This is a genomic window from Shewanella sp. NKUCC01_JLK (assembly GCF_019345615.1).
Lineage (GTDB): Bacteria > Pseudomonadota > Gammaproteobacteria > Enterobacterales > Shewanellaceae > Shewanella > Shewanella oncorhynchi.
The window spans coordinates 1-57671 of the sequence record NZ_JAHKRD010000002.1; the positions used below are offsets into that span (position 1 = coordinate 1).

Sequence of the window (57671 nt, forward strand, 5' to 3'; positions counted from 1 at the left end):
TTACAGTGAGACCAGACCCCATCAATATAATGGTGGGTTAACGCCAAATGAGTCAGAACGTTTATATTGGAATGACTCTAAAACCGTGGCCAATTTTACTTGACCACTACATTACGCATAATAAGCCAAAAGATGATTCATCGAGTTCTGATGCAATGTCACTGGACCAACGTGCTCCTTTGTCAATATCTTCTGAAGAAACGTAAGGTGTAATACTCTGTATTACAGATGGTAGCCAGTCTCTTAGCGACTTGGCGACTTTATGACTCATTTCACCAGACCAACTTATAAATACTTTCATCGATACTCCATATATAAATAATTCTAATTACTTTACATTTACAGTGTTTAGATACACAAATGAACAATATTGAATACACTCAATTTCCCACTGTTTTTCCTCTTTGTAAACAATAATTTAAAACTAGATAGTTGTTCTTAAATCTCATTTTATATACTTTTAGATAAATGAAAGGTTATGTGAGCTTGATTTTATTATTTATTTGCTTATCAATAGCATCAATGAATACGTAATACACTATCCCCTCGGAATTGCCGCTGGGCGAACGTAAAGACCGGACATGAATAACTTTTATACCTGAACAATTTACCGATAACACCAGAATCAAAGGAATACACCATCCCCTCGGAGTTGCCGCAGGGCGAATAGACAAATTGCGTGAGTCTTGCCATGGATGGCAAGCTAGCTTTCGAGGGGAAGGGACGCCCCATCGGAAGCGTCAGCAAATTTGCCAATGAGCACAAGGGGCTTTCAACTCCGTTGGGGGCGTCATGGAGCATCCAAGGAGGATAGGACGAGCAGTCCTCCTTGGTCGGGTGTGGGGTGAAGCCCCACGACTTTGATTTTCTTTAAAAAAGAGAAACCTAAAGCTAGGTTTAAGTCACAAACAATCTCGGCTATAAAGCCAAATAGCAAAGCAGAACGATCAAACTAACATCTAGCCTTTTAAGTGGTTTTAGCATAAAACAACCATAAAAAAGCCCCGCAAGTGCTAAACACTGCGAGGCTTTATTCATCTAGTGCGCAGCTAACCTCTGCGCCACTAGACCAAGTTAGCTATTCAGATCTTGAAAGAACTTTTTCACGCCATCGAAAAAGCCCTCAGCCTTTGGGCTGTGTTTTTTCGACTCACCGGTTAAGGTGGCTTCAAATTCGCGTAACAGTTCTTTTTGACGATCGTTTAAGTTAACTGGGGTTTCCATAACCACTTTGCAGAGCAAGTCGCCTACCGCATGGCTGCGAACCGACTTGACGCCTTTGCCACGTAAACGGAACATACGGCCCGTTTGCGTTTCGGCTGGGATCTTCAGGCTGACTTTACCATCCAGTGTTGGCACTTCAATCTCACCGCCTAGGGCCGCTTTACTGAAGGATATCGGCACTTCGCAGTAAAGGTTGTTGCCATCACGGACAAAAATCGCATGCTCACGCACGCTGACCTGAACGTATAAATCCCCTGGAGGCGCGCCAAACTCACCCGCTTCGCCTTCACCCGCTAAACGAATACGGTCACCCGTATCAACGCCTGCTGGGATCTTAACCGATAAGGTTTTGCTCTTTTCAACACGGCCATCGCCATGACACTTAGTGCAAGGATCTTTGATGATCTTGCCGCGGCCATGACAGGTTGGACAAGGCTGTTGCACCGCAAAGAAACCTTGGCGCATTTGGACTTGGCCTTGACCATGACAGGTGCCACAAGTGGTTGCAGAGGTGCCTTTTTTAGCGCCGCTGCCTTCACATAGATCGCAAGTCGCCAGTGTTGGGATACGCAGTTCTTTGGTTAAGCCTTTAACGGCTTCTTCCAGTGATAACTCTAGGTTGTAACGTAAATCTGAGCCGCGGGCCGCTTGGCGTTGACCACCACCACGACGTCCACCGCCGAAAATATCGCCAAAGACATCACCGAAAATATCACCGAAATCGCCTTGACCACCACCGTAACCACCGCCACCGCGATTAGGATCCACACCCGCATGACCAAATTGGTCATAGGCCGCTTTTTTGTCGGCGTCGGTTAGGATCTCGTAGGCTTCTTTAATTTCTTTAAAGTTAGCTTCTGCGGTTTTGTCGCCTGGGTTGCGATCTGGGTGAAATTTCATGGCCAGACGTTTGTAGGCCTTTTTAATTTCACGTTCGCTGGTGTCACGACTGACACCTAATACTTCGTAATAATCTCGCTTTGACATAATCTCATGCTTCTCAGCTGGTGTTGAACAAACGGGCGTTAGGGTTGCCCCGTAACGCCCGCCTAGAAATTAACGCTTTGAAATCAATCTATTTGATTGAAAACAAGTCATTATTTCTTGTCGTCTTTCACTTCTTCGAATTCAGCATCGACAACGTCATCGGCAGCAGCGTTAGCCTGTTTGCCCGCGTCGGCATTGTCGCCGCCTTGAGCTTGAGACTTAGCTTGAGCGATTTCCATCAGCTTAGCAGATGCTTCGATCAAGTTTTGAGTTGCCTTTTCAATGGTTTCTTTGTCATTGCCTTTGCTGGCAGTGTCAACAGCGGCCATAGCAGCTTGGATTTTCTCTTTATCTTCGCTTGGCAATGCATCACCCGCTTCTTCCACTTGTTTCTTAGTCGCGTGGACTAAGCCGTCAGCTTGGTTGCGTGCTTGCACTAACTCTTCAAACTTCTTGTCTTCATCTGCGTGAGCTTCGGCATCACGTACCATTTGTGCCACTTCTTCTTCGCTTAAGCCAGAAGAGGCTTTGATGGTGATGTTTTGTTTCTTGCCGGTTTTCTTGTCTGTCGCAGACACATGCAGAATACCGTCGGCATCGATGTCGAACATCACTTCAATTTGTGGCTGGCCACGTGGAGCTGGCTCAATACCGTCTAAGTTGAACTGGCCTAATGACTTGTTCGCGCTCGCTTGCTTACGCTCACCTTGCAGTACGTGAATCGTCACTGCGTTTTGGTTGTCATCGGCTGTTGAGAACACTTGCTGCGCCTTAGTAGGAATAGTGGTGTTCTTTTCAATCAACTTAGTCATCACGCTGCCCATGGTTTCGATACCAAGAGACAGTGGTGTTACGTCTAACAGTAATACGTCTTTCACGTCGCCTGACAGTACGCCCGCTTGAATTGCAGCACCTACGGCTACCGCTTCGTCTGGGTTCACGTCTTTACGAGGTTCTTTGCCGAAGAAGTTTGTCACTGCTTCTTGAACCTTAGGCATACGTGTTTGACCACCCACTAGAATCACTTCGTTGATGTCTGTTACAGATAAATCTGCATCAGCCAGGGCAACTTTTAGTGGCTCTAATGTACGGATAATCAAGTCTTCAACCAGCGATTCCAATTTAGCACGAGTGATTTTAATCACTAAATGCTTAGGACCTGTTGCGTCTGCCGTGATGTATGGCAGGTTCACTTCAGTGTGGTTGGTGCTTGAAAGTTCAATTTTCGCTTTTTCTGCTGCTTCTTTCAGACGTTGCATTGCTAATGGATCTTTACGCAGATCTAAGCCTTGCTCTTTCTTGAATTCGTCAGCTAAGTAGTTGATCAAACGGTTGTCAAAGTCTTCACCACCTAAGTGGGTGTCACCGTTGGTTGCCAACACTTCAAATGTTTGGTCGCCATCGTTGCTGTCGATTTCGATGATAGAGATATCGAATGTACCACCACCTAAATCGTATACTGCAACAATGTTGTCGCCTTGTTTCTTATCGATACCGTAGGCTAATGCTGCAGCCGTTGGTTCGTTGATAATACGTTTAACATCAAGACCTGCGATACGACCCGCATCTTTAGTCGCTTGACGTTGTGAATCGTTAAAGTAAGCAGGAACAGTAATAACCGCTTCTGTTACTTCTTCACCTAAAAAGTCTTCTGCGGTTTTCTTCATCTTTTTCAAGATTTCTGCAGAAACTTGTGGTGGAGCCATCTTGTTGCCACGCGATTCAACCCATGCATCACCGTTGTCGGCTGCAATGATTTTGAATGGCATGATGTTCACGTCACGTTGGACTTCGTCATCTTTAAAGCGACGACCAATCAAACGCTTAATCGCGAAGAATGTGTTAGTCGGGTTAGTCACAGCTTGACGTTTTGCTGGCGAACCGACAATGGTTTCATCATCTGTATAAGCGATGATTGACGGGGTTGTGCGATCGCCTTCAGCGTTTTCTAACACACGTGCTTTGCCACCATCGAGGACAGCTACACAAGAGTTTGTTGTGCCTAAGTCGATACCAATAATTTTACCCATGAGGTCCTCCGAAAAATTTCATTCAATCTAAATTTGTTTAGTTGGTTTTGATATGGGGCTAGACGGTTTAAATATCAAGTCCATCGTTGGCCACCTTCTCTGCCTTGATACCTATATTGGGACAGGGAATTTAATTACAAGGGCGAACAAAAAAATTTTCTGATTTATCTTTCTCGCATCTACAGCGGGATAAAATATCCAATCACATAAAATAGTCTTGCTTATCAACCAAAGCTGTTATTCAATCTGCCCACATTTGGCGGATGTTTATCCTCGTAAGGTAGCAGAGTGAAGTCTTCGAATTTAGCGTACGTGTATGGCATGGCGGCGATCTTTCTCTGGTCGACAGTGGCCACGGCCTTTAAGATTGCCTTGAGTTACTACACACCGCTGCAACTGGTGTTTGTTGCCGTACTCACTTCGATTATTGCCCTTGCCGGAATCCTTGCTTGGCAAAAAAAGCTTTCCTTACTCAAGCAACAGTTTTTACGCCGCCCCATGTTTTATCTGGTGACTGGACTCATCAATCCCTTCCTTTACTATGTCGTGCTATTTAAAGCGTATTCCTTACTGCCAGCGCAGCAAGCGTTGTCACTTAATTACACTTGGGCGGTATTACTGCCGTTACTTGCCGCGCCTTTGTTAAAGCAACATTTGCGTAAGAGCGATATAGCTGCGGCGCTGATTGCCTATACAGGCGTGTTTATCATTGCTACCGGCGGCGATATCAGCGGCTTTAGTTTTGATAGCCCACTCGGTATCGGTCTTGCTCTCACCAGCACTTTACTCTGGTGCCTATATTGGATCGTCAACACTAAAGATCAAGGCGATCCTGTGGTCAGTTTATTATTGAGTTTTCTTATCGGCTTACCTTTTATTGCCGTCACCTTAGTGCTGACAGATACCCTGCCCAGTTTTAGTATTAAGGCGATATTTGCAGGTATGTATGTGGGCTTATTTGAGATGGGCATTACCTTCGTGCTCTGGTTAATGGCGCTGAAAACAGCCACTCGCACCGCGAACATCAGCACTATGGTGTTTTTATCCCCAGTGATGTCGATTGGTTTTATCGCGTGGATTTTGCAGGAAACGATTGCGATGGCAACCTATCTCGGCCTAGCCTTTATTTTATCGGGGATGATGTTGCAGCAACTTCTGCCCCGTTATTTAGAGCGTAAAAACAAGATAAGCACAAAGCTAGCGGAATAATCGTTGAGTAACAGCCTTAAATAATGTTAGCTCACGGCAATGAACCAATTAAAAGAGCTGGCTAACATTTTAAGCCAAGATTAAGCGCTAATATCCTCCATTTTGTGAAGGAGTATAAAATGACCCCAGCCGTCAGATTGGCGAAAAAAGCCAAGATTGCGTTTGATATCTTAGAGTACAGCCACGATCCACACTGCGCCGCCTACGGCGAAGAAGCCGCTAACACCCTAGGGCTTGAACCCGCGCAAGTATTTAAAACCCTTTTAGTTGCCATCGACAAAGCCCATGCGCCGATTGCCGTTGCGCTCGTGCCCGTCGATCATCAGCTTAATCTAAAAGCCGTAGCTAAATGCTTAAGACAAAAGAAACTACAAATGGCCGATGCCGACCTAGCACAAAAATCCTCAGGCTATCTGGTTGGCGGTATTAGTCCCTTAGCGCAAAAGAAACAATTGCCAACCTTGATTGATGCCAGCGCTCAAGGTTTCGATAGAATCTATGTCAGCGCGGGCAGACGCGGTTTAGAGATAAGCTTAGCGGCCACAGACTTAGCCCTGCTTTGCAAAGGCGAATTTGCCGATATCAAGACACTTTAAGCTAGATGCTTTAAGCTATCCAGGCCACATTAAGCACAAGTCATTCGACGTTAAGTAAGCAATTCACTTTAAGTTGTACGCGCTCATATTGGATAAATGGTAAACAAGGCTCAAACGACAACAAACTGCCAGCGTACTGAGTCTAAAGTGGAAAGCGTTTGATAAAGCCGAGATATCCGTCTATAAATTGTACTGAGGTACAAATCGACTAAGGATAGTCAGATGGAAAAATCAACCCAATGGAATCCAGAAAATAGCATCAGCCCTATCAGTTGGTGCGCCATGCTACTCTGCATCGCCTTATTTATTTATGAGCATTTCTGGGGAAACAGTTTTACCACTATGGTAGTCATGCTCTATTGCAGTTTTATGCTGCCTTCGGTTTTACTCACTCGCAGAGTACAAGAAAAGTACTTTATTTATACCTTGGAATACATCAAGGCCTTTCGTAAATTCACCGTTGTTATGTCGACGATATTTTTCTGTATCTGGTTACTTGCTACTTATACCCCGCTCACCATAAGCAGCTAAACTCGTTAGCCAAACACATTGATGTCGCTATTCAGTTGGATACCGTAAACAAAAAAGCCGTCAACGCAGTAAGTTAACGGCTTTGGGTTTATCGGTATTTACCGCTAAACACGACTGGTGTAATCACCCCAAGCTAACCACTTATATGTGGTTAATGCCTCAAGCCCCATTGGACCGCGGGCGTGCAGTTTTTGCGTGCTCACCGCCACTTCAGCGCCAAGACCAAACTGACCGCCATCGGTAAAACGCGTACTGGCATTGACATACACGGCGGCTGAGTTCACTTCATTCATAAAGTGCGCCGCTGCATGAATATCATCGGTCAAAATGGCCTCCGAATGGCCGCTAGAATACTGGCGAATATGACTAACGGCGGCATCGATATCGCTCACGACTTTGATACCTAAGGTTAACGACAGCCATTCAATACCAAAATCCTCAGACTTAGCAAGCGTCACATCGAACCCTAAACCATCCAGCAGACTAAAACTTGTGTCACAAACTGAAAAACGCACGCCTAGACGATGCAGATACTCGGCAATTTGCGGTACAAAGGTACTCGCCACGCGCTCATCCACCAGCAAGGTATCAAGAGCATTGCACACCGTTGGACGCTGCACTTTCGCATTAGCGATTACGCCTAAGGCACGCTTAAGGTCGGCATTTTTATCGACATACAAGTGGCAAATACCAATGCCGCCTAAAATCACTGGAATCGTCGCTTGCTCAGCACATAAGCGCTGCAATGCTTGACCGCCGCGCGGCACTATCATGTCGACATATTGATCGAGCTTAAGTAAACCTGTCACTAGGGCTCTGTCTGAAGAATCAATAAATTGCACCGCATCTATGGGTAAACCTTGGGCGACAATCGCGCCGCGGATCACTTCGCTGATAAGCTTATTCGATTCAAGGGTTTCTTTACCGCCACGGAGGATCACCGCATTACCCGTTTTAAGGGCAAGTACCGCGATATCGACAGTCACATTCGGGCGCGCCTCGTAGATAACCCCAATCACGCCCAGCGGTACGCGGCGACGAGTCAACCTTAAACCGTTATCTAATAACTTGCTGCCAAACTCTTCGCCCACGGGATCAGCAAGGCGGATCACATCGCTGATATCACCGATAATGCCCGCTAAACGCGCATCATCGAGCAACAGTCTGTCGATCATCGCCTCCGTTAATCCATCGTTCTTAGCGGCGGCAACGTCTTTAGCATTAGCCGCTAAAATGGCGGCGGAGTTTGCCGTCAGCGCATCGGCAATAGCTTCGAGTAAGTCAGCCTTTTGGCTCGCCGTTAAATTGGCTAAAGCATAACTGGCCTGTTTGGCATTTTGGCCAAGTTGCTGTAAATACTGATCTTGATTCATTTGACTCAAAACAGACCTCGCTTATAAGACAACCATGTCGTTGCGGTGCACTATTGCGTCACCATAATCGTAACCGAGTACAGACTCGATCTCGTCGGAATGCTTACCCGCAATCAAACTCAGGGCTTGGCCACAGTATCGTGTCATCCCTTTAGCAATCACTTTACCTTGTTGATCAACTAATTGTAGCGTCGCACCACGTTCAAACTGACCTTTAACGCCTACGATACCTTTAGACAATAGACTGCGGCCTTTGTCAGTCACGGCTTTGACCGCACCCGCATCAAGCACTAAAGAACCTTGAGTCGCAGGTCCCGCTAGAATCCACTGTTTGCGGCTTTCGAGCGGGTTTTCGATGGCACTAAAGTGAGTACCGACGGACTCTTTGGCGACCACTTTTTTGATCACATCAGGGTGATGGCCAGAGGCGATAACCACTTCGATGCCAGCACGGCGAGCAATATCCGCCGCTTCCAATTTAGTCGACATACCACCCGTGCCTAAACCCGATACAGAACCGCCCGCCAGCATACGCAAACTATCGTCAATCTTCACCACCTGTGAAATTAACTTAGCGTTCGGGTTAGTGCGTGGATCCGCATCGAATAAGCCCTTTTGATCCGTCAGTAAAATCAATAAGTCAGCATCGCATAAGAGTGCTGCGCGCGCCGATAAATTGTCGTTATCGCCCACTTTGATCTCATTGGTGGCAACGGCATCGTTTTCATTGATGATCGGCACAATATTATTCGCCAACAAGGCATTGAGCGTGTCGCGGGCGTTAAGGTAACGCTCCCTATCCTGCAAATCGGCACGGGTCAGCAGCAATTGGCCCACATGCAGCCCATAAATACTAAAGAGTTGTGCCCAAGCGAGGATCAACTGACTTTGCCCGACAGCGGCTAACAATTGCTTATTGGCCATAGTGTCGGGCAGCGTCGGGTATTGGAGATGTTCACGCCCAGCGGCAATTGCCCCTGAGGTGCATAATACGACTTCGACCCCTGACTTCATCAGTGCGGCCATTTGACGAGCAAGCTCAACCATGTGGGCTTTATCTAGCTGTTTACTGCCAGAGGTCAGCACACTCGTCCCTAACTTCACTACCACGCGGCGATACGCAATCTCACTTAAGTTCATTATTCATTTGTAACAAAATAACCGAACAATCCTTATACCTAATCCGCTGAGTAATTGGTAGCAAGGAGTTATTAACTCGAGATAAATTTTCGTTTTTGCTTAGAATCGCGCATTAAAAAGGGCCATCGATTAGATGGCCCTCAAAAAATGTAGACAATCTACGTTGCGAGTTTTTACTGTGCAGGTGAATTAATCGACAGCATCAACCATAGACAAACTTAGCTACAAACAATGCGGCTAATACTAAAATGCCCACATTAAGATCGCTAAAGCGACCTGTGAGTAATTTGATTGCTGCATATGAGATGATCCCAAAGGCAATGCCCGTCGCGATAGAAAACGTCAGCGGCATTAAAATACACACAACCACCACAGGCGCGGCTTCAGTCAAATCTTCCCATTCGACATGCACCAGCCCCGACATCATCAAAATCGCTACATAAAACAGTGTGCCCGCAGTCGCATAAGCCGGGATCATCCCCGCCAATGGCGATAAAAATAACGCAGCAATGAAGAGTAATCCCACCACAACGGCCGTTAAACCAGTACGACCACCCGCGCTCACACCCGCAGTACTTTCGATATAACTTGTCGTGGTGGAAGTGCCAAAAGCCGCCCCTGCAATCGTTGCTAAACTGTCAGCGGTTAAGGCACGATTCAGACGTGGTAAACGGCCTTTATCATCGAGAAAACCACCGCGCTGTGCAACCGCCACTAAGGTGCCAGAGGTATCGAAGAGATCCACAAATAAGAAGGCAAAAACGACTGATAGCATAGTTACTTCAAATACTTGGGATAAATCCATCTTCATAAATGTAGGTGCGATTGAAGGTGGCATTGATACAATGCCCTGATACTGCACATCACCAAACACTAATCCTAGGCCAGTGATAATCAGAATGCTGGCAATCACCGCTGACTTCATTCCCCGCTGCACCATAGCAATAATGAGGAAAAAGCCCAGCACAGCCATAACCGCCGGAAATGCCGTGATATCGCCCAGTGTCACTAGCGTAGCAGGACTTGCCACCACAATACCGGCGCTCTTAAGGCCAATCAGTGCAAGGAACAAACCAATACCTGCAGCAATACCGATACGTAACGACATGGGAATACTATTTACAATCCATTCTCGAATACGCACTAACGATAAGATTAAAAAGCAAATTCCCGACAGGAACACTGCGCCTAACGCAGTCTCCCAGCTGTAACCCATTTCACCCACGACTGTGTAGGTAAAAAAGGCATTAAGTCCCATACCTGGAGCAAGCGCAATTGGATAATTCGCCATCAACCCCATAACCAAACAGCCGACAGCCGCCGCCAAACAGGTCGCCACAAATACAGCACCATGGTCCATGCCCGCATCGGCTAACATCATTGGGTTCACAAAAATGATGTAGGCCATCGTCATAAATGTTGTCAAACCTGCGACCGCTTCCTGCTTGAGGCTCGTTTGATTTTGTTTCAGTTTGAACAGTTTTTCTAACATGGAACAAGGTTCCTTTTTATTTTAAGTATGTAGGGTATTTAGATGTGAACACTATGTAACGTGATGACATTTGCAGCCGATTATAGGGAGTTTAGGCTGGTCAGGCCAGAAAATTGGCAAAGGAGTAACGAAGAGAAAATGCTCAAATATCTATGCAAACGAATGCAATATCCTCGGGTGAGACTCGCGTTGAAGGTTAAGCATAAAAAATGAACACATGATGAACAAGATGATTCACTCGTTAGCGACCAATGCTGATTTGTAGCCATAAACAGCCCACATAAAGAGTAACAAGGATATATACAGCAGAAAGAACTAAATTCAATTTCCACAGACTCAACCAAAAACTCCCTTTAAAATATGTACGTAGCCTGACTTCTGATTTGCATAATGTTAAAGAAGAAGGTACCAATATTAACGCAGAACAGCCAAAGGTTGGTAATACCATAAAAATCATGCCTAAACCCGCAGCCCCAACAGAAGCTTCAGATGTTTGACCGTCAATAGATGCTAGCGTTATATATCCTAAAATGACGCCTGCGATGGCAAGAATAAAACCTAACAGTTGAAGAGTTCTCAAATTCGTCCTTGGTAACAAACAGCGTTTAAATTGACTTCTCGTAAAACCCTATCAGCTCAGCGATTTCGCTTAGATGGGTATCGACCCAAGCGCTGCTGATCGGCCCCCAGGTGACTATGCGGTAATAACCTGAATTGTTACGGCTGCCTTCCTGCACAAACTCGACTCGAATACCTATATCCTCAAAAGCTGCGATAGCATCCTGTAAAGTTCGGCGAGGCATTCCGGTTAACTTATTGAGTGATAATAGATTATGGCGGTCATCATCCATTAAATGCGCCAAATATAACTTACGCAGAAACGCCTTATTTTGCTTTGAAACCTGTTGGGATGCTGGCATTGAAAGTGACATAGGATGACCTGTCTGGAAACAAAAGTAATTATCATCAAAACTACTTTATATTCAGTCAATAAGGCAATAGCCAATACTAAATACTTACGGTTCGCGACAAGATCATCAGATAACAAATCTGCACTTAAATCAAACGAAACGACTTGTCATCCTCCCCCAACAACTGTTATTTCTAATATCACTCAACACCTATGAAGAAAGGCTAAAATGAGCCAGACAATCACAGCAGACCAAATACTGACATTTTGGTTTGAAGACATTGACCCAAAGCTCTGGTGGATTAAAGATGTTGAATTTGATACCCAGATCAAGCAGCGCTTCGAAGGTGTACTACTTCAAGCTAAACGGGGAGAACTTTCACATTGGCGAATCACGCCTCAAGGTCGATTGGCTGAGATAATAGTGCTCGATCAATTTTCCCGTAATATTTACCGCGATACGCCTGCCGCATTCGAAGCCGATGCGATAGCCTTAGTGCTCGCCCAAGAAGCCGTTGCCCAACGGGTCGATACAGCACTAAAATCCAAACAAGTCCCTTTTCTATTTATGCCCTATATGCACAGCGAATCGGCAGCCATTCACCAAGTAGCAGTAAAACTGTTTAATCGCGAAGCTGCGATAACAAACCTCGCGTTTGAACTGCGCCATAAAGCGATTATCGACAGGTTTGGCCGCTATCCACATAGAAATATTATCTTAGGCAGGGAGTCTACGGCGGAGGAAATTGCTTTTCTGACTGAGCCGGGCTCATCCTTTTGAGCCTGTAATAGGTTAAAGCGTTAATGTGTATTTGATAAATAAAGCCGTGCTGAGTTCACAGACACACTACACTTACTCAAGAAAGTCATGGAATGACTTGGCGAGTATCAAACACAGTTACAAGTGTATACCGCGGAGGTGTTGGTAACTTATGGCGCATAAACTCAATAAGCCAAATAGCTCAGTGGCTCGTCGTAACCGCTATAAATTAATGGGGTTACTCATCCTATGCGGCGCTCAGCTCGGCCAAGCGGCTGAAATTAAGATAGGCGTCAGCCTGTCTATCCCACCCTATGTCATCCAAGCAACAAATAGCGGGATCGAACTCGAATTACTTAACCAAGCCCTCGCAGTTAAAGGCCATACTGCTTCTATCCACTACTTACCACTGGCGCGCACTTTCCATGAACTCAGGGAAGGTAAACTCGATGGCATCATCAACATCAAAGAAGGAATGATTAACAACGTTTTTTATTCCAACGTTGCGATAACCTACCAAAACTGCGCCATCAGCCTAGAAAGCAATCAATTTAACATCAATAGCATAAACGATTTAAACAACAAACAAGTCGTCGCCTTTCAACGTGCATCATCGTTACTGGGGGAAGAGTTTGCCAACATGGTTAAGACCAATAGCGGCTACCAAGAACAAGCGAGGCAAGTGCAGCAGGTTTATATGCTGATGAAGCGCAGGGCCGATGTCGTTGTGATGGATAAAAATATTTTCAAATACTATTTAAAGCAGGCCTATCTTGAGGGCAAACTCACTGATAAAGACTTAAAACAACAGGCAATTTGCCATCAAATATTCCCACCTACAGAATACAAGTTCGCGTTTCTCAGTGAGCAAATTCGGGATGATTTTAATGCGGGACTCAAACAAATTACCCAAGATGGTAGCTTAGTAGCTCTGCAGGAAAAGTATCGACGCCTGATGTCATTTGACAATGAAGCCGAGGCGTCGACTAAGTTAACAGAACCTAAAATGATCAAAAATGATTCCTACTAAACTTATCCCATAGTGTTATTTCACCACCAACACAGGGCACTTAGCATACTTAACAATATCCTGTGTAACGTGGGGTTTTAAAAAGTCAGCTAAACCGCTGCTACCATGACTAGCGATAACCACCATGCCCACATCGACGGCTTCCGCTAAAATCTCATCAATAGCATCACCATGGCGCACGACTAACTTAATATTGAGCCCTTCGGTAAGGTTCTGCTGCATTTCCTGCTGCAAACTTTGCATTTTTGCATCAACGAAAGCTTTGAGTTCATTTTCCAATGTAGCGGGAATATCGACCGCAATACCATAACAATGAGCGCCACGGGCAGGGCTAGTCACATGCAACAACCGAATATCGACTTGATAAACATTTGCCATTTCAACCGCATATTTTAACGCATGGGCCGCAGTGGATGAAAAATCCGTAGGGCATAACACTTCTTGAGTACGCATAAGCTTATCCATCATTTGAGTTTTTAATTAAGCTAATTATTAAGGCCAAAATACCACTATTTTATAGCAGTTTGCTATGCTTCTTGCGTACCCATTTCAATTAATTATTCTTTATCAATCAAAAAGAAAGGACGCTATAAGCGTCCTTTGGATTTATTGAGTTAAAGCAAGTTACTTAACCACAAGCACAGGACAAGCTGCACCATTCGCCACCGCTTCTGAGACATTGGTGTGTAAAAAATGCGAAATCCCAGTTCGGCCATGGCTAGCAATCACTACCATGCCAATGTCTTTACTGTTGGCCTCTTCTAAAATTTGATAGACAGGATCGCCACGGCGGATCAAGGTAGTGATGGGAAGCTCAGTATTCAATCCATCCAATAGTGCTCGCATTTTAGTTGCCGCCGCTTCCTCCATGCTTTTAGCAAGCTCTTCAGGGGTAATAGATAGAATCATAAAGTTTTCATCACCGATCGGCTGTTCAACCACATGTAAGATTTTTAGCCCTACACGGTATAGATTAGCCATTTCAATGGCATAGCTCAGTGCATGGGCCGCAGTTTCCGAAAAATCTGTGGGCCAGAGTATTTGACCTGTACGCATAATTTGTACTCCTTCTATGGCGCGAATGGATTGCTGGGTGAATCTTTACGGTGCTGCTATAACGCCCGATTTAGCGCATTGGCAGACCACAAACTTCATCTCACAACCTTAGTCTCTTAGCCAAGCAACAGCATCGCCATTATCAACAAAAAACCTTACCTCAGCAGGCGTAAACCAGTTTGCCAATTTAGCCAATACTTCCTGCAAAGTCGTCTTACCGACGATGGCTATTTTCTCGAAATGACGAATATGCTTCACCCCAAGTTTGAGATCGTCCCAAGCAGCCTGTAGTTCCAAGCCTTCCAACTCGGTGACATCTACCAAGGCGAATATATCAGGATCTTTCACCCCAGCTAATGCAGACTCCAACACAGGCACCATCATTTCGTAGTCTTGATGAGTTAAGGTACCGATAGCTTTAAAGGTAACGAAAAAATCATCATCACCATAACGCTCAATACCAATCGAAATTCCGTGCTTTAACAATGCCATACATACTCCTTATGTAACAACCCTTGATTTAGTGTAAAAGCTAACGCCACAACAAGCCGTGATCTTGCTCAAAAATACACCAGATACCTTGCACCATCTCACTAAGCAAGCTAGGATAAACCGACTAATCAGTCGGTACTGATTTAATAAAAGACTCAATCGAGACGATTACTTAAATAAAGTACCGAATAAGACTCAGCCTACCATTTCCCTTGGAGCAACCACTATGAATATGGCCACCGAACACCTTAATACTTCGCCACTGACTCAGTTGCTCCAACGCCAACGCAGCAGTTATCTAGCGGCGCCGAATCCTAATTACGCTACGCGAGTGGAGCAATTAACTCGACTGAAGGCAGCCATACTGCAATTTCAAACACCCTTAGTCGAAGCCCTAAGCCAAGACTACGGCCATAGATCGATTGATGACAGCCTGATCTCAGACATTATGCCTGTCATCAACAACATCAATTACAGCTTGAAAAACCTCAAAAAATGGCTCAAACCCAGCGCTCGCCATGCGGGCATCTTACTCGCACCCGCCAAAGTCACAGTGCATTATCAACCTTTGGGGGTGATCGGTATTATCGTGCCGTGGAATTTCCCCGTCATGCTGTCAATTGGCCCGCTAGTGACGGCCATTGCCGCGGGTAATCATGCCATGCTCAAAATGTCAGAATTTACCCCAGCGACCAACCAAGTGATCAAACAGTTATTGGCACAAGTCTTCGATGAATCCCACGTGGCGGTTGTTGAAGGTGAGGCGGACATTGCTACCCAATTTTCTGCCCTGCCATTCGATCATTTACTCTTTACAGGCTCGACCACAGTCGGCCGCCATGTGATGCGCGCCGCAGCGAATAACCTCACCCCAGTAACACTCGAATTGGGTGGTAAATCCCCTGTGATTATCGCCCCCGATATGCCGCTTGAGATAGCAGTAGAACGAATGATTTACGGTAAGTGTTTGAATGCCGGACAAATCTGCGTCGCCCCTGATTATGTGCTTTGCCCTAAAGCCAAGGTGGATGACTTTATCGCCGCCTACCAAGCTAAGTTTAAATCCATGTACGGTGCAATTAATCACAATAAGGACTATGGCAGCATCATTAATACACGTCAGTTTGACCGCTTGATGACAGTGCTCGAAGACGCCAAAGCAAAAGGTGCCCGTGTTATTTCGGCGACGGACGAAGCCATAGATAGCCAACATCGTAAACTCGCAACTCAGTTGATAACTCACACCAGTGAAGACATGCTATTGATGCAAGAGGAAATCTTTGGTCCATTGTTACCGATTATTAGCTACGACACCTTAGATGAAGCGATTCAGTACATCAACCACAGAGCCAGACCCTTAGCGCTTTATGTGATGAGTTTCGATGAGCCAACTCAGCAAAAGATCCTCCAGCAGACCCATTCTGGCGGTGTGTGCATTAACGAAACCGTGTTTCATGTCGCCGCCGACGATGCGCCCTTTGGCGGAATAGGCCCGTCGGGCATGGGGCATTACCATGGAAAGGAAGGCTTTTTGACCTTCAGCCACGCTAAAACGGTACTCAGCCGTGGCCGATTCAACACAGGCAAATTTGTACACCCGCCCTACGGCACTTTTATCCAACGCATCTTAATGAAGCTATTTTTGCGCTAGTCATTGGGGGATAAATCTTGAATAAACCATCAACAACACAACCCATTAAAACCATGACTGATAAACGCCAAGCTATTCTCGATACTGCTTTAGCGCTCTTTGTCAGCCAAGGATTTCATGGCACGTCCACCGCCTCGATTGCGAAACAAGCAGGTGTAGCAACGGGCACCTTGTTCCATCACTTCCCTTCTAAGGAAGCCTTGATGGAATCTTTGTTTCTTACCATAAAACAAGAATTTGCCGATGCCTTACTATTAAACACCCATAAGGGCAGCAATCTTAAGCACAATGCCCTACAACTATGGCAAAGTGCGATAGATTGGTCGCTGGATAACCCTGTCAAACAACTGTTTTTTCAGCAATATTCAATGTCACCCATGATTGCAGCTAAGGTGCGCGATCAAGCGATGAATAGCATCTTAGGCTTTATTAGCGAACTCATTAAGCAGGGACAAATGATGGGGCTAATCGCCCATTATCCAGTGGAATTGATGCTAGAAAACTGCCACGGCCAATATCTAGCAGCAACGCGTTTCTTTATCGATAATCCGCACTTGGGGACAGATAGAACATACCGCGATGCCAGTTTTGAACTGTTTTGGAAGGCCATGCAAACGGACTAAAATAGCCAAATATCAACTGACTGCTGCAATAACTGCAATAAAAAACCGAGTCAGCTTAACTGGCTCGGTTTTCTTTTTCGCTATCGCGACTAAGTGCTAAAGCAGAAGCCTGCTTTGCTCTAGCATCTAATACCGACTTTCAGGCACCTAGCCCTGACTCAACTCCTGGGCTTTTTCTGCTGGCTGCGCCACTTGAGTTGGGCTCCAGTAACCTTGTTTGATGCCCTTATCAATCAGCTCAGCGACCGCCAATTCAATGGCTTGTAATACGCAAAATTGCACTGGCTCATTGGTAGTAAAACCGACTTCAGCCTCAGCGAGTCGATTTAAACTCGTGTAACGGAACAAGCCCGCACGCATTTCTTGGGATAAAACACGTTTGCTGGTTGAGACCGACATCATGACTTTACCTGTGTGTACATCCACGGCGCGTAGATAAATGGTCACCAGATCTTCACGGTACATTTCAGAGGCGCCAATACCGTAGTATTCGACACCGCTACCACCAGTGCTAGTGTTGGTCTCATAACTAATCACCCCACCTTCGAGTAACAATCTGGCGGTGGATAATACGGGCACTTCATCGCCCTTAGTACCGCTCTGTTTGTTGCTGATCTTACGCTCGGTAAGCAAATTTTGTAGCCCTTCACGCTCAACGGGTGTAAACCATTTTGAGTCGAGCAAAGTCTGCATCAACATCGATGTTGCGCCCTGAGTAACCGCGGTCGAAAACGAACTCACGTTAGCCTGCGGCTTATATTGGCCAGTTTGATCGCGAAAGGAATACACGGCCACAGGGATAGGAAACTTAGGTCCTGGTTGAGTTTGCAGCCCACGCATCACCTCACTCAAGGGGTTAACCTCGGCAGCCGTGATATTTAAATCGGGTTTGGAGATCAGGCTACAGGCCGACACACTTAGCAGTAATAAACTCACTAACACTAGACGGGCCATTAGTTGACTCCTCCAAATGTCGGCATTTCAATCACAGTGACTTCACCGGTTTCAGTATTAGTAATAGTTAGCATCACGCCATTTCCCGTTGAAGCCACTTCAATCCGAAAATCACCTGTATCGTAAACACCATCGGTAATTTCACCATCAGCAACACCGCGGGTGATTGAGTTAATGATATTACGCTCTAGGGATTCTTTAAAACGGGTGACAAAGTCCTTCTCGGTCGAGGTAGATTTATTGTCATTCTGGGCTTGGGCTTTATTTAATAAGAAAGCCCCATTTTGTGGATTGCCGCCAAAACTGGGATTCACTGGCGTATAAATCAATTCAGTGGCTTGGCCACTGCTTGCCACACATAGCGTGACAAGAGCAAGTAACGTCCTGTATGTCATTATTATTATCCTAAAAGTCGTCCGATGTTCCTGAAAAATCACCTGTTATTGCATTGGCTCTGACTTGCGCTAAATAATCAATCGTAAGCAAAATCGCCTGCTCTGCGCTCTCTTTAATCGGATTTGCACGACGACCAAAATGGGTGGTGTAAATCCGAGTCCCGTTTACCTCTAAGGTTAAAACGGTTCCAGCCTGTGGAAACACTGTCTCATATAGAGTGACGTTAAAGCCTTGGGTAAAGGGCAATTCGCGCCAATAGCTTGAGTAGTAAAAGCCAAAGTCCTTACCAAACCGAGTCAAGGTTCTATCTATTACTAAGCCACTAATTTCAATGTCGTTATCGGCAATAGTGATAGGGGAAGCCAGCAGCAGGAATGGACATAAAACGTAAGTAAGCAGACGCTGTTTTAACTGTTTCACTTATCCCTCCTTAACCTTTTTAATCGAACCTTAAAAACCGCGCTAACCTCTGTTAGAACAAGGTGAGTTTTAACGCAAATTTTCGATAAAACAGGTTAACAGGGTTAAAGATCTCCCGTCATTACGCTAGGGGGCAAATTAGCCCGAAGAGCTAAGGTAAAAAGGCAAAAATAGCCCATTTGGCTAATACGCCAAGAGGCTGTTGAGGATAGGAGTTATGCATTAAACAAGCGGATAAGATAAGCAATAAAAATGCGACTTAAGAGTCGCATTACGGTGTTTATTCAAAACGCGAGCATTATTGTGGTAACCATAGTCGAACCAACAGGCCACCGTCACTGCGATTATGCATGCTAATACTGCCATCGTGGGCTTCGATAATTTCACGGCACAAAGGTAAACCTAAGCCTGTACCCGATTGTTTTGTTGAGTAAAACGGCAGTAGCGCCTGCTCTAATACTTCACCAGACATACCTGCGCCGCGATCCTCAATCACAATACTAAAACCTGCACCATCCACTAAGGTTTGATACCGAATCGACAGGGTGACATCCTCGGGGTTTGAGCCAGATTCATGGGCGTTTTTAAGTAAATTGAGGAGCACTTGCTCCATCTGTCCTTGATCGAAAAAACCATCAACCTCAGGTAACTCATGAATGAGTTTAAAGGGATAATGCTGAGTTAACTGGGCAGTAAATTGCGTCCAATTCACCTGACGCCGTTGCGGGAGCGGCAACTTAGCAAAACGAGCATAGTTGAAGATAAACTGGCTTAGATGGCTGGTGCGATTCTCGATGGTATCGAAAATTAAGGTTAGCTTGGGATTATCGATATCTTTGGTGAGCAGTCGGCCGGAGTTCACCATAGAGGCGATGGGCGCGACTGAGTTATTGAGCTCATGGCTAATAATGCGGATGACTTTTTTCCATACTGCCACCTCTTGACGATTGAGCTCGCGGGTCATCTGCTTGAGCAAAATCAAGTTATGCTGTTGGTTATTCAATAAAAATTGGCCGCGACTTAAATACCAAGTTTCCACATCATCTTCACCCATGGCGAAGAGTCCGTTCTTTTCATGTTTAAGCGCTAAGGCCAATACTTCGGGCAAATCCACCAGCAATTCATCTAAGCTCAAGCCTTCCATTCTGCCCTTTTTATGAAATAGGTGACGCGCCGCATCGTTGGCGTAAATGAGCCGCTGATGATCGTCCAGTAACAACATCACATTGGGAGAACTTTGAATCACCTTATCCAGTAATAACTCCCGCTGATAAATGTACTGCCTTTCTTGGCGCAATTTTGCCGCCGAATGGTTAAATAACTGCGCTAAGGTTTTGAGCTGACCTTCGCCATGTTCAGGAATACTCACACTAAAGTCATTATCACTAAAATTTAGCAAGCCGACTTCAAGGGAATCTAAACTGCGGCCGAGATGTCGAGTCAACCAAGCAATACCTAAACCACAGACAGCACAAGCGAGAAGCAACACGATCAAACCTTCACCTAAGGTCAAACTCGAGACACGCTCTCCCTTAGCTATCTCAGCGGATATCGCAGGAGATACAGGTGCTTTGGGCGGTAAAATGGATAGCGGTTCTACACGTAAAGGCTCAACCACATGAGGAATAGAATTAAACAGCCCTTCTTTAAGTTGTTCTAACTTGAAGAGTTTTATTTGTAACTGCTCTTGTTTAAGTTGTTCAAGCTTTTGCAGCTCGGCTTTAATCTGCTCGGCCCTCTGGTGCGCTTGCATCGCCGCAGCCTCCTGCAATTGCTCACTATTGTTAAGGGCGAGTTCGATGGAGGCGACCGTTTTCTCAAGCTCTGCAAAATCCAGTTGCACATTCACATCAGGGATTTCAATCGTGTTAGACGTGGCAACAGACGAAGCATCGGGTGAGATATACTTCACCAAAGCAAAACTCAGCAAGACGCCAAAGGCGCAGCAAGCCATTGAAAAAATGATAAGTTTAGTTCGAATTAACACTCAGATTCCTTAATCGATAGCCTTTACCCTAGCATCTGCACTTAGCCTATGACTTATCTAAACCAAACTTGTCCATCCGCCGATACAGCGCTTGGCGACTGAGTCCAAGCGCTTTTGCCACCCGAGCAATTACGCCATGATGCTGTTTTAACGCCGCTTCGATATCTTCTCGGCTCACGTCTATCGCCTCATTGGCATCTGACACTTGGGCACGAACAGACTCATGATAAAATGCGGTATTTACGGGGATGGAAGCGGGCGAATAAACAGGCAGAGGATCAGACTGTCTCAAGCCAGATAGCCGCGACTCAGATACAGCCGAAACACTGGAAGCCGATTTGATGACACTCGCAACAGTCGCCAAACCAAAGTCAGCTTCAGTCAACACATGGCTTTGCGCCAACAATACGGCTCGCTTACAGGCGTTTTCAAGCTCGCGCACATTTCCCGGCCAGCGGTGCTGTAATAACGCCTGCAACGCAGGTTTACTCAAGCTAAAATCGCTGCCAATAAAATGCTGCACTAAAGGTAAAATATCATCGATGCGTTGATTCAGCGGTGGCAATGCCAGTTCAATCACGTTTAAGCGGTAAAACAAATCCTCACGGAATCGCCCTTCAGCGATATCTTGGGCCAGATCCGCATTGGTCGCACTGATCACCCGCACTTTTACTTTCTGGGTTTTATGGCTTCCTAAGCGTTCAAATTCGCCGGTTTGTAGCACCCGCAATAATTTCACTTGCCCAGACAAAGGTAAATTGCCAATTTCATCTAAAAACAGCGTGCCGCCGTCTGCCGCTTCGAAACGGCCAATACGCGCTTTAGTCGCGCCAGTAAAAGCGCCCGCCTCGGCACCAAACAGCTCGGCCTCTAATAAATCCATCGGCAAGGCGCCGACATTAACCTTAATAAAAGGTTTGTTTTTTAAGGGTGAATTGGCGTGGAGAATATCGGCAAGCTTGTCTTTACCCGCGCCATTGGGGCCAGTGATCAAGACCGACACATCGGAGCGTGCCAGTTGCAAGGCTAAGTCAATACAACGTTGCATAGCACCGCTACCAAAGACAATACCGCAGAGATCCGCATCGGCGATCGCCACTTGGCGTTGATGATTCACCCGCTCCAAGCGGTGGTTAGCACGGGAGAGTTTATAAAGCGCAATCAGATTAGTGATGCTATTGAGTAGCTTAGCGTCATCCCAAGGTTTGCCCATATAATCGGCAGCGCCCGCTTTGACTAATTCAACAGCCGTTTCGAGCTGGGTCCACGCCGTCATCAAAATAATCGGCAAATCCCCTTGGCGTTCGCGCAGGGCGTAAAACAGCTGCCGACCTTCCTCACCCGAGGTGGTATCTCGGGTAAAGTTCATATCTTGGATCACTAAATCCACATCTTGCGTCGTCAATAACCCAAGGGCGTCCTCTGGGCTATGGCAAATCAGCACCCGATAATCATTGAGTTCTAGCATCAAACCTAGGGCTTGGCAGATGGCATGATTGTCATCGACGATAAGGATAGTATCCATAAGTGTGAGTGTTGTCCTAAGTAAAACTGTTAACCGTAAAGTAACAAAAAGTGCAATAACATCCTATTGTTATCGCACTTTTGTCGCGCTTTTATCGCACCTTGAGTGACATCAAATATTCAGTTATACGCTGCGAGTTGCGGTTGCTGGCGAAATATTTGCCGCTTTACGCGCTGGCAAGTAAACCGCTAACGTGGTGACAATAAACAAACCTGCCACAGTAATTAGTGGGTAGCTTAAGTCCAACATAGGCAAGCTATAGATTTTCATCAACTGTTGGCCTAACTGTATCGCTAACAAGCCGCCAAGCACGCCTCCCGCTAAGCAAATCAAATAATTCTCCACGAGGAAGTAACTGATAATATCGCGCTTTTTAGCACCCAATGCGCGGCGGGTACCTATCTGCTTAGTGCGGCGCTGGATATTAAACATCACCATGCCCGTTAAACCGAGCGAGGTGATAAGCAATAACAACACCACCATCATAGTTAACACAGTAATCATCAATTTATGATCTCGGTATGAGCTATCTTTTAAGGCCTCGATTGACTTAAAGCCATCGAGCACTCGGTTTGGATTCTCAGCCAGCAGCGCTTTTTTTATCGCGTCTTTAAGCTCGGCGTGAAACTCAGGTTTGGCCCGTACCATGTAAGAACTGCTGCCATAATCCACATTTTGAATCACACTATTTTCAAGGCTAGAACTGTCAATCCACGCGCCTTGCAGTTTTTCGACTACGCCAATCACAGTGATCTGCGCATCCTTACCTTCGTACAATACTTTGCCAAGTGCGGATTCATCAGGCCAAATGGCTTTCGCTAACGTACTGGAGATGATCGCTAATCGGCTAGGGCTATCGAGGTTATCCTTAAGTTCATGGGGGTAAAAGTTACGCCCCTCAATCAGCTTAATTCCTAAGGTCTCAATGGTGTGATCTGTCCCTAAATACATGGCAAATTGCGGTGTCGATTTAGCGCTATCTGGGTCGGGGCCCAGATTTAACGTGCTCGACCAGCCGCCACCGCTTAACGGCAACATATTGGTTGAGGTCGCATCAATCACATTGGGCAGCCCCCGCAAAATTTGCTGATCAATTTTGTTTTGCGCGGTTTTATCAATCAATGGATCGAAGTTGAACAAGCTAAAGGTCAAGACTTCTGACTCTTTAATCCCCGAATCACGCTGCATCAGGGCTAAACGCTCTTGAATAATAAAGCTCGCATTCGCCACAATCGCCACAGACAAGATAATCTGAATAAGCAGTAAGACTGGACCGCTTTTACTGCGCAATAAACTGCTGAGAATAGGTTTAATATGCAACATAATGAGTCCCTTACTGGCTTTTCAGATAAACACTAGGTTTAGTGCGACACACCACCCATGCGGGATACAAGCCAGCCAACAAGGCTGTGCCTACCGCAATACTTGGGGTGATAATCCACATACTCGCCGATAAATGGGTTAACCCCTTCGCGACCTCAAACTGGGCCGATAACCCATAAAGCGAAGCGTAGGCCCAAGCGAGTCCCAGCAAACCACCGAATAAGCCAATCATGCCCACTTCCACCATGTATTGAGCGAAGATTTGGCCACGGCTAGCACCAATGGCGCGACGCACTCCCACTTCGGGTGCGCGCTTGAGGAACTTTGTCAGCATTAAACCTAATATATTGACTAAACAAACACTTAAAAACAGCGCACTCAAGCCAACCAAGATTTTATTGTCTTCGGGCACCACATGATTGTATTCAAGCCAAGTTGCCACATCGGATACTTTGACTGAGTCAGCGGCAGATTTATTATCCGTAAAACGGCCTAGGGCTTTTTGCTCCGCTACATAATTGCTGAGCCAAGAACGGTAACTGGCTACTGCGTCTTTATTTGGTAACTCAACCCAATACAGCAGCCACACTTTTTCAGAGTTAAGGCGATCACTGTAACTATTCATCGTCTCAAACTTCCAACCCGACGTGTTACCCCATACATCAAACTCTTCGATAGGCGTCAGCGAAAACGGCACAAAAATTTGTTCCGTGTCGTTAAAGGCACCGTTAGTGGGATCATAATATTTAGGCTTAGGATCCCAAGCATCAATCACCCCCACCACTTGATAAGGTTTACGATTAAGATAGATAACTTTGCCAACACTGTTTTGACCCGCAAACAACTTTTGATTGAGTTTATCGTTAATCACCACTTGATAAGCAGGTTCAGTGTCGACGGATTTATCCCACGCATTACCGTACAAAAATGGCACGTCAAACAGCTTAAAAAAGTCACTGTCCGTCACCCGAATGCTTTCTAAAATAGGCGCAAAATTGGCATCCTCCGTTTGCACTGCCATCCCAGTGCGAAACATCGCAGCTTGGCTTTTAGGTAAGGTATTGTTGCGCAGATTCATCGCGTCTTGGTAAGTCACTAACGAGTTTAACTCATCCCAAGAATCAGGACCTTGGCTCCAAAGCTGTACCGCATTTAACTCATCAGAGCGTTCACCCGCAGGATTAAATGACATCATCTTGTACACGTTTAACGTAGTAATCGTGATACCAATACCAATCGAAATCGCCAACACCATTAACAGCGACAGCACCGGGGTTTTCTTAATGCTGCGCCAAGCTAAATCAACATAATAAAAGAACATAATGCATATCCTTAACGGTCGGCGTTGGCGACAAGTTTGTCGATATCAGTCGCAGCAGTGATGTCACTGACATGTCGATGACCTTGATGATACATAGTAAAATCACACACTTGACCATCGACAATTTGAATGTTGCGTTGGGCGCGGCGAGCGAGTTCAGGATCGTGCGTCACCATGATAATGGTCGTGCCCGCTTGATTGATATTTTCGAGTAATTCCATCACTTGACGTGCCATTAGGCTGTCGAGGTTTCCCGTAGGTTCGTCGGCGAGCAGGAAACGTGGCTCCCCCGCCAAAGCACGAGCAATCGCCACCCTTTGTTGTTGTCCACCCGACAACTGAGTAGGTAAATGTTGGAGCCGTGAAGCTAAGCCCACTTGCTCTAATGCCTCTTGTACACGACGTTGACGCTCCTTGGCATTAAAACCACGATAGCGCAGCGGCACTTCAATATTCTCAGCTAAGTTAAGATCGGGAATTAAGTTAAAACCTTGGAAAATAAAGCCAATTTTTTCATTCCGGATAGTGGCGCTCTTGTTATCGCTCAAGTTAGAGACGTTAATCCCATCGAGAAAATAGTCGCCGTGGGTAAAACCTTCGAGTAAACCTGCAATATTTAAAAAGGTGGTTTTACCCGAGCCAGAAGGACCTGTGACTGCGACAAATTCGCCTTCGTTCACCTCGAGGTTAAAATCGCGCAGGGCGTGGGTTTCTACTAAATCCGTTTTAAAAACCTTGCTCACATTCTTCATTGATAACATGTTAATTTCCTTTAAATAATCAAATCTATTTTGGCGCCTAGACTCTGCGTCTACACCTTAGGCATCGACTCATGTACGACCGTAATCAGCACACCTTTATCAGCCAAAGAATGGCTCAACGACACATTCTAAAAACCACATAAAAGCGCCCAGCATAAGGTTGGCAGTTTCGGTTGAAACCTCACCCACTTGGCGAAACTCATCCAAAGGATTACTCCATTCCAACAAATTGAGTCCGAGGAAAAACCAGCTATTGGCCTCACCGATACTTAGTTCCACCGCAACCACCAGTAATAATAAGGCTAGTACTCCAAACACTTTGGATGACATCAACATGCTGATATCAAATTGTTTATCACGCATATCCGGCTCCTATTCTTATCCATGTCGCAGCAGGTTTCGTCATTCACCTTGATCACTGCGCTGTTAAATTCATCAGATTGGTTGTTTAATAATTTACGAATATCGGTCATCAATGAATTCTGACCTGTTCGGCGTGATTAAAAGGGTCGACACTTGAAATAACCCACTCATCTCCGGCTTTGCCACCATCAAGCACTTCGACTTGGCTCAGGCTAGTACTGCCGAGCTTAACCTCACGACGGCTGGCTAAATCGCCCTCGACTTGATAAGCCACATTACCTCCACCGCTGGTCATAAAGGCGCCGCGTTTTACCATAAGAACATTGGGTCTGTGCTCTAATAACACTCGGGCCGAGATGCGTTGATTCTGGCGCAGTGTTAGGCTGTCGCTTTGGTCAAATTGCACCCTAGCGGTCACTTCACGGTTACGCACTTCAGGGGAAATCGACGATAACTTGCCCATTAACTTAATACTGCCAAAACTCAACTCGACTTCCATGCCTAAACCCAGATCATCCGCATAGGACTCAGGCACGGCTAACTCAGCCTCATAGGCGCTTAAATCCACGACGGTTAAAATCGGTTGGTTAGCGCTAAGACGGGTTTTCTGCTCGGTAATCCAGTTACCGATAATGCCGTTAACAGGTGCAACAATATTCAAGGCATCGACTTGGCGTTCTAATTCACGCACCGCGAGAGTTTGACGCTCAACTTCTAGGGCTTTATTTTTAATCTCAAAGGTTAACGTATCTTTCGTTAACGCAACTTCTTGCTCTGCATGCTTAAACTTCAGCTTGGCTTTGTGTAAATCATCTTTGCCCTTTTCATAATCAATCTGGCCAATAAGCTGACTTTGAATCAGTTCCTCTCCGCGTCGGCTTTCCCTATCCGCCGCTTCAAGATCGACCGTTGCGATATCTAAGGTTTGATAAGCTTGTAATTGATCGCGTCTTGCATCCAACTTAGCGCGCTCTAATGCACTCTCCATACCCGCTAATAGGGACTTGGCTTGCTCTAGCTGATTAGTGAGTCTTGGACTATCAAGTTTGGCGACCACATCGCCCTTATTAACAGTATCGCCAGGATTGCTGAGCAGAGTCACAGTACCTTCCTCTGTGCTATACAAAATAGGCGCATTGGCCGCCACGATTTTACCTGTGGTCGCCACATCGCGGGTTAACGTTCCAACGAAGAGTTTTGCGGTAGTGATGTCGCTGCGGCTTAAGGATTTGCTCACGCTATCAGTGCCCAAGCTCGCCCAAACTAAGGCGCTGACTAATAAGGCGCAACCGCCAATGATCAGCGGTAACTTAAGACGTTTAGAGGTCGATGGCACAAGTACTGTATCTTGGCCGCTAGTATCTTTAATCATGGCTTTACTCGCTTCCCTGTTGGAATCATCAGTGCCGGAACGTATCAACGGACACTATTGGAAATCTCTACCCTAGAGTTAGCAAAGCCTATGCCAAACAAGTAAAATCATATTATTTCAAAACGTTAACAAAAAATTGCAGATAAAAGTGTCCGCGGACACTGGCGCTTTCATTTAAAAGTGTCCGCAGCAGAGAAATGAAAAGTGTCCGATTGAAAAAAAGCAGTTCCTAGATTCTAGGGTCTAGAAATCTAGATTTATTAACCAAAACAGCCGAGTTTCCCTTTACAGTAAAATCCTTGCCACATAAGATCCCGCCACCCTCGCAGCAAAAACGATCAAAAGAAAACCCTATGACCACAATAACAATCACTCGCCCAGACGACTGGCATATTCATTTAAGAGACGCCGCCCAGCTTAAAGATACAGTGCGCGATATCAGCCGCTATATGGGCCGCGCCATCGTGATGCCAAACTTAGTGCCCCCCGCTATCGATACCGAAACCGCACTGGCCTATTACGATCGCATTAAAGCGCAAGTGCCCGCGGGCTCACAATTCGAACCTTTGATGGTGTTGTATTTAACCGACAAAACCAGCCCAGATGAAATCCGCAAGGCCAAAGCCTCGGGTAAAATTGTCGCCGCTAAACTCTACCCAGCGGGCGCGACGACTAACTCAGATTCCGGCGTAACCGATGTTAAAAACATCTATCCCGTACTCCAAGCCATGCAAGAAGTCGGTATGCTGTTTTTAGTCCACGGTGAAGTCACAGATTCAGCCATTGATATTTTCGACCGCGAGCGTGTCTTTATTGAAAATATCCTCAGTAAAATTGTCGCCGATTTCCCAGCGCTTAAAATCGTGCTTGAGCATATCACCACCAAAGATGCAGTTGATTTTGTCACTCAAGCCTCAGACAATGTGGCCGCGACTATCACGGCCCACCATTTACTGTATAACCGCAATCACATGCTGGCAGGCGGTATTCGTCCGCATTTTTACTGCCTGCCGATTTTAAAACGCAACACCCACCAGCAGGCGTTGTTAGGTGCAGCGGCAAGCGGCAGCAAGAAGTTTTTCCTCGGTACAGATTCAGCGCCACACGCCAAGGATAAGAAAGAAGCGGCCTGTGGCTGTGCGGGTTCGTACACGGCTCATGCCGCCATTGAGCTGTATGCCGAAGCATTTGAGTCGGTCAATGCGCTGGATAAACTCGAAGCGTTCGCAAGCTTTAACGGCCCTGACTTTTACCATCTACCACGCAATACCGATACCATCACGCTGGTCAAAAAGTCATGGGATGTTCCTGCAACTTACCCGCTTGGCGATACTAACGTCGTGCCTATTCGTGCTGGAGAAACCATTGATTGGCAAGTTGAGTAAGCCTTAAGTCTTTAACATCAAGTCGCCTACGGGCGACTTTTTTATCAGATTTTGATTTTTAATCCACAATCGGTCAGTATCCTGCGCTTAGAATACGGCCCTTACTTATCACCTTTTAAGAGAAAATCAGTATGCCCACAAGGATATTATTCTCCGTTTTATCTTCAAGCCTGTTGCTGACCGCCACGATCTCTTTGCCGACCTTTGCGGCCAATGAACTCACAGGGATCTGGCAGGGACAGTTAGGTAAAAGCAAGGTCAGAATTTGTTTTAATCAATATGGAACAGGCAGTTATTACTATCAACGCTACTTAACGCCGATAAGACTCGAGCAGCAAGATGAACTGTGGAAAGAAGAAGGCAATACAGGAAATTGGCAGTTTGATAGTGTCACGCCACAAAAACTGAGCGGCCATTGGTTTAAAGATACCGCGAGTAAATCGTTACCAGTGCAACTTGAGCGAGAAATCAGCCCAGATAAGGTCGAGGATTGTGGTGCCGATGCTTACAATCTACCGCTAGAAACCACGCCAAAACTCAGCCGAGGTAAATGGCAAAGCTACGAAAATATTGAGTATCGCCCGCTGACGTTTGGCACAGATGTAGGTATCGAATTTAAAGGCCCACAAACGGGTATATTGACAATTAATCAATGGCTTGAACATAAGCTCACCGATGAAGCCCAACTAGCACAAACCTTTGACACTCGCCGCAGAATGCTGGCACAAATGGGCAGTTTTGTAACTGACGAAACCTTTGCCGAACCGATTTTTATTAATCAGCATTGGCTCAGTGTGCGCCTATATCGCTGGGCGGCAGGTTATGGCGCCAATGGTATCAGCCAAGAATTTGTGAGTTTCTCCCTTAACGACGGCAAACCTTTCCACCCATGGCAATGGTTTCTCGCCGATACTCAACCACAAAGCATGCTCGAGGGTATGAGTCATCCTTTACCCCCAGCATTAAGGGACAAATTGTTTGCTGGCAAAGCACCGGACGCAGAATGCCCCACATCCGACGGCTCGGGATATTACCAGCTCACCCTCGAGCCAAAGGGCATCAAATTCTGGGAAACGCCCCGCGGCGATGGCTGTGAAAATGAGTTTATCCTCAGCCCGCAAGAAGCCATGCCCTATGCCACCCAATGGGGAAAAACACAGCTTAAGATATTGGAATAGTGTACTTAACTGAGAAAATATTAGAGGGAAAGAAAGCAGTCATGGCGATGATAGTAGTGCGATGATAGTAGCGCGACGACAAGCACTCTTTCCCTCCCGACACAGCAATCCATTTCGAGCTAATTCATTTCAGTAAGGAATCATCTTTGAGCAATTTAACCGCAAAAATAGCGACACCCGAGGCCTTAGTGCAAGCTCAGCTTGAAGCATAATATTTGAGCAAGGAGTGCCTACTACCTTGAAAAACACCGATGGTAGGTGTGAGAGCATTGAGAATTATAGATAAAAAAGGAGTTATCGATGAAGGAAATAGATTTTAATCAATTGCAAAATATAAATGGGATCTATTATGAAATAGATACACAAATACCTTTTACTGGGAAAAGTAAAAGGTATTATGAAAGTGATGATTGTGACGGATATAGGGAAATAACTTATAGAAATGGTCTAGAAGACGGTCCTTTTAAAACATATGATGAAGATGGTTTGCTATTGTTCGAAGGATCTTATAAAAATGGGTTAGAAGAAGGCCCTTACAAAAAATATTATGAAAATGGCGGAGTGGAGAAGGAAGGAAGTTATAGAAATGGATTAGAAGAAGGCCCTTACAAGATATTTTATAAAAATGGCGCTGTAAGGCTTGTAGGGAATTATAATAATGGATTAGAAGATGGTCCTTATAATAGATATTATGAAAGTGGGAGGATATTGAGAAAAGGAACTAAGAAAAATGGACTTCCAGAAGGAATTTGTGAATCATATTATGAAAATGGTCAATTGTGGGGAGTGGTTTTCTGTAAGGATGGTAAGCAGGAAGGCCTTTCTAGATATTATTATGAAAGTGGTCAGTTGTGGTGGGAGATGACGTATAAAAGTGGTTTGGAAAATGGCCACTCTATACATTATTATGAAAATGGAAAGGTCAATTGTGATGCAATTATTGAAAATAATCTAAAAGAAGGTCCATATAAGCGATATTATGAAAGTGGTCAATTGATGGAGGAAGGGACTTATAAAAATGACTTATTAGAAGGAGTCCTTAAAAGCTATGGTGACGATGGGCAATTAGCATCTGAAGAGATTTATAAAGATGGTCAATTAATCATGGTAAAAAATAAATAAAATTTAAATCTGCAATTCACTGAACCAGACTTATCTCGTCTGGTTCCCAGGGTAATCGCGTGAATGTTCATATTTTGTCCGCCTTGGCAAGTCCAGCCATTAATATCTTTTCAAGAAATGCGGTTTTCATCCAAGCTCGATTTCTTTTGGTCACTAGACTCGGCTTGCTCGGCTAGGCATTGAGCATATAAGCGAAAGTCAGGACTCCCATAACTCTTTTTCTGCTTTATTATCAATATTATCAAGACATCCATTGTTCATAGCCTGTACCTTAAGCATCTAAATGTGCCCATATCAACTCTAAGCTATTGTCGTGCTTTGTTTTTGACTGCTTGCTGCGATAACATTTGGTGGTAATAAATTCTATTGCCCAACTCAGATCGGCCTTGAACTGCGTATTACCACGCATGGCAGTAAAAAAAGCGGACAGCCATGAATTTTTTAAGAATCAACCATCTGACATACACAGGGATTAACCCAAATTAAGCACTACCATGGAAGTGACCATCCGTGGCATGGTCGCTTATTCACATCCATGTGATCGCGACATTATTATGTCCTATACAGCAGATTCCATTCTCGAGCATACATGGACGACTATTTTAAAACCAAAGTCGGCGTGTCACTAGAATGATAGTGCTTAATGGTTATGGGAATTAAAGCTCCACCAATATTTACAAACGCACGAAGGATTAAGTTGGCATCCAAACTAAACTGCGGACAAAACTGAGTATTCATGATCTCACCCAGCGGTAGATAGCATTAACTCACCAAAAGATTTTTTGTTTACGAAAAAGTCTTAACCAAACATATCCTCATTGATCAAAATAAGCTGAAAGAGCAAAATGCGCCTCTTGAAGCCGTATGCCAATTCGACTAACGCTCCTGTGTCTATGGCAAAATTAAATGTGTTGATTATGTGAAGGTAGGTGCAATGGATAGCTCAATATTAGTTTTTGATTCAGGTTCAGGTGGACTTACCGTCGCGGCCGAAATAAAAAAGAGAATCCCCAACATACGGCTGAGTTACGTCTCTGACGCTGGCTTTTTCCCGTACGGAAAAAAGCCACACGATATACTTAAAAAGCGAATTTTAGACGTTATATCCAAAGCAAGCTCACTGACTCAACCCGATATCATCGTTATCGCCTGCAATACAGCGAGTACCATTGCGCTAGACTTACTTCGTGCTGAACTCAATCTACCTATTGTCGGCGTTGTCCCTGCGATAAAACCTGCCGCTTCGTTATCAAAATCAAAGGTAGTGATGGTACTTGGCACTCACACCACGGTGAACTCAGCTTATGTGAAGATGCTGATCACGAATTTCGCCACAGAATGTAAGGTTTTAGTAGAAGACTCTGAAGCGCTGGTTCTCGCCTCAGAGCAAAAACTTCTCGGCAATGGGTTTGACCCCGACATTGTAACCCAGGAAATTCAGCGTATTTTTAACAAACCCGATGCGTTTAATACCGATGTATTAGTGCTGGCTTGTACTCACTTTCCACTTATCAATGCAGAAATCAAAAATGCCCTTCCCCACCACGTTACCGTCATTGATTCTGGATTAGCGATTGCTAATCGAACGCACTCATTGTTGAAAATCGAACACCAAACGTGTAGCCCGATACTCGATCCAGAAATAACGTTTTACACCACTGGGAATGTAGATTCAGAACAAGCGAAACAAAGCAAAATTGAAGCACTGCTTCAGTGCTCCATTAAATTTAAGCAGCTGTTATTGTAATATTTTTAGCTCATTTTCTTTTAAAACCCGTTTTCAAAGAAATCTAAATGATTACCCTAAAAGACACCCACGAAATAAATGCTATGTACCATCGCGGATTGTTAAATATTGGATCTTAACAGGCCGCTATTGCGGCCTTTTTTGTATCAGCTACTTCCTGAAGTGCTTGTCTTCGCATAAAATTCGGCCCGTTTACTGGTGCGCATGAGGCGCAAGTTATCGGTGTAAAAGGTGTAGTTAAATGGAACTTTCGATTCGCAGTTTATTCACTGCAGCGGGCATGATGTTGTTATCCTCTTTAATGGTTATTCCTGCGGCAAGCGCTGCGGGCAAAGCCGTCCATCCCACTGTCGATTTACCAAATGGCCAATGGCTTAATTTTCACCAAAAAGACAATCAAGTGTGGAGCGAAATGTCCGACGGCGATGCGCCCGGGGTACATCTTGATGATTATGGTGCGGCTGAAATTGTGGCCGTTTTTTACTATGACTTTGATAAGGGTGGCGACAAAGAAGTCGTGGTCATGCTTAAAGATGCTGATGGCCAGCATTTACGGGGTTATGGTTTTGAGGATTCAAAGCTCACTAAGCTGCCACGCCTTCAAGTTGTGCTGGATGAAGTCGCCCCGACGTTATCGTCATTTACCGTCAGCGACACCCGCAAAGTGTTAAACCAAATTCCGCCGCAGCAATATCGCATGACCTATGATGTTGAGGCGATTGAAGATCCTGCCATTAAAGCGATTATCGATGGATCAACCAAGCTCAAACCAACCTTAATCGGCTATCGCAATGCTAAAGGTTTACCCGCCGATGTGAAAACCGCGGACGAATATAAATTACGTTACCCCCTCACCCGCAAAGATAAAGATGCCCAAGGCCGCGAGCATCAATACAGTTTAGTGACCCACTTTTATCGCAATGATTATCGCGAACAACAGGGCAGTTTTGTGTTGGTGAGCGTTGTCTTTGAAGCCGATGATGTAGACTGGCTAAACAGCAGTGAGGGTGAGATCCCAAAAACGGGCCCAGCTTATGATTACATGAATCTCGGTGGTTCTTGGGCTGGACTTGCGCTTGAAAGTCATTATGCCCAAGGTGTGCTCGATGGCCCCTATACCGCCTACGATAACCGTAATGCCAATATCATGTTGAATGGTCAGTACAAACAAGGCAAAAAAGTCGGTAAATGGATGGAGGCTGACGGCCAAGCAAGCTATTGGGAAGGTGAATATCTTGACGGTAAAAAGCAAGGTAAATGGATTGCACAGTCCATGTTCGATGAGGCAGATAACTACGGTTTTGCCCATTACAATCAAGGAGTACTCGATGGCCCCTATGAAATCTATGAGCCCGAATATGGCGCAGACACAGGTGATAAGCGATTGTTTGAAAAAGGCATTTATCGCAACGGCGTCAAAGACGGTGAATGGCTTGAGAGCAATGGCAATAAAGGTCACTATCAAAACGGCATTAAACAAGGCCCTTGGGTAGATAAAGTCTCGCTTGGCGAATACCGCAACTATGTGGGTAACGGGGCTTACCTTGATGGCAAGCGCACTGGCCCTTGGGTATTTAAAACTGACAAGAAATCACGGATCGAAGTGACTTATCTCAATGGATTACGCGAAGGTGAAGAAAAACTAATCAGCGATGAAAATGTGCTCTTTGCCAATAAGCATTATAAGCAGGGCCTGCTCGATGGCCAGAGTATTTGGTACTCAGCACAGGATGTTGCCAGTGGCATTAGACACTATCGCAAAGGTGAATACCATGGCATGCAGGCGATATTTGATCCTAACCATAATCACCGGCTTATAGAGTTAAATCATTATGAATATGACGAAACCCTGCCCGTCAAGCCCTCTCAGGACGAGTGCATAATGCGAGAAAATCCCTATAGCAATGACTGTAAGGACATACTGAATCCCCCCTTTAGAAATACGCCATCGATTAAGCATGGGGAACAATATTATTATGATAGTAAAGGAAAATTATACAAATTTTCTGACTACCATCATGGCAACCTCATCAAAGAATATGAATTCGATGAAGAGGGGCATGTCCAAAAGCTGCAAAATAATGAACAGGGGCAAGACAGTCAAATCAGCATCCGCTACAAGAAGGATGGCGGTTATTCACTGTCCAATTACAGCGACAATGAGCAACGTGGCTGGACATATGAAATCGATAACAAGGATCGATTACTGTCCCTGAAGTATTACCACGATGGTGATAAAAAGGGGTTTACCATCAGCTATAACACAGATGGCAGTTATGCGATTACAGAAAGGTAAACATTAATATCGAACATCAGGCACTACTTATCCTTTTATCCTAATGGTTAACTCAAGGCCTTGAAGACAATGACCAGCAAAAAGGCAAAGTTTAAAATTGGGATATAGGGTAATGCGGATGCCCTTGATTAAATTGACCTATACCAGCCTAATTAAAGTGCGCTTTATTCAGGCTAAGTAAAAAATGGTTATTTTACCAATCACTTAGTTTGTTCTTGTTAATAGATGTAATGGTGCGTCATCACTTAAATAAATATCATCCACCAGATATAGCTTATTAGTACGGATCATCTGACGAATCGCCTCAACATAGGCGTGCCCACGCTCCGAATATCGGTCTAACGTCCCTGCAAGTGCAGAGCCTGTCACAGCTTGATTAGCTTGTCTTGATTGGGCACGAAAATCTCGCATCTTCTGATAAGCATTATGGGTATTCAAATTCAACAAATACCCTTCCACCGAAGCAAATGGTGTATCGAATCGTGCTAAACCATAATTGCCTAAACCTTGGCGCTTTTGCCTAGGTTCCATACCATTACCCTTGAAATCCCACTGCCCAAATAATGCATTACCTTCACGGGCAAATCGCGATGTGCCCCAACCGCTTTCTTTTGCCGCTTGAGCTAACACTAACGATGGCGGCAGGATATCCACCCTTTCAAGTAGCATTTGTCTTTGGGCTTCTAACAGCGGTTTATCTTCACTGCTTATTACTTTGTACTTTACCCCTAAGGCTAATAACGCAATATCATCGAGGGGGGCAGACATAATGACCTGTCTTTCTTGTAAAATTTTCTCATTCGCCAATAAGACTAAAGGGGCAATCATCCTAAGAAACACCATTTTCTTTTGCTTCACCGGGAGTTGGCTTGACACTGAACTCCAGCCCTCTCCCACGGCATCAAAGGTCAATCTAGGGACCGATTTATTACCATCACGAAAGCTTTCTGGCGTGTAATTAAGCGAGTCAAACAAGCCCATGAGTTCATCGAGAGAACTGATATTCAGACTCAGTTGTTTAGTCTCTGGATTGTCTAAGGATGGCTGCTCAAGCCTTTTTGGGGATGAGAAATGTTCAGCAACCGTTGGATTTGCAACAGCACCTTGATTCGCTTGCACCAAGGAAGTCGTCATCAGTTTTGGCAAACTCTGCATATGATGCAGAGCACTCTGACTGGCAACTAAAGGATTGGAAGCCGTCTGTGACTGAAAACCAAGAGCATCAACTGGCAGCCTATTCGAAATCAGCTTAGTCGCTAGCGTTTCTTGCACATACACCGAAGAGCATAAAACAGACAAAGCAATGAGTGCGAGCATAGCAACGGGAAGCTTAAACTTTATAAACATGGTATCTCTTTAACTGAGGTAAAACGGTAGCAATGGGATTAGCCAATACATCGGGGGGTAAGGTAACAGTAAAAACCTGACAGTTTGCTTAATAGATATACAAAATGACCTATTACGGTCATTTTTTAAGGAGAATAGGACGAGCGCCTTCTTGGCCGCCTCTTGACCCAATGTCAGCAATTAAATCCAACACCTTGATTTATTTAAACTCAATATGAAAATAGCGAGTGTTCACTCGCCAATAGAGCTTGACGAAATAGAATCAACTTATTCCAGAGCCAGCAAAACGAGGTAAAGCCTCTTCAAGATAGGCGACGCAGGTGCGGAGTTTGGCAGACGTTTCTAATCGTGAAGCATAAATTACATGAATTTCAGCGGATTGATGATACTCGGGGAGTACTCTGACTAATGTGCCACTTAAGAAATCTTGCTGTAAATCCCAGATGGAGCGCAACATAATACCGTGGCCTTTAAGGCACCACTGCTTAGCGACTGTGCCATTGTTGGTCATCAAGGAAGCCGCTAAATCAACCGAGGCTATGCCAGTCGCACTTTCCAATCGCCACACTCTATGGTTTTGATCGCGCTCGCGGATCCCTATGCACTTATGCTCGGCTAATGCCGCGAGATTGTTTGGCATGCCATGCGTGTCGATATAGGTCGGCGATGCCGCCAATACCCGATAATTACTCGCAAGACGCTTAGCTATCATTTGCGGTGGCAATTCGCCACCGACACGGATCTCCAGATCAAAACCTTCAGAGACCAGATCGACTGGGCGGTCGAGCAACTCTAAATCAACTTCTAATTCGGGATAGTGGAACACGAGGTCTGAAATAATCGGCGCAATACAGTGGCTGCCAAATCCTGTGCTAGTTGCGATACGTAATCGCCCCCGTGGCACTTGCTGCTCTAAGCTAATTTCAAGGCTCATTTGCTCCATGGTATCGAGCAAACGTTCAGACCATTCCAAGGCAATCTTGCCCTCTAAGGTGAGACTGACACTTCTGGCAGAACGCAGAAACAAGCGCACTCCGAGCGCTTTTTCTAATAGGCCAATGCGTTTACTCACATACGCTGGAGAAAAAGATAATTGCTCCGCAGCGGCTGTAAATCCCCCGCTTGTAGCGGCGATAACAAAGACTCGTAAATCTTCAAGTGGCGGCAGTTGGCTCACGATTCGTAATCCTTAACAAAACATTTAGCCTATTCATACACGATACGAATATGGAATAACATACAAAAAACGCAGAATCCCCTATTGGAGTCGAAGATGTCTAAGGTAAAAATCGCCGTAATTGCCGGAGATGGCATAGGTACTGAAGTGATCCCCGAAGGGATACGCACACTCGAAGCCGCAGGAAAAATCTTAGGTGTGGCGTTTGAGTGGACCTACTTCGACTGGTCCTGTGAAACCTACCATAAAACCGGTCGCATGATGCCAGAGGATGGACTTAAGCAACTAAAATCCTTTGATGCCATCTACTTAGGCGCTGTTGGATTTCCAGGAGTTCCCGACCATATTTCACTCTGGGGATTGCTGCTACCGATCCGCAGAGCCTTTGAGCAATACGTGAACCTTAGGCCTATTCGGTTATTTGAAGGCGTGCCCTGCCCACTCGCGGGTAAAAAGCCCGGCGATATCGATTTTTATGTAGTACGTGAAAACGTGGAAGGCGAATATTCCGCCGTCGGCGGCATTCAATATGAAGGCACTGAACATGAGATTGTCTCCCAGCAGAGCATTTTTACCCGTCGTGGCACAGATCGCATCTTAAAATATGCCTTCGATTTAGCCCAAAGCCGCAAAGCAAAGCACTTAACCTCGGCGACCAAATCCAATGGCATATTTCACTCTATGCCCTATTGGGATAGTCGCGTCATGGAAATGGCAAAACAGTATCCAAATGTTAAAGTCGACCAATATCATATCGATATTCTGACGGCCAATTTCGTGCTGAAACCCGAGCATTTTGACGTGGTTGTTGGCTCAAATTTGTTTGGCGATATCCTGTCTGATCTTGGCCCTGCGTGCACTGGCACTATCGCCATTGCCCCTTCGGCGAACATCAATCCAAACAAGGAATTTCCGTCGATGTTTGAGCCGGTTCATGGGTCGGCGCCGGATATTGCAGGCCAAGGTATTGCCAATCCTTTAGGGACAATTTGGGCAGGCGCTATGATGATGCAACATTTAGGTTATGGTGCAATACACGACCTGATACTCAGCGCGATAGAAAACGTATTGAAAGATAAGCAGTCTTTAACCCGCGATATGGGCGGAACAGCGAATACTCGGGAGCTGACCGATGCGGTGATCGCTGCGATTAGTCGCAATTAAAACGTACATTAAAACCTAATGCTAAAAGCCCTTTAACATTATGATTGAAAGGAGTTTAGACTATCAAGCCGCTGATAATAAATGCATTAATAAGCTAGCCAGTTAATGCATTTATTAAAGGCCCCTCCTTACAGCGGCATTCTGTACTCAATGACTCCCGGTTTTTCACCAATCCAGTTATAGAGTTTTTGCGCGGTTAAATTTGTTTCCTGTGTATGCCAATACAGGCGCGCGCACTTGTGTTCAATGGCCGCTTGCTTTACAAACTCAATCAATTGTTTTCCAACATGTTGACCCCTTGCCGTTGGGGCAACAAACAAGTCTTCAAGATAACAATAATCCGTTTCGGCCCAAGTAGAACGATGAAAAACATAGTGCACAAAACCGAGTAAGTTTTGGCCCTCTCTTGCGACGGCGCAATAAATGGGTTCTTGGTCATCAAAGAATCGGCGCCACGTGGCTTGGGTGGTCGCTTCTGATAACGCCACTTTGTAAAAAGTCTGGTAATCACGCCAGTGTGGTAACCAGAGTGAATAGTCCGTTTCTTTAACCATATCAATGGTTACTGTTAGTGATTGGCTGGACATTAGTGCACTCCTTGAAATTAAGTAAATGGTCTCAGTTTTACTGAAGCAAGATTCTAGATTCAATTGTGGTACCGCATAAGGTACACTTTTTGTATTTTCTACAGTACCAGTTAGCAAATGAAAAAACCTCAATCCAATTTCCCTCACTTGCAACTCAAAGATGGCATCCTCAAAGATCAGCTTTATCATGCGTTTAGAGAGACCATTCTTGATGGACGTTTACATCCTAGAATGAAGCTCCCATCCAGCAGAGCCTTGTCGGAAACCATGCAGATTTCACGTAACTCAGTACTGCAAGGGTTTGAGCGCCTGATTGATGAAGGCTATCTGCTGACTAAACCGGGCTCGGGCACTTATGTGTCAGATACCATTCCCGATGAACTGATCGATATTTCCAACAGCTCCCGAGAAAGTGCTCAAGCCTTTGATTCCAATGTAGACATTAATCCACAGTTAATAGAAATGGCGCGACTGAAAGCGAAGGGAAATACGGACCACAGCCATAACATGCTTAATATTGGCGTCGGATGTGTCGATCTTTTCCCGCACCAACTTTGGGGGCGGCTGTTAGGCCGAGTTTGGCGGCAATCGCGTAAAACCTTAGGTAAATCAAACCATAGCGCAGGGTATTTGCCGTTGCGTGAGGCGATAAGTGACTATGCGCGTTCGACCCGCGGCCTCAATTGCACACCTGAGCAGATCATCATAGTCAATGGAACTCAGCAGGCCATTAACCTCACAGCGCAGGTACTACTCCAACAGGGAGATGAAGTCTGGCTTGATGAACCTGGATATGATGGCGCTTTAGGCGCTTTTCTCTCGCAAAATATGCGGGTTCGTCCTGTGAGAGTTGATGATGAGGGCACAAATATTGCCGATGCGATACAGCGGTGGCCCGCAGTGAAACTGGCTTTTACCGCGCCCTCACACCAATTTCCCCTCGGCGGGATGCTAAGTCTGCCACGACGATTGGCCTTACTCGATTGGGCCGCTGAGCAGAGTAAATGGATTTTAGAAGATGACTATAATAGCGAGTTTCGTTATAGCGCCCGCCCAATTCAGGCACTGCAGGGACTCGATAAACAACAGCGGGTGATCTACGCAGGCACCTTTTCCAAGATGCTGCTGCCTGAATTGCGACTCGGCTTTTTGGTGGTGCCCCCTAAACTGATACAGGCTTTCCAGTTGGCAAAATATTATGCCGATACGCACACGGCTCACCTAGAGCAAGCAACATTAGCGTTGTTTATCGCCGAAGGACATTACGCGCGGCATGTTCGCCGAGTGAGAAAAGCCTGCTTAGCGCGCCAAACGGCGTTAATCGCGGCAATTGAGCAGTATCTGCCCGACAAATTGTCCGTTCAAACCTCTGACTCAGGTATTCACCTCGTATGTTGGCTAAAAGGCAACTTAACCGAAGAGGAAGTGATCAATAAATGCCGCCAACTCAGTTTAGGTGCACAGCCTTTGTCTCGATATTGCCAAGCGCCCTATCCAAGGCAAGCAATCTTACTGGGCTATGCCGCTCATACGCCTGATGAGCTGCGGGAAAGTATCAAAAAACTGGCGCAGATCCTTTAATATCCAAGCTTAAAAAGCCTGAAAGAAAATCCCGAAAGCACTGAAGATAGCAACAAACCATGTGAGGGATCTTAAGGTGCCTTTGTTGGCAAGATAGAGGATGTGATACACAAAGCGGGCGCCGACATGGACGATTGCGAGCCACTCAGTGGTGGGATTTACTTTGCCGGTAGCAATCACCACTAATACGGCTAGGCCAAACACCAGCAATGATTCAAAGGCATTTTGATGTCCCGCTAAAGCGCGAGCGCCAAAACCGGTTAGCTGTGCTTGCTGAGCACGGGGATGATTATTATCGTAACCACCCGCCTTTGCCATAGCCCAAGCCACTGGACCTTTCGCAAGATATGGCAATAACATGGCGACAAATAAGCAAATAAGTAAGGTATTCATGGGGTAATCTTCCTTTGATTGTTGTTTTGAGCTCTACTGTTTGAGTTCTACTGCTATAAGTGCCTAAGTTACAAGTGTATTGGTTAGCGCCGTTATTTCACCATATACATGCCTTCACTTGCGGGACGACTAAATTTAAAGCCAAACTTTTCATAGAGTTCAGGCACATCCGCCATCAGGGTAATATACGCGCCCTCAAAAGCCTCACGATCTAGATAAGCCATGATGTGCTGCATAATAAGCCGCCCTAATCCCTTACCTTGATGCTCAGGATCCACTGCGATATCGACAATTTCGAAGTTGAGCGCGCCGTCACCAACCACACGCCCCATACCCACAGTCTGCCCGGCAAGCTTTATTTGCACGCCATATAAACTCCTTGGCAAAGCCTTGATGGCGCCCTCCAATGGTCTAGGGCTTAAGCCAGAAATCTGTCGTAGGCGAACAAAATCATTGGCTGAAACAACCTCCTCAAGCACTTGGTACATGATATTTCCTATTGTTTTTATTCACTATAATTATCTTTCTATCACCTCAAGCTCAAAGCCTTCATCCAGAGTCGGCGGCTGAAAATAACCGCTCACATGCCAGAACATCGCCTCGGTATCGAACATAGCGCGCTCAGGGTGGCTTTGTCTGCGTTTATCGAGTTGACTCAAACAAAGCGCATCACTGTGATTAAGATAAATAAGTTTATGGGCGGCGCAATCAGTAAAAATGCTTCGAAACCACAGGCGCTGATTGATAGTATTCGCGGGAAAGTCCATGACCACAGAAACACCCGAACAGAGCAGTTCCTGCACATGCTTTTTAAGCAAAGGCTTAAGGCGAGCGGAATAGCTCAAGTAAGTATCAAAATCTTTAATTTCATCGGGATATAGCGCCGCCAGCCATGCGTCTTCCGAGATTAAAATACCGTTTTCGGCCTCTGCAAGTTGTCGCGATAAGGTTGATTTACCTGCGCCCATTTTGCCACAAAAGAATATTAACGTACCTTTACTGACCAATTGTCCTAACGCATTCTGCTGTGTCATCTTCACTCCTTGATTACTGGTCTTTTATCTCAGCCGACGATTTCACTCGCTATGACACCAATGAACTACAGTACAGAGCATCACATAAAGCATGAACACCGAGCAAGACTTGGGACGAGTTTAAGGTAATAAAATCCCATTACATTAATGACTATGCAGTGTTTAGACAGCAGACGTTTACCGCTATTTACGCATTCCACCGTTAGCTTTTTTTGAGATATTACATCTCTTCGCCCGCTTAGATCGCCTCGCTCTCTGAGCCCTACCCTTGCCTTAAACCAGGGCAAACCAAAGCATTTAACTCGAAGAATAAAACAATAAACCACATTATTAATCTAACAATTAAGCACTAAAGTAGTAATTTACGCTTAGCAATAAAAACATTACCACCATTCATGCTATGACATTAATTTAGGCGTATGCTAGGGTAAGAATGAAAGGATAACCGTCATAAGTGCAAAGGAGGCTCTATGAGCACTGTCGTTCCACGTACCGTCACTTCCCCTAAAAAATTCATTATCGGCAAGGGCCTATTAGCTCAAATGCATGATTATGTTAAGGACTTTGGTGACAATGCTTTTATCATCTGCGATGAATTTATCCTCAGCCGCGTGAAGAATGAAGCGGTCGCTGGGCTAGATCAAAATGGGATCAGCAGCCACCTCGAAAAATTCAACTATGAGTGCAGCGAAGCCGAGATAAAGCGCTTAGGCGCGCTGGCAGAACAGCATCATACCAACGTTATTGTTGGAGTTGGCGGTGGAAAAACCTTAGATACCGCCAAAGCCGTCGCCTTCTATCAAAAACGGCCTGTCATCTTGTACCCCACAATTGCTTCAACCGATGCGCCCTGTACTGCACTTGCAGTAATCTACTCCGAAACAGGTGAGTTTGAACGCTATCTGTTTCTGCCACAGAACCCAGATGCTGTCGTTGCCGACACTGCCATTATCGCCGCGGCTCCGGCCCGATTTTTTGCGGCAGGCATAGGCGATGCACTGGCAACCTATTTTGAAGCTCGTGCCTGCTATCAATCGGATGGCGTCAACCTAGTCCTGAAAAAGCCTTCCCGCACAGGGCTGGGATTGGCCCAACTTTGTTATCAGTTACTGACTGAAAATGTTGAAGCTGCTATGGACGCCGTTAAAAACAAAATAGTCACACCTGCGCTAGAGCAAACCATTGAAGCCACCATCTATCTCAGTGGTGTTGGTGCAGAAGCGGGCGGGTTAGCCGCCGCCCATGCCGTAAACAATGGTATGTCAGCGGTGGCAGACTTACATAAAGCTCAGCACGGCGAGAAAGTCGTCTTTGGGCTGCTAACTCAGCTCGTGCTCGAAAATGCCCCCAAAGCCGAAATCGATAACGTTATCCGCATCATCAAAACAGCGGGACTGCCGCTCACTCTCGCAGATTTAGGGCTGAAAACCTTTATCGAGACCGAATGGCGCAAAGTGGCTGAGATAGCCTGTGCTGAGGGCGATACTATGGGCAATATGCCAATGAAGTTAACCGCAGATGATGTCTATCAAGCCATGATAGCCGCCAATGCCATGGCTGAACGCTATAAAACAGCTGAAGCTTGTTAACCGTAACAATATGACGTGTACTCCGTAGGTGGCAACAATCTGATTTTATTAATTAATACTACTGAAATAGTTCCTGCTGCCACACGAGTTTACCGTTCATCCTAGGCTTCCTTGCCACATATCAATGGCAAGGAAGTCCACAACAAACAAGACATTTCCACCCTCGATGCCAAAGCTGGCATTTACGCTCTATTTGTTAAACGCTTGGAGGCACATATGGCTTATGCAACAACCAATCCCTTTACGGGAAAGCTCATTAAAGAATTTCCAAATGCAACAGATACCGAAGTCACACAGGCGATAGAATCCGCCCATCAGGCATTTTTAAGCTGGCGAACCACTCCCTTTGCCGACAAGGCCGCAATACTGTCTAAGGCAGCGAAGATCCTCAGAGACAACAAGTCGAAATACGCCAATCTACTGACCTTAGAAATGGGCAAGGTCACAGCAGAAGCCGAAGCTGAAGTCGAACTGTCGGCGCAAATTTTCGAATACTACGCCGAACATGCCGAGCGACTGCTGGCACCGCAAAAACTGCCGGTTGCCGATCCCGCCGAAGGTGAAGCGATACTGGTTAACGAACCGCTGGGCGTATTATTGGCTATCGAACCTTGGAACTTTCCCTACTACCAAATTGCGCGCATCTTAGCGCCGCAGCTTGCCGCCGGAAATACCTTACTACTCAAACATGCATCCAACGTGCCCCAGTGCGCTGCGGCCTTTGAAGGCTTAATGCGCGATGCCGGACTGCCCTCAGGTGCATTCCAAAATCTGTATGCCACCCGAGAGCAGATAGAACAGATCATCAATTCGCCCAAAGTGCATGGTGTTGCGCTCACGGGATCTGAAGATGCGGGATCGATCATTGCCGCTCTGGCAGGTAAGGCACTGAAAAAGTCCACCCTAGAACTGGGTGGCGCAGATGCCTTTATCGTACTTGAAGATGCCGATCTGCCTAAAACTATCGACTGGGCTGTGTTTGGCCGTCACTGGAACGCGGGACAGGTCTGTACATCATCTAAGCGGATGATCTTAGTTGAAGCCATTTACGATGAATTTATGAAGGGTTATATCAAGGGGATAGAAGCGCTAAAAGCAGGCGATCCTATGGACTCGGCCACTACGCTAGCGCCGCTGTCTTCCCAAGGCGCGGCCGATGAGTTGAAGCAGAAGATCCGTGATGCCGTAAAACACGGCGCAACCGCGACCGAAGTGGGTCCTAAAGTGCCGCAGCAAGGCGCCTTTGTGCAGCCAACAATACTGACAAACCTGACGCCAGATAACCCCGCCTACTATTGGGAATTCTTCGGCCCTGTGTCCAGTATCCACAGGGTGAAGGATGAGCAAGCAGCGATTGCCATTGCCAATGACTCGCCCTTTGGATTGGGTGGCTCAGTGTTTACCGCCGACACCCAACGCGGGCTGGCGGTCGCTAAGCAGGTTTCCACAGGCATGATGTTTGTTAATCATCCAACTATGGTCAAGGCCGACTTACCCTTTGGTGGCGTGCGTCGCTCAGGTTATGGCCGCGAGTTGATTGATTTAGGATTGAAAGAGTTTGTAAACCACAAGCTGATTAATGTGGTCGACATCAACGCGCCTTTCTAAACGCTTAGAAAATAGCAACATCTGACTAAACGCCTGACGGAATAATCTGTCAGGCGTTTTATTTAACGTGCTTTATCCAAGGCATCACATAAGGCTTGAACGCCGAGTAAAGCTCTGGGCGTCGCGCGATGTAATAAATCGGCATTGAGTTGATAAATATGCTGTTTCTTCACGGCAGGAATTTCTGGCCATTGGCGCCAATCAACCCCTTTCACATTACCTTCTTCTTCACTCTGTAAAATCACTTCGGGCAAGGTCAGCAAGACGTTTTCTAAACTGACTTGCGGATAATCACTGGCGGCATCGTAAAACACATTTTGTCCATGGCACACACTGATGATCTGTTGGATCCAACTGTTTTTAGAGACTGTCATCAATGGGGTCGACCAGAGTTGATAAAATACCTTAGGTTCTGATTTTTTAGCATTTTCAACCCGCAATCGGATAAGCTCAGCGCGATAAGCGGCCGCAGCCTTGCTTGCTTCTTCAACATGCCCCGTAAGTTGGCCTAACTCTTCAAGCTCCTTGGCGACGCCTTCTAAGGTTTTAGGATCGCTGCCATAAAGGTTAAATCCTAACGTCCTAAGCTGGTTGATATCTTCGGCTTTATTACCCGAATCCCACACCACAATCAGATCGGGATTAAGCTCCATCACCCGCTCCATTTGAATGCCATAGTAACCACCAATACGCGGGATATTTTTTGCCGCCTCGGGATAATCCGCATAATCGGTTGCGGCCACAATCGTATCGCCCGCACCTATGGCGTAAAGCATTTCCACCGCATGGGGAGAGAGCGCAATAATGCGTTTAGCGGGCTGCGCAAATACGCTATGGGGAAGAAACAGACTGAGCCCAAAAACGAGTCCAGCTAAGTGTCGCTTAATCATGATATGCCTTAGTATTTATCCCCAAACCGCCTGAAGATGCAGGCGTAGTCTCTTCAGGTCACTTGGGGTTATAGAGTTAAACTAGCTGCTCTGGCCAGCCATAGTGTTCGATATAAGTTTGTAGATTCTTCGGGCGATACTGAGGATCTTGATCCCAGCGGGCCTTCACCGAATGATGCAAAAGTACTGGGACTTGCTCAGGGTCGAGTGGTCGCAAATATTCCTGTTTTATCCGATAAAAACTGCGTCTCGAGTTATGTAAGGTCGCAAGCGGATTTGGATGCACACTCGCGGCTAAGTGTGGCTCTAAGCTTAAATTAAATTTCTGCGCCTCGGATATCATCCACAACAGTGCAATATCCGACAACAATGAACCGTCTTTATCGGGTTTATAACTGCCGCCAATATTGCTATGGGCGCCCGCAAACCACACTTGCTGCATGTCCATATTGTCACGCAGTTGCCAAATGGTCGGCTCAAAATCACTGCGATGTTCATCTATGGCTAACGCATGACGGGCAACGCGCACATTGCGGCCAATTTTAGTGTCGTAAAACTCGTCTTTATCTTCGAACAAGCCTAAAAATGAAATAGGGATCCCCATAGCACCCACGGTATCCCACACGCCAACAAACTTGATTTCCCGAGATTCATGACTGTATCTCGCTCTAAATTCGAGGGATTTTTCACCATCAGGCGCAAAGGGCGCACTGCTTTTTTTATAGTGGTCGAAAGCTTGTTGAATCAACGCCGCATCGGGACGTTTGAGTATGCCGCAGTTATTAATCAAGCCACACAGGCAACGCACTGTGTAAGCACCACGACTAAAGCCAAAGAGATAAATCTCATCGCCGGGGGAATAGTTTTGCACTATGTAGCGATACCCATCCATGATGTTTTTATGCAAACCGCGCCCTGTTGCGCCACCGATGGTTTGATCGTAATAGGAACCCACGCCCCAATCATAAAATACCTGTTGGGGTTTACCATCTGCCGCTATCGGGCTGATAGCACGCGCAAGGCGCAGCACATTGGTGGGGAAATCGACCTTAAGATCTTTCTCGGGCCGATTCCAAGTCCCATCGGCACAAATCACGATACGTTTATTCATAGGATCATCCTTGAGTCACTGATGCCCAATCTCGCAGGTAAAAAACTGTCGATAAAGACGCTAACGGGTTTTACCAAGGAATAACAGCCTCGCTATCCTTGTTTGCTGGCGATTCAAGGCGTTAAAAGCTCATCTTGCTTTACATGCTAACGTCACAGCAAAAAACCTATAGTGACATAAAAACCTAATCTGACAAATTAGAACAATAAGATGCCGCTACAGTTTGCATATGTAATGTTCGTTTAACAAGAGTTGGACAGAGGAGCGTTAAATATAGAAAGGCTAATATCACTAAATGACTTATTGCTTAGTTATTAAATGCAGGCCCCCTATTGAAGGTCGATCCATGGTATTTGCTCGACGACATTGTGAATAGAAACCTAGGGTTTCTAAGCTTATGAACGAGAGCCATGGATGGCGAACTGGCAATTAAACACGGATGTTGTCCAAGCCGCTCGACCGCCCCGACTTATAGGTTTGCCATGCCATTTGCTCGTCGACTCGCAGCCAGTCCATCCTTGGATGCTCGACCGCCCCGTCCATGGGGCGGACGGTCGTCTCGCAAATCACCACGGCTCACCGTTTTGGCTTTAGCGTAACCTGTAGATTTAAAAGACATACGCAACACAGTTTTGAGACATTTCCGTGTTAAAGCCTTAACTCTAACGCGTCTGTTTCGGATAAAGATTTCTATAGGTAACGCCGCCAACACGGGCCGAGCGATAGCGAGGTCCAGCCCGCGTTTTTTTGCGGGCGATGTGCTTGGCCTTGTTAATGGTTTACTCACTATGAACCACGACCATTTCGCCATCACTGTTTCTTTGCATGATTGTTCTCCCGATGTAGCACTGTGCTATTGGAGATAGTAATTCGATAAAATCAGCGATTTTTAGCATATATAGTTCCTTCTTCTTGCTGCGATCCGAGTTGAACAGAATGCCTTCGATATTATCTTTTGACTTGAAAGCGAATAAAAACGTATAGCTATGTATTATTTGATTAATAACATATGAGAACGGTTTTGTTATTTCTTGTGGCTGCTCAACTTCGTATAAATCGCCTACTCGATGCCAATTTAGCAGATCTACAGTTTTCCCTTTATTTTTATAGGAATACAACTTCACTTGGCATTCGAAAATCTCTTTTGTAATCTTATTAGCTTCTGCCAGCTTCCTAACGATATAGCAAGACAGCATTACTCTTTTTTCTAAAGCAGCAAAGGAAGCTTCCCTCCAAGTCGTCTGATGCAGCTTGTTGTGGAAGAATTCGACGTTCTTCTGTAGGTCATTTTTCCAGTATTGTGATTCAGAGATCATTGCTTTTGACCATTAACGCTTTGCCAAGGGGCAAATGCGAACGTTGTTGGGCGAAGCCCAGTGAGTATTTGTCCCCGCCGCGCTTTTTGCGGCGAATTTAGGCAACTTGTTATATGCCACTTTTACCCCAGTCATCTAGCACTTCTTGAAAGCTTTCAGCTACATCATTGGCATTAATATCAAAACAAGAATATCCGTATCCCAAAGCTACAATATCTTCTCTTACGTCTTTAATAGTATTCGCATTTTTAACGATTAGCATGCCTTTACGTGCACCATAACCTTCAATTAAGGCATCAATGACATATTTTTCGCCATTAACGCTTAAATGAAACGGCGCAAGGATAGTAAGTTGGTAACGTTCAGTTAGAAGTTTAATCGACAAGCCTAATCTCCCTGTGGCATATAACGCCTTTATAACGGGCAGCCTGTGGCGAAGCCACGCTTTAGGCTGTCCAGCCACGAAGTGGCGTTCGTTGATAAACTTGTTATAGGTTTAGTGGATAAAGTGTAAATGACTTATCTCCTTTTCGATTTACTAACCGATAATTTCTTTGAGCATCACAGACTTGAACCACCCAAACATAGTCGAATAACCCCGGCTCTATATTGGCCCCTGTTGAGTCAATGTCTTTGATAGGATCATATTTTCTAGTTTGGAGTACTTGAAGTGAATTGCACTCTTTACTGTTAATGGCCTCCATTAGAGCGATGTAGTCTAGAGACCATTGCACATCAGCTTCGTTTAGCAGGCTGCTTGTAACAATACGACTCCCATTACCTTTCCATTTCTCACGAATCTCTGAAAGCAAACCTTCAGAGACGCTCATATTTTTACCATTTAGGTTAAATACATGAGCGTCGCTAGACAAAGACTCTTTATTTGTAGCGCAACCAAATAGAGAAATAACTAACAGAGTAAAAATACACTTCTTCATGATTGACCTATAACGTTGAGCGCATGGGCGCCGCGTAGCGGCGTCCCAGCAGCCGAAGGCTGCAAATGACGCGAATTATTATATTTTTAATCTGGATCAAATTGAAACAAGGATTCGCCACAATTACGACAGGAAAACCTTAAAAAATAGTGCAATTCGTCGTCTTTACCTCTCTGTATATCTGTAAGCTCACGCTCGTCTAAATAGCTAGTTTGGAATAATCGTTCTTTTTGCTCAGCAGAAATATTCTTTATATCTTTCACAGTGCTTATTCCATGATATTCACAGAAATCACCACAATGATTTGGCCATTCAATTTCTTGATAACTTGAAAACCCAGGAGTTCGGTGAAGCAATTCATCGAAAGCACTTTCGCTACATTCTATCTCTTGTGGATTGCTAGGATCGATAATTGCCGGCATCAAAGAGACAAACTCAATTCCGAACATTTTAGCTGCACCACCATCGGCAATGCACCAAGGACAGATTGAGTCTGGCCTATTTTTACTATAAATAGAACCTGAGTAAACGTACCCCTGCTGATGCTTGCAGCAATCACATGAGTTTTTACTCTCTACTATACTCCCAGTTTTTATCGGATCGGGATGGTATTTAAACTTGGGAAAGATCATAACTTACCTTAGAAATATAACGCCGTGCTAAGACGCGCGCGCTTTTCGCGCGTCGGCTCTTGAGCACCTTGTTATGAGCCTTTAACGTAAATAGCACTTATATTAGGCTCCATGTATGGTTGATTTAGACAGGTTAGTAAATCTCGAGCATGCAACCTTAGTGCCTTAAAATCATCGCCGGATTTCATTTGCTCAATCATTTCTTCGTAATCCGATGGCAATTCAATGTTCTCTAATGCCTCGTCTAGAACTTGTACTTTAGAATATTGTTCTTTCGACAATAAACCAGCACTAACAACCAACCCTAAAGTATCCAACGATACTGCATTAAGAACTTCATCAGGAAGGTGCACAAATTCAGGCAAACGTCTTTCTTGAACCTCAAATTCGCTAGATATCAGGCGAAGCCCTTCGATTAACTCACCGTACCAGTATTCAGCACTTTCTCTATCAGTGGTCATAGCTCATAACATTTTATTAGTGCGCATGCGCGTTTACCTCATTAGACCAGTGAAAATGCGCACAGTTAACTACCTGTATGCAAAGAACTTATCAGTTTTTTATCAAATACACCATCCGGAAAAACGCGCATGCGCGTTTTCCAAACCTATTAACTAATTTTGGAAAAATATATACAAATGATTTTAAAGGGTTTTGTTAATTTCATGCTGGATAAACGCGTAAAAAAATGAGCTTAAAAACACTCAAAAGCATCTAAATTTAAATACGACTGTACCCATACATTGTTAGTCGCTTTACGGTAGGGCCAAACATTCGTTAAATAGATGAGATTTTGTAGGGCAATTTATTCGTCCGTTTTCGACTCACTAAATGAATGCTAGCAAGCTTTGGGGCAATAGCTTTTAGCTAAACGAACAGCAGAAGTGTTAGTTGAGATTGGCATTGTTGCAACAGTGACCGTTGGCGACATGGATGTCGCCGTCGAGCCTATAGGGATATATTTACGGCGAGTCACTGGGGAAACAATGCCAATTCACGCAGCACAACTGACGACAAAGTTATCTTGCTTTGGGGCAAAAGCTTTTAGGCAAATGAACAGTTCAATAATCGCTAAGATTGTCACTATTGCAACAGTGACCGTTGGCGGCATGGCCGTTCTTTCACATCCATGTGATCGCGGCATTCGCACTTCCATATGCAGCAGATGCAGCAGATGCCGCCGCCGAGCCTCAGGGAGGCTTATTTTGAAAGAAATAGACGGCGAGTCACTGGGGAAGCAATGACAATTAATCCAACCACCTGACGACAAAGTTATCTTGCTTTGGGGCAAAAGCTTTTAGGCAAATGAACAGTTCAATAATCGCTAAGATTGGCATTGGTGTACCTGTGACCGTTGGCGACATGGCCGCTATTTCACATCCATGTGATCGCGGCATTCGCACTTCCATATGCAGCAGATGCCGCCGCCGAGCCTATAGAGATACTTATTTTGAAAGAAATAGACGGCGAGTCACTGGGAAAGCAATGACAATTCATCCAACCACCTGACGACAAAGTTATCTTGCTTTGAGGCAAAAGCTTTTCGCCAGATGAACAGTTCAATGGTCGTTAAGATTGCCATTGTTGCAACAGTGATCGTTGGCGGCATGGCCGCCATTTACTATCTGCCCAATATGGATATAAGAAATATCGCTTTATGGTTATAACAACACGCTCAGTTTAGTAATCAAAACCTTGCTGTGCCTTGATACCCGCTTCGAATGCGTGTTTCAACGGCTGCACTTCGCTAACAGTATCGGCTAATTCGATAATCGCCCGATGACAAGCGCGGCCAGTGATAATCACATGCTGCATGGGTGGACGATTTTTAAGTGCGCTGAGCACGCGTTCCACATCTAAATAGTGATAGCTCACCATATAGGTGAGTTCATCGAGCATCAGGCAATCTATGCTCTCATCTTGCAGCAGCTTTTCGGCGGCTTCCCAAGCGAGTACAGCGGCGGCGGTATCTTTTTCTTTATCTTGGGTTTCCCAGGTAAAACCTGTGCCCATTACATGAAACTCAACCCCTGCACCTTCGAGTAAATTACGCTCACCGCACTCCCAAGTGCCTTTGATAAATTGCACTACCGCGGCTTTTTTACCGTGACCGACGGCGCGGGCCACTGTGCCAAAACCTGAGGTCGATTTGCCTTTACCGTTACCGGTTAACACCAGCAGAATCCCCTTCTCCCCTTGGGCGGCGGCAATTTTAGCATCCACACCGGCTTTCACTTTCTGTTGGCGAGCCTTGTGGCGTTCGGCCTTGATTTGCGCTTGTTCGTTGTCGTTTTGTGCTGTCATGGTCTTCTCTTCACTCTGCTGCTAAAAATGTCTGCTTTTAAAACTTATGCTTCTAAAATTGGCTGTAATTTTTGCATGTCTAAATGCTCGGCTAACACATCGGCTAAACGATCGAGTTGCTGCTCACGTATTTGATTGATATCTATCGCCTTAGCATCGTTTAATCCCGCCCAGCGCAAAATCAACTGACACGCATCAGGGCTATCAAACAGCCCATGTAAATAAGTGCCAAGGATTTGCCCGTCATCGCTTTGCAGGCCATCAGCAAAGCTCACAGATGTGGATTCAGGGATTAACTGCAAGGGCACATTCGTTTGTTCAAGCCTAGGGATAAGATAGCTTGATTCACCGCAGTGGATTTCATAGCCCTGCACAGCAACCTTTTGCCCAAGTAACGTTAGCTCACCGCTCACTCGCCGTAACTGTTTTTCGGCTTTGAGTTCTGTGCTCAGCGGCAGGTAGCCAAGTCCTGCGGTATCACCCGCACTGTCTTCAATGCCTAAGGGATCGGCAATGCTTTGGCCTAACATTTGATAGCCGCCACAAATGCCGAGCACTTTGCCGCCGTAACGCAGGTGAGTGGCAATATCTTTATCCCAGCCTTGCTGACGTAAAAAGGCTAAATCGGCACGCACATTCTTACTACCGGGTAAGATCAATACATCGGCAGCGGGCAAATGAGTGGCGTGACTCGCGGCTTGGGTTTGCAACGACACATAATCAAAATCAATATCGGGATGCAGCCGCAGCGGATCAAAATCCGTGTGATTACTGATCCTTGGGTACACTAATACCCGCACTTTTAAGCGGCTGTTAGCGCCTTTGGTCGGCGAGCTTATCAGCGCATCTTCGGCATCGAGATGTAAATCATGCAGATAAGGCAACACACCTAAAACAGGCTTTTGAGTATAAGCTTCAAGCCAATCGAGACCAGATTGCAACAGGCTAATATCGCCGCGAAAACGGTTGATCACAAAGCCCTTTACCCGCGCCTGTTCGGATTCAGATAACAGCGCTAAAGTCCCGACCAAATGGGCAAATACGCCACCTTTATCGATATCGGCAATGATAATCACAGGACAATCCACGGCTTCGGCAAATCCCATGTTGGCAATATCACCTTCACGCAGATTGATCTCCGCCGGACTGCCCGCGCCTTCAACCACTATGGTTTGATACTGACCGCTTAATCGCTCGAAGGATTCCAGCACAGCGCCAAGCGCGATTGCCTTGTAATCCTTAGATTTAGGTCCAAAAAAGGCCGAGGCTTCGAGTGTTGTCAGGGCTTTGCCATGAACGATAATTTGCGCGCCCGTGTCCGAGCTTGGTTTAAGCAGTATGGGATTAAAATCGGTATGGGGCTCAAGATAACAGGCCACGGCTTGCAAGGCCTGTGCGCGGCCAATCTCGCCGCCATCAATAGTGACAGCGCTATTGAGCGCCATATTTTGCGGCTTAAAAGGCGCAACCTTAATCCCCTGACGGGCGAGCAAACGACAAATGCCTGCCACTAAGGTACTTTTACCAGCATCCGATGTTGTGCCCTGCACCATCAAGACTTTTGCGCGACGAGGTGAATTAACCGCAAGCGTATTAATTGCTGGCGTATTAACTGCAAGAGTGTCAGCGGTATCGAGTGCATTAGCACAGGCTGTGTTGTCTGTGTTTGGAGAGGACATAGGTTTAAAAGGCTTATTCTAGTTTGCAGGTATAAAGATAAAAGCTCAGTCTCAACATCACTTAACTTAGTTAGATTAAAGTGGTTTCAATGCTAAGGGTAAACCAGCGACCACTAAGGTGACATTGTCAGCCAATGCGGCTACGGCTTGGTTTAACCAGCCCGCTTCATCGACAAATTGTCGGCTCAACTCACCTAAGGGCACTATGCCAGAACCGACTTCGTTACTGATCAAAATCACCACTCCCTCAAGCTCGACGAGGGAATCCACAAAAGCGGTTTTCTCGGCCTGCCAACTCGCATAAGCTTTATCGTCAGAGGTTGAAGTGGCAAAGGTGGAAACGGCAAAGTCAGTCGCATTCCACTCAGTCGGCGCGGGTTCATCATCGATGTTAATGTTCGATGCAAGTAATTGATTCGTTAACCAAAGGGTTAAACAGTCTACTAAAATCACTCGCCCAGGTTTTGCTAACCGTTTTAGCAGTGCAGTGAGGGCGAGCGACTCTTCAAACAATTGCCATTCGATACCATCGTCCGATCGTCCCGCTTGATGCTTGGCGATACGTGTCGCCATTTCATCATCTAGCGCCTGCGCCGTCGCCACATAGCAGGCATCGAAGCCAAGCGCAGTGTACTGACGCACTAAGGCTTCGCCGTAGCGACTCTTACCGCTACGGGCGCCGCCTAGGACGAGGTGGATCACAGTATGTTACCCACAACGAGTAATACAAAATAACACACGATTTCAGATATTTGCTGCGCCGCGCCTAAGGTATCACCCGTGTAACCGCCAATCTGGCGTCTAAAGATCACTATGATCAAACGGCGCAGTCCTATCATCACCAACAGCAATGACAATGCCGCTAACCCCTTGAGGAATAACAGCACTAATACGCCGCTGGCGATCAGGATAAGCAGCTCATTAATGCCTTGATGTTGCGATAGCGGCTTAGACTTACTGGTCTCGTCATCGCGGACATATTTTTCACTAAAGATGATACTGGCTGATACCACACGGCTCACTGTGTGCGCGACGATAAGTGCAGAACCCGCCACGACAGGATCGTACAGGGCCAACTCGACTAGCAACTGCCATTTCAGCAGCAAGGCCAACATCAGCGCCAGTGCGCCATAACTGCCAAGGCGCGAGTCTTTCATGATCCGCAGCTTGTCTTCAGCCGTCCAACCCCCGCCAAAACCGTCGAAGGTATCGGCGAGGCCATCCTCATGGAATCCGCCCGTGAGCAAGACGCCAACCAACATAGCTAAAAGAACAGAAACGCCGGCGGGGAGCCAGTTCTGCGTCAGCCAAAACACTATGGCGCTTAACAAACCGACCAGAAGACCGACGAGACCGAAATAACGGCTGGCCTTATTCAACTTATCGCTATCGACTTCGACCCACTTAGGCATAGGAATGCGGGTAAAATAGCCCATGGCAACTAAAAATAAATCTATCTCTTTGTGCCAGCTTTCGCGTTCTGACATAAAGCATCCTTAGTGAATTCACACTTGCTGCAAGGTTTAAAATTAAAACGGTTGGCTAAAAGGCTATTATTTTAAATAAGTAAAATAAGCGACTTAGCAGAGCACATCATACAACAGCCTCAATCCCCGCATCACTAAAACTCGCCATTTGATTGTAAAAATTTACTGAGGCTTGAATAAGCGGCAATGCCAACGCAGCCCCCGTACCTTCGCCTAATCTCAGCCCTAGGGATAATAAAGGTTTAGCCTGCAAAAATTCTAACATTCGCAGATGACCTTGCTCATCGGATTGATGGGCAAAAATCAAATAATCACGCACATTGGGGGCGATTTGCACCGCGACTAATGCTGCCGCTGTCGCGATAAAACCGTCCACGACCACCAGCATTTTACGTTCAGCGGCAGCTAACATAGCCCCCGTCATCTGCACAATTTCAAAACCTCCTAGGCAAGCTAACACTGACTTAGGCCCAGTTAAGGCGCTTTGATGCAGCAATAACGCCAGTTCAATCAGCATCAGTTTACGTTCTAAGGTTTCGCTATTAATGCCAGTACCACGGCCGACACAATCAATCACATCCAGCTGCATGATCGCCGCCATAATGGCCGCAGCAGAGGAGGTATTGCCTATGCCCATTTCACCAAAGGCGACTAAGTTACAACCCGCTTGATGGTGACGTTCAATCAAATCGCGCGCCATAGCAAAGCCTTTATCGACGGTTTCAAGCGCCATCGCGGGCTCTAAATGGATTGCACCCGTTCCAGCGCCAAGACGTTGATCGATAATACCTTCAACTCCTTCAACTGGCGTTAACATACCGCAATCGATCACTTCGAGCTTAAAGCCCACCTGCCGACAAAAAACGTTAATCGCCGCGCCGCCATGGGCAAAGTTTTGCACCATTTGGTGAGTCACTTCGCTAGGGGCAATCGACACACCTTCTGCGGCAATGCCATGATCCCCCGCAAACACTAACATGGTTGGATGGACTATTTTGAGGACATCCGTTTGTGGCTGCTCCGTTTGTTGCAAATCAGTCGCTTGCACGCGGGCAATCTGCAAGGCTAAGGATTCGAGCTGACCTAAGGCACCGGGCGGCTTAGTCTTAAGATCAATTTTCTGCAGAATCACCAGATCCTGCGCTTTACTCACAGGGCTTATTTGAAAAGACACGGCTGACTGAGACATCCACACTCCACTTTGTAATCTACATTAAATAACCACAACGCATCCCGCGTCTATGACGAACATGTCCAATTGTGCATTTCCAATCGCGGGTGGGATATCAACAGAAATACTGATTATCCCGCCAGCCTGCACTTACGACATGACTCTAGGATGACGACTTAACTCTGGGTTTACATCCTGACTAGGTGCCTACGGCATGACCTTGTATTTACGGCATGACTCTACGCTTACGCAAAATCAGCAAAAAGAACATGCTACCTATGGCGGCCGTGATAATGCCCACAGGCAACTCTTGATTACCCAATAGACAGCGCGCTAATACATCAATCCACACCATAAATAATCCGCCCACCAGCGCCGTTAATAAAATCGGCTGACGACCGGGAAACAG

59 protein-coding genes (1 of these 59 running past the window's edge) are annotated in these 57671 nt (G+C 45.8%); 16 read left to right on the top strand and 43 right to left on the bottom strand.

Annotation, left to right across the window (positions count from 1 at the left end):
* Positions 1-106: 106 nt before the first annotated feature.
* From KO537_RS02295 to dnaK, 3 genes are all read right to left on the bottom strand, one after another.
* Positions 107-301: a hypothetical protein gene (locus tag KO537_RS02295; protein ID WP_219233772.1), complete on the bottom strand. Its 195-nt coding sequence runs from the start codon at positions 299-301 to the stop codon at positions 107-109.
* Positions 302-1074: 773 nt separating this feature from the next.
* Positions 1075-2211 carry a molecular chaperone DnaJ gene (dnaJ, locus tag KO537_RS02300; protein WP_113941183.1) on the bottom strand — a complete coding sequence of 379 codons (1137 nt, stop codon included), beginning with the start codon at positions 2209-2211 and terminating at the stop codon, positions 1075-1077.
* A 110-nt stretch (positions 2212-2321) separates the two neighbouring features.
* On the bottom strand, positions 2322-4241 hold the full coding sequence (gene dnaK / locus KO537_RS02305) for a molecular chaperone DnaK (RefSeq protein WP_219233773.1): 1920 nt from the start codon (positions 4239-4241) through the stop codon (positions 2322-2324).
* A 288-nt stretch (positions 4242-4529) separates the two neighbouring features.
* Here dnaK and KO537_RS02310 point away from each other — a divergent pair, with 288 nt between their 5' ends.
* From KO537_RS02310 to KO537_RS02320, 3 genes are all read left to right on the top strand, one after another.
* Complete coding sequence (locus KO537_RS02310; RefSeq protein WP_173243168.1) at positions 4530-5450, top strand: DMT family transporter; 921 nt, start codon at positions 4530-4532, stop codon at positions 5448-5450.
* 119 nt (positions 5451-5569) lie between these two features.
* Positions 5570-6046, top strand: a complete 477-nt coding sequence (gene ybaK / locus KO537_RS02315; protein ID WP_028759489.1) for a Cys-tRNA(Pro) deacylase — start codon at positions 5570-5572, stop codon at positions 6044-6046.
* A 222-nt stretch (positions 6047-6268) separates the two neighbouring features.
* Positions 6269-6577 (top strand): hypothetical protein, encoded by a 309-nt coding sequence (locus KO537_RS02320; protein ID WP_105251653.1) that lies wholly within the window; start codon positions 6269-6271, stop codon positions 6575-6577.
* A gap of 104 nt (positions 6578-6681) precedes the next feature.
* Here the strand turns inward: KO537_RS02320 and KO537_RS02325 are convergent, their stop codons facing one another.
* The 5 genes from KO537_RS02325 to KO537_RS02345 all read right to left on the bottom strand — a co-directional run bounded on the left by KO537_RS02325 (position 6682) and on the right by KO537_RS02345 (position 11514).
* Positions 6682-7959, bottom strand: coding sequence for a glutamate-5-semialdehyde dehydrogenase (locus tag KO537_RS02325; protein ID WP_173497472.1), 1278 nt, complete (start codon positions 7957-7959; stop codon positions 6682-6684).
* A 12-nt stretch (positions 7960-7971) separates the two neighbouring features.
* The gene (gene proB, locus KO537_RS02330) at positions 7972-9090 is read right to left on the bottom strand and encodes a glutamate 5-kinase (protein WP_105251651.1); all 1119 of its coding nucleotides are present in this window, start codon (positions 9088-9090) and stop codon (positions 7972-7974) included.
* A gap of 202 nt (positions 9091-9292) precedes the next feature.
* Positions 9293-10582, bottom strand: coding sequence for an NCS2 family permease (locus KO537_RS02335; RefSeq protein ID WP_131523194.1), 1290 nt, complete (start codon positions 10580-10582; stop codon positions 9293-9295).
* Between the two features lie 241 nt (positions 10583-10823).
* Positions 10824-11162, bottom strand: a complete 339-nt coding sequence (locus tag KO537_RS02340; protein ID WP_219233774.1) for a carbon starvation protein CstA — start codon at positions 11160-11162, stop codon at positions 10824-10826.
* A gap of 25 nt (positions 11163-11187) precedes the next feature.
* Positions 11188-11514 carry a winged helix-turn-helix domain-containing protein gene (locus KO537_RS02345; protein ID WP_028761704.1) on the bottom strand — a complete coding sequence of 109 codons (327 nt, stop codon included), beginning with the start codon at positions 11512-11514 and terminating at the stop codon, positions 11188-11190.
* A gap of 207 nt (positions 11515-11721) precedes the next feature.
* On the opposite strand from KO537_RS02345, the gene KO537_RS02350 reads away from it, so the two are divergent.
* Both KO537_RS02350 and KO537_RS02355 read left to right on the top strand, forming a co-directional pair.
* The gene (locus tag KO537_RS02350; protein WP_212599365.1) at positions 11722-12273 is read left to right on the top strand and encodes a DUF924 family protein; all 552 of its coding nucleotides are present in this window, start codon (positions 11722-11724) and stop codon (positions 12271-12273) included.
* A 151-nt stretch (positions 12274-12424) separates the two neighbouring features.
* Positions 12425-13282, top strand: coding sequence for a transporter substrate-binding domain-containing protein (locus KO537_RS02355; protein ID WP_131523191.1), 858 nt, complete (start codon positions 12425-12427; stop codon positions 13280-13282).
* 15 nt (positions 13283-13297) lie between these two features.
* Here the strand turns inward: KO537_RS02355 and KO537_RS02360 are convergent, their stop codons facing one another.
* The 3 genes from KO537_RS02360 to KO537_RS02370 form a co-directional block, all read right to left on the bottom strand.
* Positions 13298-13735, bottom strand: coding sequence for a universal stress protein (locus KO537_RS02360; protein WP_028761701.1), 438 nt, complete (start codon positions 13733-13735; stop codon positions 13298-13300).
* Positions 13736-13906: 171 nt separating this feature from the next.
* Positions 13907-14338: a universal stress protein gene (locus KO537_RS02365; RefSeq protein WP_131523190.1), complete on the bottom strand. Its 432-nt coding sequence runs from the start codon at positions 14336-14338 to the stop codon at positions 13907-13909.
* A 108-nt stretch (positions 14339-14446) separates the two neighbouring features.
* On the bottom strand, positions 14447-14830 hold the full coding sequence (locus KO537_RS02370; protein ID WP_028761699.1) for an STAS/SEC14 domain-containing protein: 384 nt from the start codon (positions 14828-14830) through the stop codon (positions 14447-14449).
* 226 nt (positions 14831-15056) lie between these two features.
* Here KO537_RS02370 and KO537_RS02375 point away from each other — a divergent pair, with 226 nt between their 5' ends.
* Both KO537_RS02375 and KO537_RS02380 read left to right on the top strand, forming a co-directional pair.
* Positions 15057-16481, top strand: a complete 1425-nt coding sequence (locus KO537_RS02375) for a coniferyl aldehyde dehydrogenase (RefSeq protein ID WP_219233775.1) — start codon at positions 15057-15059, stop codon at positions 16479-16481.
* A gap of 17 nt (positions 16482-16498) precedes the next feature.
* The gene (locus KO537_RS02380) at positions 16499-17104 is read left to right on the top strand and encodes a TetR/AcrR family transcriptional regulator (RefSeq protein ID WP_028761697.1); all 606 of its coding nucleotides are present in this window, start codon (positions 16499-16501) and stop codon (positions 17102-17104) included.
* Between the two features lie 147 nt (positions 17105-17251).
* On the opposite strand, the gene KO537_RS02385 is transcribed toward KO537_RS02380, so the two are convergent.
* From KO537_RS02385 to KO537_RS02430, 10 genes are all read right to left on the bottom strand, one after another.
* Positions 17252-18058: a CsgG/HfaB family protein gene (locus KO537_RS02385; RefSeq protein ID WP_105251644.1), complete on the bottom strand. Its 807-nt coding sequence runs from the start codon at positions 18056-18058 to the stop codon at positions 17252-17254.
* A complete protein-coding gene (locus tag KO537_RS02390) occupies positions 18058-18453 on the bottom strand; it encodes a curli assembly protein CsgF (RefSeq protein ID WP_106649655.1) in 396 nt (131 codons plus the stop codon). The genes KO537_RS02385 and KO537_RS02390 overlap by 1 nt, the downstream gene beginning before the upstream one ends.
* Before the next feature lie 10 nt (positions 18454-18463).
* Complete coding sequence (locus KO537_RS02395; RefSeq protein ID WP_131523186.1) at positions 18464-18874, bottom strand: curli production assembly/transport protein CsgE; 411 nt, start codon at positions 18872-18874, stop codon at positions 18464-18466.
* Positions 18875-19172: 298 nt separating this feature from the next.
* Positions 19173-20861 (bottom strand): ATP-binding protein, encoded by a 1689-nt coding sequence (locus KO537_RS02400; RefSeq protein WP_173243146.1) that lies wholly within the window; start codon positions 20859-20861, stop codon positions 19173-19175.
* A 46-nt stretch (positions 20862-20907) separates the two neighbouring features.
* Positions 20908-22386, bottom strand: coding sequence for a sigma-54 dependent transcriptional regulator (locus KO537_RS02405; protein WP_173243143.1), 1479 nt, complete (start codon positions 22384-22386; stop codon positions 20908-20910).
* A 123-nt stretch (positions 22387-22509) separates the two neighbouring features.
* Positions 22510-23709 (bottom strand): FtsX-like permease family protein, encoded by a 1200-nt coding sequence (locus KO537_RS02410; RefSeq protein WP_173243139.1) that lies wholly within the window; start codon positions 23707-23709, stop codon positions 22510-22512.
* A 10-nt stretch (positions 23710-23719) separates the two neighbouring features.
* Complete coding sequence (locus tag KO537_RS02415) at positions 23720-25030, bottom strand: ABC transporter permease (RefSeq protein ID WP_173243136.1); 1311 nt, start codon at positions 25028-25030, stop codon at positions 23720-23722.
* 11 nt (positions 25031-25041) lie between these two features.
* Positions 25042-25791, bottom strand: a complete 750-nt coding sequence (locus KO537_RS02420; RefSeq protein WP_173243133.1) for an ABC transporter ATP-binding protein — start codon at positions 25789-25791, stop codon at positions 25042-25044.
* Between the two features lie 99 nt (positions 25792-25890).
* Complete coding sequence (locus tag KO537_RS02425; RefSeq protein WP_105251637.1) at positions 25891-26154, bottom strand: hypothetical protein; 264 nt, start codon at positions 26152-26154, stop codon at positions 25891-25893.
* Positions 26155-26263: 109 nt separating this feature from the next.
* Positions 26264-27526 (bottom strand): HlyD family efflux transporter periplasmic adaptor subunit, encoded by a 1263-nt coding sequence (locus KO537_RS02430; protein WP_173243130.1) that lies wholly within the window; start codon positions 27524-27526, stop codon positions 26264-26266.
* A gap of 353 nt (positions 27527-27879) precedes the next feature.
* On the opposite strand from KO537_RS02430, the gene pyrC reads away from it, so the two are divergent.
* From pyrC to KO537_RS02455, 5 genes are all read left to right on the top strand, one after another.
* The gene (gene pyrC / locus KO537_RS02435) at positions 27880-28911 is read left to right on the top strand and encodes a dihydroorotase (RefSeq protein ID WP_173243127.1); all 1032 of its coding nucleotides are present in this window, start codon (positions 27880-27882) and stop codon (positions 28909-28911) included.
* Positions 28912-29042: 131 nt separating this feature from the next.
* Positions 29043-30089 carry a hypothetical protein gene (locus tag KO537_RS02440; protein ID WP_173243124.1) on the top strand — a complete coding sequence of 349 codons (1047 nt, stop codon included), beginning with the start codon at positions 29043-29045 and terminating at the stop codon, positions 30087-30089.
* 300 nt (positions 30090-30389) lie between these two features.
* Positions 30390-31211, top strand: a complete 822-nt coding sequence (locus KO537_RS02445; protein WP_173243121.1) for a toxin-antitoxin system YwqK family antitoxin — start codon at positions 30390-30392, stop codon at positions 31209-31211.
* A 934-nt stretch (positions 31212-32145) separates the two neighbouring features.
* On the top strand, positions 32146-32958 hold the full coding sequence (gene murI / locus KO537_RS02450; protein WP_173497468.1) for a glutamate racemase: 813 nt from the start codon (positions 32146-32148) through the stop codon (positions 32956-32958).
* A 241-nt stretch (positions 32959-33199) separates the two neighbouring features.
* Complete coding sequence (locus tag KO537_RS02455; RefSeq protein ID WP_219233776.1) at positions 33200-35254, top strand: hypothetical protein; 2055 nt, start codon at positions 33200-33202, stop codon at positions 35252-35254.
* Positions 35255-35458: 204 nt separating this feature from the next.
* On the opposite strand, the gene KO537_RS02460 is transcribed toward KO537_RS02455, so the two are convergent.
* The gene (locus KO537_RS02460) at positions 35459-36601 is read right to left on the bottom strand and encodes a glucosaminidase domain-containing protein (protein WP_251071001.1); all 1143 of its coding nucleotides are present in this window, start codon (positions 36599-36601) and stop codon (positions 35459-35461) included.
* Between the two features lie 262 nt (positions 36602-36863).
* The gene (locus KO537_RS02465) at positions 36864-37778 is read right to left on the bottom strand and encodes a LysR family transcriptional regulator (RefSeq protein ID WP_219233777.1); all 915 of its coding nucleotides are present in this window, start codon (positions 37776-37778) and stop codon (positions 36864-36866) included.
* A gap of 96 nt (positions 37779-37874) precedes the next feature.
* On the opposite strand from KO537_RS02465, the gene KO537_RS02470 reads away from it, so the two are divergent.
* The gene (locus KO537_RS02470; RefSeq protein WP_219233778.1) at positions 37875-38942 is read left to right on the top strand and encodes a tartrate dehydrogenase; all 1068 of its coding nucleotides are present in this window, start codon (positions 37875-37877) and stop codon (positions 38940-38942) included.
* Positions 38943-39070: 128 nt separating this feature from the next.
* On the opposite strand, the gene KO537_RS02475 is transcribed toward KO537_RS02470, so the two are convergent.
* Positions 39071-39529: a GNAT family N-acetyltransferase gene (locus tag KO537_RS02475; RefSeq protein WP_168822689.1), complete on the bottom strand. Its 459-nt coding sequence runs from the start codon at positions 39527-39529 to the stop codon at positions 39071-39073.
* 117 nt (positions 39530-39646) lie between these two features.
* Between KO537_RS02475 and KO537_RS02480 the strand changes: the two genes are divergently transcribed.
* A complete protein-coding gene (locus KO537_RS02480; RefSeq protein ID WP_219233779.1) occupies positions 39647-41110 on the top strand; it encodes a PLP-dependent aminotransferase family protein in 1464 nt (487 codons plus the stop codon).
* A 9-nt stretch (positions 41111-41119) separates the two neighbouring features.
* Here KO537_RS02480 and KO537_RS02485 read toward each other — a convergent pair whose 3' ends face one another.
* The 3 genes from KO537_RS02485 to KO537_RS02495 form a co-directional block, all read right to left on the bottom strand.
* On the bottom strand, positions 41120-41503 hold the full coding sequence (locus KO537_RS02485) for an MAPEG family protein (RefSeq protein WP_113941155.1): 384 nt from the start codon (positions 41501-41503) through the stop codon (positions 41120-41122).
* A 92-nt stretch (positions 41504-41595) separates the two neighbouring features.
* Complete coding sequence (locus KO537_RS02490) at positions 41596-41991, bottom strand: GNAT family N-acetyltransferase (protein ID WP_105251621.1); 396 nt, start codon at positions 41989-41991, stop codon at positions 41596-41598.
* 30 nt (positions 41992-42021) lie between these two features.
* Positions 42022-42537, bottom strand: coding sequence for an ATP-binding protein (locus tag KO537_RS02495; RefSeq protein WP_219233780.1), 516 nt, complete (start codon positions 42535-42537; stop codon positions 42022-42024).
* A gap of 470 nt (positions 42538-43007) precedes the next feature.
* Here KO537_RS02495 and KO537_RS02500 point away from each other — a divergent pair, with 470 nt between their 5' ends.
* Entirely contained in the window at positions 43008-44126 is a 1119-nt protein-coding gene (locus KO537_RS02500; RefSeq protein WP_219233781.1) for a glycerol dehydrogenase, read from the top strand.
* Positions 44127-44342: 216 nt separating this feature from the next.
* Positions 44343-45734: an NAD-dependent succinate-semialdehyde dehydrogenase gene (locus KO537_RS02505; protein WP_011788372.1), complete on the top strand. Its 1392-nt coding sequence runs from the start codon at positions 44343-44345 to the stop codon at positions 45732-45734.
* 62 nt (positions 45735-45796) lie between these two features.
* Here the strand turns inward: KO537_RS02505 and KO537_RS02510 are convergent, their stop codons facing one another.
* The 16 genes from KO537_RS02510 to KO537_RS02590 form a co-directional block, all read right to left on the bottom strand.
* Positions 45797-46624, bottom strand: a complete 828-nt coding sequence (locus KO537_RS02510; RefSeq protein WP_219233782.1) for a cobalamin-binding protein — start codon at positions 46622-46624, stop codon at positions 45797-45799.
* A 76-nt stretch (positions 46625-46700) separates the two neighbouring features.
* Positions 46701-47735, bottom strand: a complete 1035-nt coding sequence (locus KO537_RS02515) for a DUF2235 domain-containing protein (RefSeq protein WP_173497460.1) — start codon at positions 47733-47735, stop codon at positions 46701-46703.
* Positions 47736-48204: 469 nt separating this feature from the next.
* A complete protein-coding gene (locus tag KO537_RS02520) occupies positions 48205-48354 on the bottom strand; it encodes a hypothetical protein (RefSeq protein ID WP_158497601.1) in 150 nt (49 codons plus the stop codon).
* 160 nt (positions 48355-48514) lie between these two features.
* Entirely contained in the window at positions 48515-49051 is a 537-nt protein-coding gene (locus KO537_RS02525) for a hypothetical protein (RefSeq protein ID WP_028759283.1), read from the bottom strand.
* Between the two features lie 109 nt (positions 49052-49160).
* Positions 49161-49436, bottom strand: coding sequence for a hypothetical protein (locus tag KO537_RS02530; RefSeq protein WP_028760233.1), 276 nt, complete (start codon positions 49434-49436; stop codon positions 49161-49163).
* Between the two features lie 103 nt (positions 49437-49539).
* A complete protein-coding gene (locus tag KO537_RS02535; protein ID WP_219233783.1) occupies positions 49540-49989 on the bottom strand; it encodes a hypothetical protein in 450 nt (149 codons plus the stop codon).
* An 86-nt stretch (positions 49990-50075) separates the two neighbouring features.
* Complete coding sequence (locus KO537_RS02540; RefSeq protein ID WP_219233784.1) at positions 50076-50621, bottom strand: CbrC family protein; 546 nt, start codon at positions 50619-50621, stop codon at positions 50076-50078.
* Positions 50622-50692: 71 nt separating this feature from the next.
* On the bottom strand, positions 50693-51082 hold the full coding sequence (locus KO537_RS02545; protein WP_173243083.1) for a hypothetical protein: 390 nt from the start codon (positions 51080-51082) through the stop codon (positions 50693-50695).
* A gap of 533 nt (positions 51083-51615) precedes the next feature.
* Entirely contained in the window at positions 51616-51765 is a 150-nt protein-coding gene (locus KO537_RS02550; RefSeq protein ID WP_173243078.1) for a hypothetical protein, read from the bottom strand.
* A gap of 103 nt (positions 51766-51868) precedes the next feature.
* On the bottom strand, positions 51869-52018 hold the full coding sequence (locus KO537_RS02555) for a hypothetical protein (RefSeq protein WP_158497610.1): 150 nt from the start codon (positions 52016-52018) through the stop codon (positions 51869-51871).
* A 283-nt stretch (positions 52019-52301) separates the two neighbouring features.
* Entirely contained in the window at positions 52302-52925 is a 624-nt protein-coding gene (cobO, locus tag KO537_RS02565; protein WP_219233785.1) for a cob(I)yrinic acid a,c-diamide adenosyltransferase, read from the bottom strand.
* A gap of 44 nt (positions 52926-52969) precedes the next feature.
* Positions 52970-54604 carry a cobyric acid synthase gene (locus KO537_RS02570; protein WP_219233786.1) on the bottom strand — a complete coding sequence of 545 codons (1635 nt, stop codon included), beginning with the start codon at positions 54602-54604 and terminating at the stop codon, positions 52970-52972.
* A gap of 75 nt (positions 54605-54679) precedes the next feature.
* Positions 54680-55306, bottom strand: coding sequence for a bifunctional adenosylcobinamide kinase/adenosylcobinamide-phosphate guanylyltransferase (gene cobU / locus KO537_RS02575; protein ID WP_219233787.1), 627 nt, complete (start codon positions 55304-55306; stop codon positions 54680-54682).
* Positions 55303-56091, bottom strand: coding sequence for an adenosylcobinamide-GDP ribazoletransferase (locus KO537_RS02580; protein ID WP_028759425.1), 789 nt, complete (start codon positions 56089-56091; stop codon positions 55303-55305). The genes cobU and KO537_RS02580 overlap by 4 nt, the downstream gene beginning before the upstream one ends.
* A 106-nt stretch (positions 56092-56197) precedes the next feature.
* Complete coding sequence (cobT, locus tag KO537_RS02585) at positions 56198-57280, bottom strand: nicotinate-nucleotide--dimethylbenzimidazole phosphoribosyltransferase (RefSeq protein ID WP_219233788.1); 1083 nt, start codon at positions 57278-57280, stop codon at positions 56198-56200.
* 208 nt (positions 57281-57488) lie between these two features.
* On the bottom strand, positions 57489-57671 hold the end of the coding sequence (locus KO537_RS02590) for an iron ABC transporter permease (RefSeq protein WP_105251612.1). The gene runs 948 nt beyond the window's last position; 183 of the gene's 1131 nt are visible here — the last part of the coding sequence; its start codon lies beyond the right edge, outside the window; its stop codon occupies positions 57489-57491.

Excerpts from the sequence above, each read along its gene's own strand:
- KO537_RS02390 (WP_106649655.1), bottom strand. The coding sequence starts at position 18,453 with ATGACATACAGGACGTTACTTGCTCTTGTCACGCTATGTGTGGCAAGC.
- cobT (WP_219233788.1), bottom strand. The coding sequence starts at position 57,280 with ATGTCTCAGTCAGCCGTGTCTTTTCAAATAAGCCCTGTGAGTAAAGCG.
- KO537_RS02505 (WP_011788372.1), top strand. The coding sequence starts at position 44,343 with ATGGCTTATGCAACAACCAATCCCTTTACGGGAAAGCTCATTAAAGAA.
- KO537_RS02475 (WP_168822689.1), bottom strand. The coding sequence starts at position 39,529 with ATGTCCAGCCAATCACTAACAGTAACCATTGATATGGTTAAAGAAACG.
- KO537_RS02535 (WP_219233783.1), bottom strand. The coding sequence starts at position 49,989 with ATGAAGAAGTGTATTTTTACTCTGTTAGTTATTTCTCTATTTGGTTGC.
- KO537_RS02460 (WP_251071001.1), bottom strand. The coding sequence starts at position 36,601 with ATGTTTATAAAGTTTAAGCTTCCCGTTGCTATGCTCGCACTCATTGCT.
- KO537_RS02580 (WP_028759425.1), bottom strand. The coding sequence starts at position 56,091 with ATGTCAGAACGCGAAAGCTGGCACAAAGAGATAGATTTATTTTTAGTT.
- KO537_RS02525 (WP_028759283.1), bottom strand. The coding sequence starts at position 49,051 with ATGATCTCTGAATCACAATACTGGAAAAATGACCTACAGAAGAACGTC.
- dnaJ (WP_113941183.1), bottom strand. The coding sequence starts at position 2,211 with ATGTCAAAGCGAGATTATTACGAAGTATTAGGTGTCAGTCGTGACACC.
- KO537_RS02445 (WP_173243121.1), top strand. The coding sequence starts at position 30,390 with ATGAAGGAAATAGATTTTAATCAATTGCAAAATATAAATGGGATCTAT.
- KO537_RS02295 (WP_219233772.1), bottom strand. The coding sequence starts at position 301 with ATGAAAGTATTTATAAGTTGGTCTGGTGAAATGAGTCATAAAGTCGCC.
- KO537_RS02405 (WP_173243143.1), bottom strand. The coding sequence starts at position 22,386 with ATGGATACTATCCTTATCGTCGATGACAATCATGCCATCTGCCAAGCC.
- KO537_RS02430 (WP_173243130.1), bottom strand. The coding sequence starts at position 27,526 with ATGATTAAAGATACTAGCGGCCAAGATACAGTACTTGTGCCATCGACC.
- KO537_RS02495 (WP_219233780.1), bottom strand. The coding sequence starts at position 42,537 with ATGACACAGCAGAATGCGTTAGGACAATTGGTCAGTAAAGGTACGTTA.
- cobO (WP_219233785.1), bottom strand. The coding sequence starts at position 52,925 with ATGACAGCACAAAACGACAACGAACAAGCGCAAATCAAGGCCGAACGC.
- pyrC (WP_173243127.1), top strand. The coding sequence starts at position 27,880 with ATGACCACAATAACAATCACTCGCCCAGACGACTGGCATATTCATTTA.
- KO537_RS02355 (WP_131523191.1), top strand. The coding sequence starts at position 12,425 with ATGGCGCATAAACTCAATAAGCCAAATAGCTCAGTGGCTCGTCGTAAC.
- KO537_RS02510 (WP_219233782.1), bottom strand. The coding sequence starts at position 46,624 with ATGATTAAGCGACACTTAGCTGGACTCGTTTTTGGGCTCAGTCTGTTT.
- KO537_RS02515 (WP_173497460.1), bottom strand. The coding sequence starts at position 47,735 with ATGAATAAACGTATCGTGATTTGTGCCGATGGGACTTGGAATCGGCCC.
- KO537_RS02500 (WP_219233781.1), top strand. The coding sequence starts at position 43,008 with ATGAGCACTGTCGTTCCACGTACCGTCACTTCCCCTAAAAAATTCATT.
- KO537_RS02540 (WP_219233784.1), bottom strand. The coding sequence starts at position 50,621 with ATGATCTTTCCCAAGTTTAAATACCATCCCGATCCGATAAAAACTGGG.
- proB (WP_105251651.1), bottom strand. The coding sequence starts at position 9,090 with ATGAACTTAAGTGAGATTGCGTATCGCCGCGTGGTAGTGAAGTTAGGG.
- KO537_RS02470 (WP_219233778.1), top strand. The coding sequence starts at position 37,875 with ATGTCTAAGGTAAAAATCGCCGTAATTGCCGGAGATGGCATAGGTACT.
- KO537_RS02360 (WP_028761701.1), bottom strand. The coding sequence starts at position 13,735 with ATGCGTACTCAAGAAGTGTTATGCCCTACGGATTTTTCATCCACTGCG.
- dnaK (WP_219233773.1), bottom strand. The coding sequence starts at position 4,241 with ATGGGTAAAATTATTGGTATCGACTTAGGCACAACAAACTCTTGTGTA.
- KO537_RS02545 (WP_173243083.1), bottom strand. The coding sequence starts at position 51,082 with ATGACCACTGATAGAGAAAGTGCTGAATACTGGTACGGTGAGTTAATC.
- KO537_RS02365 (WP_131523190.1), bottom strand. The coding sequence starts at position 14,338 with ATGCGTACAGGTCAAATACTCTGGCCCACAGATTTTTCGGAAACTGCG.
- KO537_RS02440 (WP_173243124.1), top strand. The coding sequence starts at position 29,043 with ATGCCCACAAGGATATTATTCTCCGTTTTATCTTCAAGCCTGTTGCTG.
- KO537_RS02550 (WP_173243078.1), bottom strand. The coding sequence starts at position 51,765 with ATGCCGCGATCACATGGATGTGAAAGAACGGCCATGCCGCCAACGGTC.
- KO537_RS02375 (WP_219233775.1), top strand. The coding sequence starts at position 15,057 with ATGAATATGGCCACCGAACACCTTAATACTTCGCCACTGACTCAGTTG.
- KO537_RS02350 (WP_212599365.1), top strand. The coding sequence starts at position 11,722 with ATGAGCCAGACAATCACAGCAGACCAAATACTGACATTTTGGTTTGAA.
- KO537_RS02520 (WP_158497601.1), bottom strand. The coding sequence starts at position 48,354 with ATGTCTTTTAAATCTACAGGTTACGCTAAAGCCAAAACGGTGAGCCGT.
- KO537_RS02345 (WP_028761704.1), bottom strand. The coding sequence starts at position 11,514 with ATGTCACTTTCAATGCCAGCATCCCAACAGGTTTCAAAGCAAAATAAG.
- KO537_RS02480 (WP_219233779.1), top strand. The coding sequence starts at position 39,647 with ATGAAAAAACCTCAATCCAATTTCCCTCACTTGCAACTCAAAGATGGC.
- ybaK (WP_028759489.1), top strand. The coding sequence starts at position 5,570 with ATGACCCCAGCCGTCAGATTGGCGAAAAAAGCCAAGATTGCGTTTGAT.
- KO537_RS02425 (WP_105251637.1), bottom strand. The coding sequence starts at position 26,154 with ATGCGTGATAAACAATTTGATATCAGCATGTTGATGTCATCCAAAGTG.
- KO537_RS02415 (WP_173243136.1), bottom strand. The coding sequence starts at position 25,030 with ATGTTCTTTTATTATGTTGATTTAGCTTGGCGCAGCATTAAGAAAACC.
- KO537_RS02420 (WP_173243133.1), bottom strand. The coding sequence starts at position 25,791 with ATGTTATCAATGAAGAATGTGAGCAAGGTTTTTAAAACGGATTTAGTA.
- KO537_RS02385 (WP_105251644.1), bottom strand. The coding sequence starts at position 18,058 with ATGGCCCGTCTAGTGTTAGTGAGTTTATTACTGCTAAGTGTGTCGGCC.
- KO537_RS02410 (WP_173243139.1), bottom strand. The coding sequence starts at position 23,709 with ATGTTGCATATTAAACCTATTCTCAGCAGTTTATTGCGCAGTAAAAGC.
- murI (WP_173497468.1), top strand. The coding sequence starts at position 32,146 with ATGGATAGCTCAATATTAGTTTTTGATTCAGGTTCAGGTGGACTTACC.
- KO537_RS02555 (WP_158497610.1), bottom strand. The coding sequence starts at position 52,018 with ATGCCGCGATCACATGGATGTGAAATAGCGGCCATGTCGCCAACGGTC.
- KO537_RS02490 (WP_105251621.1), bottom strand. The coding sequence starts at position 41,991 with ATGTACCAAGTGCTTGAGGAGGTTGTTTCAGCCAATGATTTTGTTCGC.
- KO537_RS02370 (WP_028761699.1), bottom strand. The coding sequence starts at position 14,830 with ATGGCATTGTTAAAGCACGGAATTTCGATTGGTATTGAGCGTTATGGT.
- KO537_RS02570 (WP_219233786.1), bottom strand. The coding sequence starts at position 54,604 with ATGTCCTCTCCAAACACAGACAACACAGCCTGTGCTAATGCACTCGAT.
- KO537_RS02485 (WP_113941155.1), bottom strand. The coding sequence starts at position 41,503 with ATGAATACCTTACTTATTTGCTTATTTGTCGCCATGTTATTGCCATAT.
- KO537_RS02320 (WP_105251653.1), top strand. The coding sequence starts at position 6,269 with ATGGAAAAATCAACCCAATGGAATCCAGAAAATAGCATCAGCCCTATC.
- KO537_RS02335 (WP_131523194.1), bottom strand. The coding sequence starts at position 10,582 with ATGTTAGAAAAACTGTTCAAACTGAAACAAAATCAAACGAGCCTCAAG.
- KO537_RS02455 (WP_219233776.1), top strand. The coding sequence starts at position 33,200 with ATGGAACTTTCGATTCGCAGTTTATTCACTGCAGCGGGCATGATGTTG.